The sequence below is a fragment of the Antrihabitans spumae genome (assembly GCF_043944905.1).
GTDB lineage: Bacteria > Actinomycetota > Actinomycetes > Mycobacteriales > Mycobacteriaceae > Antrihabitans > Antrihabitans spumae.
In genome coordinates, this window is record NZ_JBIMSN010000050.1 from 1 (window position 1) to 57,084 (window position 57,084).

Annotated in this window: 51 protein-coding genes and 4 pseudogenes (1 of these 55 only partly in view); 39 read left to right on the forward strand and 16 right to left on the reverse strand. The window is 63.3% G+C overall.

What is annotated here, in order from left to right:
- Positions 1–64 precede the first annotated feature (64 nt).
- The 3 genes from ACHIRB_RS11345 to ACHIRB_RS11355 are packed head-to-tail and all read left to right on the forward strand — an operon-like array spanning position 65 to position 3,137.
- Positions 65–1,162 (forward strand): FAD-dependent monooxygenase, encoded by a 1,098-nt coding sequence (locus ACHIRB_RS11345; RefSeq protein ID WP_395124930.1) that lies wholly within the window; start codon positions 65–67, stop codon positions 1,160–1,162.
- 2 nt (positions 1,163–1,164) lie between these two features.
- Positions 1,165–2,223, forward strand: a complete 1,059-nt coding sequence (locus ACHIRB_RS11350; RefSeq protein WP_395124929.1) for a maleylacetate reductase — start codon at positions 1,165–1,167, stop codon at positions 2,221–2,223.
- A gap of 11 nt (positions 2,224–2,234) precedes the next feature.
- Positions 2,235–3,137 carry an intradiol ring-cleavage dioxygenase gene (locus ACHIRB_RS11355; protein WP_395124928.1) on the forward strand — a complete coding sequence of 301 codons (903 nt, stop codon included), beginning with the start codon at positions 2,235–2,237 and terminating at the stop codon, positions 3,135–3,137.
- Here the strand turns inward: ACHIRB_RS11355 and ACHIRB_RS11360 are convergent.
- Positions 3,134–4,069, reverse strand: a complete 936-nt coding sequence (locus ACHIRB_RS11360; RefSeq protein ID WP_395124927.1) for an AraC family transcriptional regulator — start codon at positions 4,067–4,069, stop codon at positions 3,134–3,136. The two genes, ACHIRB_RS11355 and ACHIRB_RS11360, sit on opposite strands and share 4 nt — an antisense overlap.
- Before the next feature lie 268 nt (positions 4,070–4,337).
- Here ACHIRB_RS11360 and ACHIRB_RS11365 point away from each other — a divergent pair, with 268 nt between their 5' ends.
- Together ACHIRB_RS11365 and ACHIRB_RS11370 are read left to right on the forward strand one after the other, a co-directional pair.
- Positions 4,338–5,108: an SDR family NAD(P)-dependent oxidoreductase gene (locus ACHIRB_RS11365; RefSeq protein WP_395124926.1), complete on the forward strand. Its 771-nt coding sequence runs from the start codon at positions 4,338–4,340 to the stop codon at positions 5,106–5,108.
- A 61-nt stretch (positions 5,109–5,169) separates the two neighbouring features.
- Positions 5,170–5,931 carry an SDR family NAD(P)-dependent oxidoreductase gene (locus ACHIRB_RS11370; RefSeq protein ID WP_395124925.1) on the forward strand — a complete coding sequence of 254 codons (762 nt, stop codon included), beginning with the start codon at positions 5,170–5,172 and terminating at the stop codon, positions 5,929–5,931.
- Positions 5,932–5,946: 15 nt separating this feature from the next.
- Here ACHIRB_RS11370 and ACHIRB_RS11375 read toward each other — a convergent pair whose 3' ends face one another.
- The 6 genes from ACHIRB_RS11375 to ACHIRB_RS11400 form a co-directional block, all read right to left on the reverse strand.
- The gene (locus tag ACHIRB_RS11375; RefSeq protein ID WP_395124924.1) at positions 5,947–6,924 is read right to left on the reverse strand and encodes an ornithine cyclodeaminase family protein; all 978 of its coding nucleotides are present in this window, start codon (positions 6,922–6,924) and stop codon (positions 5,947–5,949) included.
- A complete protein-coding gene (locus ACHIRB_RS11380; protein WP_395124923.1) occupies positions 6,921–7,844 on the reverse strand; it encodes an ABC transporter substrate-binding protein in 924 nt (307 codons plus the stop codon). The genes ACHIRB_RS11375 and ACHIRB_RS11380 overlap by 4 nt, the downstream gene beginning before the upstream one ends.
- Positions 7,845–7,867: 23 nt before the next feature.
- Positions 7,868–9,310: an MFS transporter gene (locus ACHIRB_RS11385; RefSeq protein ID WP_395124922.1), complete on the reverse strand. Its 1,443-nt coding sequence runs from the start codon at positions 9,308–9,310 to the stop codon at positions 7,868–7,870.
- Positions 9,311–9,526: 216 nt separating this feature from the next.
- Positions 9,527–10,144 carry a GntR family transcriptional regulator gene (locus tag ACHIRB_RS11390; RefSeq protein WP_395124921.1) on the reverse strand — a complete coding sequence of 206 codons (618 nt, stop codon included), beginning with the start codon at positions 10,142–10,144 and terminating at the stop codon, positions 9,527–9,529.
- A gap of 47 nt (positions 10,145–10,191) precedes the next feature.
- Positions 10,192–10,962 carry a class I SAM-dependent methyltransferase gene (locus ACHIRB_RS11395; RefSeq protein WP_395124920.1) on the reverse strand — a complete coding sequence of 257 codons (771 nt, stop codon included), beginning with the start codon at positions 10,960–10,962 and terminating at the stop codon, positions 10,192–10,194.
- Between the two features lie 14 nt (positions 10,963–10,976).
- On the reverse strand, positions 10,977–11,843 hold the full coding sequence (locus ACHIRB_RS11400) for an LLM class flavin-dependent oxidoreductase (protein ID WP_395127692.1): 867 nt from the start codon (positions 11,841–11,843) through the stop codon (positions 10,977–10,979).
- Positions 11,844–11,936: 93 nt separating this feature from the next.
- Between ACHIRB_RS11400 and ACHIRB_RS11405 the strand changes: the two genes are divergently transcribed.
- The gene (locus ACHIRB_RS11405; protein WP_395124918.1) at positions 11,937–12,833 is read left to right on the forward strand and encodes a LysR family transcriptional regulator; all 897 of its coding nucleotides are present in this window, start codon (positions 11,937–11,939) and stop codon (positions 12,831–12,833) included.
- Here ACHIRB_RS11405 and ACHIRB_RS11410 read toward each other — a convergent pair whose 3' ends face one another.
- Positions 12,834–13,430 (reverse strand): TetR/AcrR family transcriptional regulator, encoded by a 597-nt coding sequence (locus tag ACHIRB_RS11410; protein ID WP_395124917.1) that lies wholly within the window; start codon positions 13,428–13,430, stop codon positions 12,834–12,836. It lies immediately after the preceding gene.
- 67 nt (positions 13,431–13,497) lie between these two features.
- On the opposite strand from ACHIRB_RS11410, the gene ACHIRB_RS11415 reads away from it, so the two are divergent.
- Entirely contained in the window at positions 13,498–15,225 is a 1,728-nt protein-coding gene (locus ACHIRB_RS11415) for an N-acyl-D-amino-acid deacylase family protein (protein WP_395124916.1), read from the forward strand.
- A gap of 7 nt (positions 15,226–15,232) precedes the next feature.
- On the opposite strand, the gene ACHIRB_RS11420 is transcribed toward ACHIRB_RS11415, so the two are convergent.
- Positions 15,233–16,003, reverse strand: a complete 771-nt coding sequence (locus tag ACHIRB_RS11420) for an IclR family transcriptional regulator (protein WP_199705642.1) — start codon at positions 16,001–16,003, stop codon at positions 15,233–15,235.
- Between the two features lie 212 nt (positions 16,004–16,215).
- Between ACHIRB_RS11420 and dctA the strand changes: the two genes are divergently transcribed.
- The 14 genes and pseudogenes from dctA (at position 16,216) to ACHIRB_RS11490 (ending at position 34,153) form a co-directional block, all read left to right on the forward strand.
- Complete coding sequence (gene dctA, locus ACHIRB_RS11425) at positions 16,216–17,622, forward strand: C4-dicarboxylate transporter DctA (protein ID WP_395124915.1); 1,407 nt, start codon at positions 16,216–16,218, stop codon at positions 17,620–17,622.
- On the forward strand, positions 17,615–18,388 hold the full coding sequence (locus ACHIRB_RS11430) for an MTAP family purine nucleoside phosphorylase (protein ID WP_395124914.1): 774 nt from the start codon (positions 17,615–17,617) through the stop codon (positions 18,386–18,388). Before dctA ends, ACHIRB_RS11430 begins: the two co-directional genes overlap by 8 nt.
- Positions 18,389–18,557: 169 nt before the next feature.
- A complete protein-coding gene (locus ACHIRB_RS11435) occupies positions 18,558–18,950 on the forward strand; it encodes an allophanate hydrolase-related protein (RefSeq protein ID WP_199705639.1) in 393 nt (130 codons plus the stop codon).
- A gap of 58 nt (positions 18,951–19,008) precedes the next feature.
- Positions 19,009–19,812, forward strand: coding sequence for a hydroxypyruvate isomerase family protein (locus tag ACHIRB_RS11440; RefSeq protein ID WP_395124913.1), 804 nt, complete (start codon positions 19,009–19,011; stop codon positions 19,810–19,812).
- A gap of 43 nt (positions 19,813–19,855) precedes the next feature.
- The gene (locus ACHIRB_RS11445; protein ID WP_395124912.1) at positions 19,856–20,737 is read left to right on the forward strand and encodes a 2-hydroxy-3-oxopropionate reductase; all 882 of its coding nucleotides are present in this window, start codon (positions 19,856–19,858) and stop codon (positions 20,735–20,737) included.
- Between the two features lie 58 nt (positions 20,738–20,795).
- Positions 20,796–22,583, forward strand: coding sequence for a glyoxylate carboligase (gcl, locus tag ACHIRB_RS11450; protein ID WP_395124911.1), 1,788 nt, complete (start codon positions 20,796–20,798; stop codon positions 22,581–22,583).
- A 2-nt stretch (positions 22,584–22,585) separates the two neighbouring features.
- Positions 22,586–23,674, forward strand: a pseudogene (locus ACHIRB_RS11455) (glycerate kinase family protein); the annotation flags it as partial.
- 60 nt (positions 23,675–23,734) lie between these two features.
- Positions 23,735–24,775 (forward strand): allantoicase, encoded by a 1,041-nt coding sequence (alc, locus tag ACHIRB_RS11460; protein WP_395124931.1) that lies wholly within the window; start codon positions 23,735–23,737, stop codon positions 24,773–24,775.
- Positions 24,772–26,115 carry an allantoinase AllB gene (gene allB / locus ACHIRB_RS11465; RefSeq protein ID WP_395124910.1) on the forward strand — a complete coding sequence of 448 codons (1,344 nt, stop codon included), beginning with the start codon at positions 24,772–24,774 and terminating at the stop codon, positions 26,113–26,115. The genes alc and allB overlap by 4 nt, the downstream gene beginning before the upstream one ends.
- 138 nt (positions 26,116–26,253) lie before the next feature.
- A pseudogene (locus tag ACHIRB_RS11470) lies at positions 26,254–27,793 on the forward strand (NCS1 family nucleobase:cation symporter-1).
- Between the two features lie 53 nt (positions 27,794–27,846).
- A complete protein-coding gene (locus ACHIRB_RS11475) occupies positions 27,847–28,587 on the forward strand; it encodes an aspartate/glutamate racemase family protein (protein WP_395124909.1) in 741 nt (246 codons plus the stop codon).
- Positions 28,588–28,657: 70 nt separating this feature from the next.
- A pseudogene (aceE, locus tag ACHIRB_RS11480) lies at positions 28,658–31,416 on the forward strand (pyruvate dehydrogenase (acetyl-transferring), homodimeric type).
- Positions 31,416–32,844 (forward strand): annotated as a pseudogene (gene pyk / locus ACHIRB_RS11485) (pyruvate kinase). The pseudogenes aceE and pyk overlap by 1 nt, the downstream one beginning before the upstream one ends.
- Before the next feature lie 76 nt (positions 32,845–32,920).
- Entirely contained in the window at positions 32,921–34,153 is a 1,233-nt protein-coding gene (locus ACHIRB_RS11490) for a serine/threonine-protein kinase (protein WP_395124908.1), read from the forward strand.
- Between the two features lie 3 nt (positions 34,154–34,156).
- Here ACHIRB_RS11490 and ACHIRB_RS11495 read toward each other — a convergent pair whose 3' ends face one another.
- Together ACHIRB_RS11495 and ACHIRB_RS11500 are read right to left on the reverse strand one after the other, a co-directional pair.
- On the reverse strand, positions 34,157–34,534 hold the full coding sequence (locus tag ACHIRB_RS11495) for a hypothetical protein (protein ID WP_395124907.1): 378 nt from the start codon (positions 34,532–34,534) through the stop codon (positions 34,157–34,159).
- Positions 34,531–35,913, reverse strand: coding sequence for a carboxylesterase/lipase family protein (locus ACHIRB_RS11500; protein ID WP_395124906.1), 1,383 nt, complete (start codon positions 35,911–35,913; stop codon positions 34,531–34,533). The genes ACHIRB_RS11495 and ACHIRB_RS11500 overlap by 4 nt, the downstream gene beginning before the upstream one ends.
- 207 nt (positions 35,914–36,120) lie before the next feature.
- Here ACHIRB_RS11500 and ACHIRB_RS11505 point away from each other — a divergent pair, with 207 nt between their 5' ends.
- From ACHIRB_RS11505 to ACHIRB_RS11535, 7 genes are all read left to right on the forward strand, one after another.
- Positions 36,121–36,459, forward strand: coding sequence for a DUF732 domain-containing protein (locus ACHIRB_RS11505; protein WP_395112506.1), 339 nt, complete (start codon positions 36,121–36,123; stop codon positions 36,457–36,459).
- A gap of 136 nt (positions 36,460–36,595) precedes the next feature.
- Complete coding sequence (locus tag ACHIRB_RS11510) at positions 36,596–36,808, forward strand: hypothetical protein (RefSeq protein ID WP_395112507.1); 213 nt, start codon at positions 36,596–36,598, stop codon at positions 36,806–36,808.
- Positions 36,809–36,888: 80 nt separating this feature from the next.
- On the forward strand, positions 36,889–37,269 hold the full coding sequence (locus ACHIRB_RS11515) for a hypothetical protein (RefSeq protein WP_395112508.1): 381 nt from the start codon (positions 36,889–36,891) through the stop codon (positions 37,267–37,269).
- 98 nt (positions 37,270–37,367) lie between these two features.
- Positions 37,368–37,715 carry a YciI family protein gene (locus ACHIRB_RS11520; RefSeq protein ID WP_395124905.1) on the forward strand — a complete coding sequence of 116 codons (348 nt, stop codon included), beginning with the start codon at positions 37,368–37,370 and terminating at the stop codon, positions 37,713–37,715.
- Entirely contained in the window at positions 37,712–38,947 is a 1,236-nt protein-coding gene (locus tag ACHIRB_RS11525) for an RNA polymerase sigma factor (RefSeq protein WP_395124904.1), read from the forward strand. Before ACHIRB_RS11520 ends, ACHIRB_RS11525 begins: the two co-directional genes overlap by 4 nt.
- A 135-nt stretch (positions 38,948–39,082) precedes the next feature.
- Positions 39,083–39,277: a hypothetical protein gene (locus ACHIRB_RS11530; RefSeq protein WP_395124903.1), complete on the forward strand. Its 195-nt coding sequence runs from the start codon at positions 39,083–39,085 to the stop codon at positions 39,275–39,277.
- Positions 39,278–39,363: 86 nt separating this feature from the next.
- The gene (locus tag ACHIRB_RS11535; protein WP_395124902.1) at positions 39,364–39,786 is read left to right on the forward strand and encodes a DUF6069 family protein; all 423 of its coding nucleotides are present in this window, start codon (positions 39,364–39,366) and stop codon (positions 39,784–39,786) included.
- 9 nt (positions 39,787–39,795) lie between these two features.
- Here the strand turns inward: ACHIRB_RS11535 and ACHIRB_RS11540 are convergent, their stop codons facing one another.
- Both ACHIRB_RS11540 and ACHIRB_RS11545 read right to left on the reverse strand, forming a co-directional pair.
- Positions 39,796–41,175 carry an aspartate aminotransferase family protein gene (locus ACHIRB_RS11540; RefSeq protein ID WP_395124901.1) on the reverse strand — a complete coding sequence of 460 codons (1,380 nt, stop codon included), beginning with the start codon at positions 41,173–41,175 and terminating at the stop codon, positions 39,796–39,798.
- Positions 41,172–41,642: an Lrp/AsnC family transcriptional regulator gene (locus ACHIRB_RS11545; protein ID WP_395124900.1), complete on the reverse strand. Its 471-nt coding sequence runs from the start codon at positions 41,640–41,642 to the stop codon at positions 41,172–41,174. The genes ACHIRB_RS11540 and ACHIRB_RS11545 overlap by 4 nt, the downstream gene beginning before the upstream one ends.
- A gap of 169 nt (positions 41,643–41,811) precedes the next feature.
- On the opposite strand from ACHIRB_RS11545, the gene ACHIRB_RS11550 reads away from it, so the two are divergent.
- Together ACHIRB_RS11550 and ACHIRB_RS11555 are read left to right on the forward strand one after the other, a co-directional pair.
- Entirely contained in the window at positions 41,812–43,440 is a 1,629-nt protein-coding gene (locus ACHIRB_RS11550) for an APC family permease (protein ID WP_395124899.1), read from the forward strand.
- Entirely contained in the window at positions 43,440–44,675 is a 1,236-nt protein-coding gene (locus tag ACHIRB_RS11555; protein ID WP_395124898.1) for a saccharopine dehydrogenase family protein, read from the forward strand. Before ACHIRB_RS11550 ends, ACHIRB_RS11555 begins: the two co-directional genes overlap by 1 nt.
- Here ACHIRB_RS11555 and glgX read toward each other — a convergent pair.
- Positions 44,672–46,813, reverse strand: a complete 2,142-nt coding sequence (gene glgX, locus ACHIRB_RS11560; protein WP_395124897.1) for a glycogen debranching protein GlgX — start codon at positions 46,811–46,813, stop codon at positions 44,672–44,674. The two genes, ACHIRB_RS11555 and glgX, sit on opposite strands and share 4 nt — an antisense overlap.
- Positions 46,814–46,894: 81 nt before the next feature.
- Between glgX and ACHIRB_RS11565 the strand changes: the two genes are divergently transcribed.
- The 9 genes from ACHIRB_RS11565 (at position 46,895) to ACHIRB_RS11605 (ending at position 56,342) form a co-directional block, all read left to right on the forward strand.
- Positions 46,895–47,368, forward strand: a complete 474-nt coding sequence (locus ACHIRB_RS11565; protein ID WP_395124896.1) for a Fur family transcriptional regulator — start codon at positions 46,895–46,897, stop codon at positions 47,366–47,368.
- Position 47,369: 1 nt separating this feature from the next.
- Positions 47,370–49,592 carry a catalase/peroxidase HPI gene (katG, locus tag ACHIRB_RS11570; RefSeq protein ID WP_395124895.1) on the forward strand — a complete coding sequence of 741 codons (2,223 nt, stop codon included), beginning with the start codon at positions 47,370–47,372 and terminating at the stop codon, positions 49,590–49,592.
- Between the two features lie 77 nt (positions 49,593–49,669).
- The gene (locus ACHIRB_RS11575; RefSeq protein ID WP_395124894.1) at positions 49,670–50,818 is read left to right on the forward strand and encodes a GGDEF domain-containing protein; all 1,149 of its coding nucleotides are present in this window, start codon (positions 49,670–49,672) and stop codon (positions 50,816–50,818) included.
- A gap of 47 nt (positions 50,819–50,865) precedes the next feature.
- The gene (locus tag ACHIRB_RS11580; RefSeq protein ID WP_395124893.1) at positions 50,866–52,524 is read left to right on the forward strand and encodes a serine hydrolase domain-containing protein; all 1,659 of its coding nucleotides are present in this window, start codon (positions 50,866–50,868) and stop codon (positions 52,522–52,524) included.
- A gap of 6 nt (positions 52,525–52,530) precedes the next feature.
- The gene (locus ACHIRB_RS11585; RefSeq protein ID WP_395124892.1) at positions 52,531–52,923 is read left to right on the forward strand and encodes a response regulator; all 393 of its coding nucleotides are present in this window, start codon (positions 52,531–52,533) and stop codon (positions 52,921–52,923) included.
- Positions 52,911–53,201 carry a winged helix-turn-helix domain-containing protein gene (locus ACHIRB_RS11590; RefSeq protein ID WP_395112520.1) on the forward strand — a complete coding sequence of 97 codons (291 nt, stop codon included), beginning with the start codon at positions 52,911–52,913 and terminating at the stop codon, positions 53,199–53,201. Before ACHIRB_RS11585 ends, ACHIRB_RS11590 begins: the two co-directional genes overlap by 13 nt.
- Positions 53,198–54,253: a HAMP domain-containing sensor histidine kinase gene (locus ACHIRB_RS11595; RefSeq protein WP_395124891.1), complete on the forward strand. Its 1,056-nt coding sequence runs from the start codon at positions 53,198–53,200 to the stop codon at positions 54,251–54,253. The genes ACHIRB_RS11590 and ACHIRB_RS11595 overlap by 4 nt, the downstream gene beginning before the upstream one ends.
- A 63-nt stretch (positions 54,254–54,316) precedes the next feature.
- Positions 54,317–55,042 (forward strand): YciI family protein, encoded by a 726-nt coding sequence (locus tag ACHIRB_RS11600; RefSeq protein WP_395124890.1) that lies wholly within the window; start codon positions 54,317–54,319, stop codon positions 55,040–55,042.
- Positions 55,043–55,109: 67 nt separating this feature from the next.
- Positions 55,110–56,342, forward strand: a complete 1,233-nt coding sequence (locus tag ACHIRB_RS11605) for an RNA polymerase sigma factor (RefSeq protein WP_395124889.1) — start codon at positions 55,110–55,112, stop codon at positions 56,340–56,342.
- 13 nt (positions 56,343–56,355) lie between these two features.
- Here ACHIRB_RS11605 and ACHIRB_RS11610 read toward each other — a convergent pair whose 3' ends face one another.
- Together ACHIRB_RS11610 and ACHIRB_RS11615 are read right to left on the reverse strand one after the other, a co-directional pair.
- Positions 56,356–56,985 carry a dihydrofolate reductase family protein gene (locus ACHIRB_RS11610; protein ID WP_395112524.1) on the reverse strand — a complete coding sequence of 210 codons (630 nt, stop codon included), beginning with the start codon at positions 56,983–56,985 and terminating at the stop codon, positions 56,356–56,358.
- Between the two features lie 41 nt (positions 56,986–57,026).
- A protein-coding gene (locus ACHIRB_RS11615) for a putative quinol monooxygenase (RefSeq protein WP_395124888.1) crosses the window boundary here: on the reverse strand, positions 57,027–57,084 show its end. It continues 245 nt past the right edge of the window; only the last 58 of its 303 coding nucleotides appear in the window; the start codon falls outside the window, past its right edge; it ends in the stop codon at positions 57,027–57,029.

Sequence of the window (57,084 nt, forward strand, 5' to 3'; positions counted from 1 at the left end):
CATCGATCAACACCAGGCAGCTTCTGCCGCCTGAGGTTGACACAGGGAGTGTCATCGGCCTTCGGTGTTGTACTGGGTTGTGCAGCCTGGATCCAACATCGGCGGGATCGGCGCGGGTCTGATTCGAATGGTGCACCCATGGGACGAATGGTTGATCGTGTGGGGTTACGACATAAACGGTCCAGCACCCGAGGTGACGGACGAGTCGGCAACGCAGATCGTCCGCAACCTGGTCGGTGTGCCCGATCTGGAGGTCGAGATCACTGGAAAGTCGTTGTGGGGCAACAACGAGCAGTATGCGACGCGGTTGCAGTCCGGTCGGGTGTTCTGTGCCGGCGATGCGATACACAAACATCCCCCGAGCAACGGTCTCGGCTCGAATACGTCGATACAGGACTCGTACAACTTGGCCTGGAAGATCGCAGCCGTGTTGGGAGGAACCGCCGGCGACGATCTGCTCGAGACGTACACCGTCGAACGCGCTCCCGTTGCCGCGCAGATCGTCACCCGTGCGAACAAGTCCAGTCGAGAATTCGGGCAGCTCTTCGAGGCCCTCGGTATCGACAAGGCCGAAACTCCCGAAGAGATGGCCGCTTTGATCGAATCTCGCAAGGACAACACCGCCGAGGGCGCTGCGAAACGTCGCGCGATCCAGGATGCGATGGACCTGAAGAACTACGAATTCAATGCCCACGGAGTCGAATTGGGTCAGTCGTATGCATCCACCGCCGTCGTCGACGACGGGAGTGCGCGAGCCGTTCCTGTGCGCGACGCCGAGTTGTACTACGAGCAGTCGACGGCACCAGGCGGCCGACTTCCGCACGTGTGGGTCGGCGACAGCAGCCGCAAATATTCGACCCACGACCTGGCACCGTACGGACGATTCACGCTCTTCACCGGGACCACGGGAGACGAATGGCTCACCGCCGCAGCAAAAGTCGGTGGCCAGCTAGGAATCGACATCGTGACCGTCGTCATCGGCCCTGGACACGAGTGCACAGACCTCTACTTCGCTTGGGCCGAAATTCGCGGCGTCGACGAAGATGGTGCGGTCCTGGTTCGACCCGATAAACACGTCGGTTGGCGTTCGGCTTCGCTGCCTGCCGATCCGGCGGCCGTGCTTGCAGACGCACTGTCCGCCATCCTGAGCAGGCAGGCGTAACCGTGCAGTTCGAACACGAAACCCTTGGCCAGTGCGTACTTTTCGGAACCGGCACCGCTGCGAAACACCTTGCTGCCGAGGTCGCTCGCCTTGGGTCTCGACGGGTGATGGTGATTGCGGCCGGTTCAGCGGCGGACGTCGCGGCGAACCTGATCGACGACATCGACGTCGTCCTTTTCTACACCGATGTCGCGCCGCACGTGCCGATCGAGAAAGCCGAAGCCGCGCGGAAGGCGGCCGCGGAGGCCGACGTCGATCTGATCGTCTGTGTCGGCGGCGGTTCCACCACCGGTTTGGCCAAAGCCATTGCGCTGACGTCGAACCTGCCGATCATCGCGATACCCACAACGTATGCCGGTTCCGAGGCGACCAACGTGTGGGGCCTCACCGAACAGTCGCGCAAGACAACCGGCGTCGACAACGCCGTACTGCCGAGCTCGGTTATCTACGACGTGGAATTGACTCTGTCGCTGCCGGTGGCCCTTTCGGTAGCGTCCGGACTCAATGCCCTTGCGCACTGTGTGGATTCGATGTGGGCGCCGAGGGCGGATCCGATCAATCAGGCTCTTGCGGCAGAGGGGGTTCGCGCTCTCTCGTCAGGCCTCCGGCTTGTCGTCTCGAATCCCGTCGAACCTGCCGGTCGCGAAAAGGTGCTCTATGGTTCGTATCTCGCGGCTGTGGCGTTCGCGTCGGCCGGTTCGGGGTTGCATCACAAGATCTGTCATGTACTCGGGGGAGCGTTCGACCTGCCACACGCGCAGACGCACGCGACTGTCCTCCCATACGTGCTCGCGTTCAACGCGCCGTGTGCTGTAGACGCCGAGCAGCGGCTCGCCTCGGCGTTCGGAAGTGTCAGCGCTACAGACGGACTCGATACCCTTCGTACCGATTTGAATGCGCCGAGGGCGCTTCGCGACTACGGACTGACCGAGCGTGATATCCCCGAAGCGGTGCGCCTCATCATGCCGAACATCCCCGCGGGCAACCCCCGGACCGTGACACCCGAGAACCTCGATGCACTTCTTCGCGCCGCGCTCGTCGGCGCCGTACCGGGACAGTAGAAGGGACGATCATGACCGACACATCAACTGCCGCAACAATCTCGGAGGAGCAACGGGCAATCGAGGACACCCTCGTCGAGACGGTTGTCGCTTCGTTCGAGCATGCTTCGGATCCTCGGCTCAAGCAAGTCATGCAGTCTTTGACCACACATCTGCATGCCTTCATTCGCGACGTCCGGCTGACGGAGGCGGAATGGCAGACGGCCATCGAATTCCTCACCGCTACAGGCCATATCACCGACGACAAGCGTCAGGAGTTCGTACTCCTTTCGGATGTGTTCGGAGCGTCGGCGCAGTGCATCTCAGTCAACAACACCGCTTACCAGGGGGCCACGGAGGCAACTGTATTCGGTCCGTTCTTCACTGAGAATTCGCCACGTATCGAATCGGGAGGCGACATCGCCGGTGATGCTCCCGGTGAGCCGTGCTGGGTCGAAGGAACTGTCACCGACACCGATGGCCGGCCGGTGGCGGGAGCGCGAATCGAAGTGTGGGAAGCCGATGACGACGGCTTCTACGACGTTCAGTACGACGACGACCGAGTGTCCGGACGTGCCCACCTGTACTCCGACGAGGACGGCGGCTTCGCATTCTGGGGTCTGACGCCGACGCCCTATCCCATTCCGCATGACGGGCCGGTCGGCAAACTGCTCGAAGCAGTTGGCCGTTCGCCCTTCCGCGCGTCACACCTGCACTTCATGGTCACCGCGGAGGGTCTGCGGACGTTGGTCACGCACATCTTCGTGCGCGGCGACGAGTTGCTGAGCAAGGACAGTGTTTTCGGTGTGAAGGACTCGTTGGTCAAGGACTTCGTGCAGCATTCTGCGAGTACTCCGACCCCTGATGGGCGTGAGGTGGGTCGGACCTGGTCGCAGACCCGATTCGACATCGTCCTCGCGCCGGCGGGCGTCTAAGCGTGTTGTCGCGACGAACGAAGGGCGCTCGGTGAGAGTCCGTACCTGGCCTTGAAGACCTTCGAGAAGTAGGACTGCGAAGTGAAACCGCAGTTGGCGGCAATGTTGGACAGCGCTGCGGTCGGATTCGACAACACAGCGCTGTGGGCGCGGTCGAGGCGTTGGTCGAGGATGAACCGGACCACACCGACCCCGTCGGCGGCGAACAGACGCGACAGCTGCCGTTCGCTTATCCCCACTGCGGCAGCGATTTTGGGAACGGTGAGGTCTGGTTCGTGCAGGTGCTCTGCTATGAACACCGACGCCGCAGCGGTGTGCGCGGCCGAGGGGCTGGCAGGGGGACCGCCGAGCGACATCAGAAACAGATCGATCGAAGTCGCCTCCACGACGGCGGAGCTGTCCGTCCCGTCCTGCAACGTCGTGCCGATCAATCGAAGCAGGGCTCGGGCGTGCGGGTTGGTGGTGAAGTCGACAGTAAGAGGTGAGCGAAAAGTGTTGTGCCAGTGCGTATCGTCGAACGTGCTCCGGGGAATTTCGAGGACGACTTCCTGCAGGCCATGTGAGAACCCACGCATAAACGGTTTGTCGCCGTCTCCGATGATGGCTTGCCCCGGCCGGACCATTTCGCAGCCGCTCTCGTGATAGAAAAACGCGTCGCCCTTCAACGCGAAGTACGCGACGATCGCGTCGGTCGGGTTCGCCCGGATATGTGCCTGTGTGCGGTCGACAACGTGCGGTGTGCCTGTGACGCGGGCAAGGCGCAACTGCGGAAGCTGCACGGTGCGCTCCGCTGCCTCCAACACATCACCGGTCAGCGTCCTGCAGCCGAGGCCGATCAACGACGAGGCGTTGTGTTCCTCCCACAGCCGCGCACGCTCGTCGGGCGGGAGGCCGCGCGTCGAGAAGTCGGCGATCACGGGTATCGGGTCCACGGTCACCTCCTCTGGCCTACACCGCTTCGGTGACAGCTGCAACACCTGCCGTGCCGAATAAATGCCTACACGCCGGAGCCAATGCGGCATTCGTACCCCTGGGTGGGACCGCTGGCACATTCGCTCCACCGTTCCTGCCCGCGGGGGTATGAGGGTGCCATTCACTCCGCTGGACGTCGTCAGGGTGCCCCCACGCGCCGTCCCGGAATAGTGGCTTGCCCTTCGGAGTTGCCTCCTCGCAGGACCACACCTCCGAGAGGAACCCCGAATGCCGATTGCCACAGCCCGATTCGACGGCAAGATCGCCCTGGTCACCGGCGGTAGCAGCGGCATCGGTTTGGCCACGGCCCGCCGACTACTCGACGAGGGTGCCCAGGTGGTGATCGCTGCGCGTGGCAAGCCTGGTCTCGACAAGGCGGTGGAAGAGTTGAACGCTGGTGACCGGCTGACTGCCGTCGCTGTCGATGTTGCTGATTCGTCCGACCTCGACGCCCTTGTCGACGCGATCAGGACCCGGTACGGACGCCTCGACGTGGTGTTCGCCAACGCGGGCATCGCCGCCTTCCTGCCGAATGCGGACATCACCGACGCGGAATTCGATCGGGTGGTCGCGACCAACTTCAAGGGGGTCTTCTTCACCGTCCAGAAGACCCTTCCGTTGCTTGCCGACCACGGTGCCATCGTCGTCACCTCGTCCTGGGCGGTCCACCGCGGCGTCCCGGCTGCGTCGCTCTACTCGGCAACGAAGGCTGCGGTTCTCAATCTCGCGCAATCCCTTGCGGCAGAACTTGCTCCGCGCAGAATCCGTGTCAACTCGATCAGTCCCGGCTACATCGAGACGCCGTCCTACAAGGCCAACGTTTCCGATGCGGCCAAAGCTGCGGCGGTCGCGACAGTCGCAGCCGGCAGGCTAGGCACATCCGAAGATGTCGCTGCTGCGGTCGCCTTCTTGGCATCCGACGACGCGGCGTACATCAACGGGCAAGACCTCCTCGTCGACGGCGGTCTCATCGCGGCGGTGCCAGCCACCATGGTCTGACCGGAGCAGCGGTGACTACCGTTGCATCGGAAATGCCGTTAGGTACCGAATGGAGACAACGATGTCAGTACTGGACAAATTCCGCCTCGATGGTCGCGTCGTAATAGTGACGGGAGCATCCTCGGGGCTCGGCGTCGCATTCGCGAAGGCTGTCGCCGAAGCGGGCGCCGATGTCGTTCTCGCCGCTCGCAGGGTCGACAAGCTCGCTGACACAGCGGAATTGGTCAAGAGCGTCGGTGGCCGGGTGCTGTCGGTCGGGACCGATGTCGTCGATCCTGACCAGTGCACGGCACTCGTCGAGGCCGCGATCGCGGAGTTCGGCAAGGTCGACGTTCTCGTCAACAATGCGGGCGTGGGGACCGCAGTTCCGTCGACCCGCGAGACGCCGGAAGAGTTTCGGTCGGTCATCGACATCAACCTGAACGGCTCGTACTGGGCTGCGCAGGCCTGCGGTCGCGTCATGGCGCCCGGAAGTTCGATCGTGAACATCTCCAGCATTCTCGGATTGACCACCGCCGGCCTACCGCAGGCTGCGTACAGCGCGAGCAAAGCTGCGATCGTCGGACTCACCCGTGACCTCGCGCAGCAGTGGGGGACCCGAAAAGGTATCCGGGTCAACGCGATTGCGCCGGGGTTCTTCGCCTCGGAGATGACGGCGGCCTACGCCCCTGGCTACCTCGATGCGCTCGCACCGCGAATGATCCTGGGCCGCAAGGGTGATCCGGAGGAACTTGCCGCAACGCTCGTCTGGTTGGCATCCGACGCGGGTGGTTACGTAACTGGCCAGACCATCGCCGTCGACGGTGGCGTCACCATCACCTAGGCGAGCCGCTGCTAATCATGCAGTCAGATCGACGGTCGTCCCCGCTCCGAGACGCGTGGCGTGGTCGATGACGAGCTTGGCGGTGACAAGGTCCTGTAGGCCGATACCGACCGATTCGAAGATCGTGATGTCGTCGTCGGTTGTGCGGCCCGGTGCGGTGCCGTTGATGACGTGACCGAGTTCAGTGCGGGCGTCCTCTTCGGTGATGAATCCGTCGGCGATGGCAATGAGGACGGCGCCTGATTTCGACATCGTGGTCGTGTGGCTGTCGACGATGATGCGTGCTCTGGCCATGCCTACCGAGTCGATCTCGCGATGGTCAGGTCGCGGTGGTGCGCCGACAGCGTTGATGTGCTGCCCTTGGCGCAGACACTTGCCGCACACGATGGGCTCCTCGGACGGTGTGACGGTGCAGACGATGTCGGCTGCGTCCATGACTGCCTCGACACTCGGCGCCGAATGGACGGGTATGCCAAGGCATTCGGTGGCGGAGCGGAACGCGTCGATCGTCGCGGTGGTACGCGACCAGATGATGATTCGTTGGATGTCCCGCACGGCCGCAACGGCGTGAGCGTGTTCTATCGCCAGGTTGCCTGCTCCGATCAGGCCGAGTGTCGATGCGGTAGGTCGGGCGAGGTGGGCGGTGGCGACGGCCGACGCTGCCGCCGTTCGGATTGCCGTGACCGCCCGACCGTCGAGGATGGCCACGCACGCACCGGTGGTGGCACTGGTGACGAGGATCGTCGAACGTTGGGTCGGGAGTGCTCGATCGCGGTTCGACGGTATGTCGCAGAGCAGCTTCACCGCGACGCGGTCGTTGGTGCAGGCGGCCATCGGTAGCGCAGATCCATTGGTGGGCAACGTGAGACGTCCAGGCGCCGGATTGCTGAATTCCCCGCCCGCCAAGCCGGCGAATGCTGCTTCGACGGCGTGGCGGACTTCGTTGCGATCCAACAGGGGAGTGATGTCGGAGTGGCGCAGGATCAGGGTCATGCCGGGACGCGGGTAGTGCTGATCCGGTCGACGATGCTGCTGTCGACCAACTCGGCGAACGACGGTGCGGTCCGAATCATTTTCTCTTCGTGCAGAATTCGCATCCAGCGGTCCGAGGCGTCTGCATCGATCCGCACGGTGTCCCAGGTTTGTGACTCCAGCATTCGCCTGCAGGATGCAGCCAGTACCGGCAACGGCATCGTAGGCCAGTGATCGACGAGGACTCCCTCCACCTCGGCGACGGTGACAGACCCGAGCAGCGTCATCGATTCCTGCAGTGCTGCAACGAAATCCACGATCCCGTCGGACAACTCATGGAACCGATCGCTACGGCAGTAGTAAACGCTGTTGGGTCCGATGCCGCCCGACTGCGTGTAGTCGTCGGCAATGAATCCAGTTCCCCTGGCCTGCAATGCTTCTGCGGTGGTCAGGTCCAGAACTATCGCATCACCGAGGCCGGCCTCGAAGAGTTCGACGAACATCGGCGTCGACAGATCCCGTAAGAATGTGATGGACGCCGGGTCCACGTCTGCCTCGCGGATCAATCCGGCGGTAAAGGCGTACGGCGCGCTTCCCCCGATGCCGGGGGCAAGCACAGTGCGCCCGACGAGATCCGACCACGTGAAGTCCGGCCGAGGTGTGCGAGTCACCAATGCCTTCGGGAATTGGTGGTTGACCTGGGCGAACACGGTGAGTTCGCGGGGTGTGTTCCAGTACATCGCCGGTACCCACAGGCCGCCGAGTGCGACGTCTGCGACGCCGCTGTCGAGGTCGTCGAGTACGCCGGTCCATGGGTCGCGAGCGGTTGCTTCGACGTGGAGACCGCGTTCGGCGAAGAGTCCGAGGTGGTCGGCGTAGTACTGCGGTAGGTAGTTCTGTCCGTGTGCGGTGGCGGAGATGGTGAGCTTCGACATGGTCATGGTGTCCTTGCTGGTGGAGGTGATCAGGAGGTGGCTGGGACGGGCTTTTCGGTGACCGCTTCGAGTGTCTTTCCGAAGGTCTCGGGTCCGAAGCGGGCGGCGACGACGAGGAGCGCGTACATGACGGCGATCATCAGGAACACACCTGCAACGCCTGCACGGTCGAAGAAGAACAGGGCGGCGAAGGGCATGACAGCGCCTGCGACGTTGCCGATGCCATTGACGACCGAGGCGCCCATGGCCCGCACAGAAGTTGGGAACAGTTCGGGCGACCACACCGACAGCATCGTGTTGAGCATCATGGTGAAGAACTGAAAGGTCATGCCGAGAATCAGAATCAGCGCTGTCGTGTTGGCGAAGGACGCGAAGAGGATGGCGGAGATACAGCCGAGAACTGCGGCGACACTCACGGTGAGACGCCGGGGTGCTTTGCCTGCCAGGTACGACGCCGCGCATGCTCCCAACAACGACCCCACGTTCATGATCATGGTGAAGACGAGCGAATCCGACAGTGAGTAGCCACGCGACACCAGCAGGATCGGCATCAGGAACAGCAGGGTGACCTGGGCGCCGAAGGACATCCACGATGCTGCGCCGATCGCAACGGTGCGACGCAGGTTCTCGCCTTTGAAAACCTCGATGTAGCTGCTCTTGGTCTCGATGGGAATGTCTGCGGCAGTGACGAATTGCTGTGTCGGGCCGGGTTTGCGAAGGCCGCTGATGGTTCCTGACGCCAATCGGGTAAGGCTCTTGTTGGCGTCCTCGACACGGCCCTTGGAGAGCAGGAAGCGCGGCGACTCGGGCAGGTAGCGGCGGAAGAAGACGACGAGCACGGCGGGGACGGCGAGGAGAACGTAGGTCCATCGCCAAGCGGTGTCGTTGCCGCCGAGTACGTCGTTGAACGGTCCGAGTACAAGCCAGAAGAAGCCGAACGATGCAATGTTTCCGATGCCGCCCGAGGAAATATTGAGTGTCGCGAGAAGGGAGCCGCGGTGTCGGGTGGCGACGATCTCGGCAAGGATTGCCAAGCCGACTGTGAACTCGCCGCCTAGTCCGATGCCGACGATGAATCTGCTCGCGAGCAGTGTCTCGTAGTTGACCGCTGCCGCACTGATCAGCCCGCCCAAGGTGTAGACGAGCAGGTTCAGGCTCAGCGCGGTGCGACGCCCCCAGCGATCGGCGATGTAGCCACCGATGAGGCGACCGACGAGTCCGCCGATGACAGTGGCGGTGTTGATCATCGTCAGCTGGGAGTTGTCGATGCCGAACGATTCCTTGAGCAGCGTGCCCATCGCTCCGGTCGAGTTCTGCTCGAGGGAATCGAAGAACAATCCTGCCATCAGCAGCAGGATCAGCGCGGCCTGCACGCGGCCGAAGCCGATGCGGTCCAAGGCGGCGGTCAAGCCGGGCGACGCGGCGGCGTCGATGGTCTCGGTTGTGACGGTGTTGGTCGATGGGGACGGCATGGGGATCGTGTGTGACATCGCAGTGGCTCCGAGTGCGGGAACGGCGCCGGCACGGGCTGTGTCGGTGAGCAGATCTCGGGTCGGGTCCAGCTTGGGATCTGCTTCGTATTTTGTATACGAAAACTGTTTCCCCGAGATTACTCAACTGCGAGTATGTGTTAACATCGTGCAAATCACGCTATATATTGTAATACAATCAACGCGAGCCTGATGCCGTCAGGCGTCGCGGGGCTGCGCAAAGGTCTCTGCGAAGTAGCGCTCGTCGCGCTGCAGGTGCTCATCCATCAGGTATCCGGCCGCAACGACCGATCCGTTCACGATCGCCGTCGCGAGTACACGGTGATCGTTCACCGAGGCCTCCGGGTTATGGCCGAAGCCCCACTGCACTCGACGACTCACCTGTGTCAACATCTCGACGAGTTGCCGGTTCCCGGACGCTGTGGCAACCAGTTCGTGAAATGGCGCGGTCTCCAGGTGCGGGCTGCCCGCCGAGATCGCCGCAAGTTCGTCGGCTGCGGACCCGCCCCGGTTCTGCGCGGCCAGCTGCGCAGCAAGGATCTCCAGACCCCGGCGGATCTGCAACAACTCGCGGCTGTCCTGGGCAAGGGTCTCCGACACCGTCGCACCGCGGTATCGAACGATGCTGACAAAGCCTTCCGACTGGAGTCGGGCCAGCGCCTCACGGACGGGAACACGCGACACCCCGAACTGCTTGGCGATAGCTTCCTCGACCAAGCGCTCTCCTGCAGCCAATCGTCCACTGAGGATCTCCTCACGCAGTGCGTGAGCTATCGAATCCCCGGTCGACTCATCGCGCGCAAACGGCTCAACCATGCGCGAAGCCTAAACCTCAGTCGGGCTGGAACCGACGCTCCGACGTATCAACCGGCTCGTCGAGCGGTGACGATCCAGGCCCGCGAATCGAAACACACCCCGCGATCGGTGTTGTGCGCGTCGAGCGTGGCCCACAGCCGGCTGCGTACTCGGTCTGCCTCCGCGTCGTCGAGTTCGGCGAGCTGGTCTTCGAACTTCAGCAGACGGAGCACAGCGTCGTATGCGGCGGCGGTGTCCGGGCCGTAGTAGACGGGCTCGTGCACGTCGGTGAAATCGACGTCGATAAAGCCGGCCGCTGTCAGGATCTGTTCCGTGACAACCGGATCGGCGAGGGAGAACGCATCGGGGCCGCTGGGTGCCGGGTTCGTGTCGGTGAGGGTCCTCCGGAAGGCGGTTGCCCATTCGTTGTGTTCGCGCTCCTGCCAGACCAGCAGCACCAAATGCGCCCCAGGCCGCAGAGCCAGCCCGATATTGGTGAACGCGGCAATCGGGTCCGCGAAGAACATGGTGCCGAACCTGCTGATGCAGAGGTCGAACTCCGACGGCGTAAACCGATGTGCCTGGGCGTCTGCCAACACAAACGTGACGTTGGTCAGGCCTTGGTCGTCGCTGATTCGCCGAGCCTGTTCGAGCATCGGTGCGGAGACGTCGACGCCGAGTACACTCCCGGCACCGACGGCGCGCGCGGCATCGCGAGCCGATTGCCCTGTGCCGTAGCCGATGTCGAGCACGCGGTCCCCAGAGCTGACGCGGGCAGCAGCGCGGAAGTGTTGGTTGTGCAGGTGCAATTCCGCGTCGTAGTCGAATAGGTCCGCCATCGAAGTTACGCTACCTACTCGCAGTCGACCGGACCGTCGCGCAGCACGCCTCGAACCTGATCCAGCGACACTGCTTCCGGGTCGAAGTCCGTCAGCCACCAGGTGGCGCCCGCTTTGGCGTACGGCGCGGGGTCGATGTCGGCAGCCAGACCGACCACGATGTCGAAGGCGGTCGCTTGTCCCTGTCGGAGACCGGTGATGGTCGCGACGATCTCGGCGAGCTGGTCATGGTCTTCGAGGTTGACCGGAAAGAAGCCGTCGTGTCGGGCGGCGCGGCGCAGCGGTTTGGCGTTGCCGGGAAATCCCGCTGCCCACACAGGGACGCCGGGGTGTTGAATTGGTCTGGGCAGGAACGTGATTCCGTCGACGGTGTAGTGCTGTCCTCGATGGTGCACGGGCTCACCGGACCATGCGGCGCCAAGAATCTCGAGTGACTCGTCGAGCATCTGTCCTCTCCGCCGATCGTCGAGTTCCTCACCGGTGGCAGACCACTCCTCGCCGAAGCGATTGCTGCCGAGACCGACACCGAGTGTGAAGCGTCCGCCGCTGAGTAGGTCGAGCGTCGCGGTTTCCCTCGCGACCTTCGCGGGCCTGCGGCGAGCAAGGGGTGTGACCATCGGACCGAATCGAATGCGTTCGGTGGCAGTTGCGATCGCGGCCAACGTGATCCACGGGTCGGCGACCTGTTGGACCGGCGCTCGCCAGCGCAGGTGGTCCCACACGAATACACCATCCCAGCCGGCTTCTTCCGCATCGGCAGCCAGGCGCGCAACCACTCTCGGGTCGGCGAGTTCGTCGAAGATCGGCAACCAGAGTCCGGACTGCAACCTACTCGCTGTGGGCTGGGTCTGGTTCTCGCCAGGCGTAACGACATTGGTCATAGAGCCAAAGCTAGATCCAGAAGAACATTACGAAAAGCGATAGTGTCCGATCAAATTCATCGCTATCGGCGATGAACCGACTAGGGTCGGGTCATGTCCGACATCGAGCTACGACACCTGATCACGATGGCAGCCGTGGCGGACGAGGGCTCGTTCGGGCGTGCAGCCTTGCGGCTCGGGTACACCCAGTCGACGGTGAGCCAGCAGATAGCGGCGCTGGAAAAAGGCGTCGGCGGTGCAGTATTCGATCGGCCGGGCGGACCAAAACCGGTGCGGATCACCCCACTCGGGGTTGTCGTGCTGGCACATGGGCGCGATCTGCTTGCCAAGGCTCAGGCGATGACGGCTGCCGTTGACCGGTTCAAGGCCGGCGACGGCAGAGTTGATATCGGGACCTTCCAGAGTGTGTCGAACGTGATCTTGCCACTCGTGATTCGCGCACTCAGGGACTCACATCCCGGCTGCGACATAAGGCTTTTCGAGGAGGAGACCGATCGTCCGCAGGTTCGCGATCTCGACTTGATGTTCTTCGACGGTCGCGTCGACGGCGATGTCGAACATCGCAAGTTGCTCGATGATCCGTATGTGCTGGTCGCTAGGCGCGGTTCGTTCCCGGACGGTCCGGTGCATACTGCTCAACTCGACGGTCTACCGATGGTCGCGCATCCGCCGATCTGCGACCAGGCGCGAATGGAACAGGCTCTCGCCAGGCGCGGTGTTCGGCCACAGGTCGTGTGCCGCACCGCGGGCAACGAAACAGTGCTGTCGATGGTGCGCGCAGGCATGGGTTCGGCGATCCTGCCGAAACTCGCCGTCCACGGCGCCGAACTAGGGTCCGATGCGTCGCTGTGCGTCCACACACTGAAGCCAGCACTCCCGCCACGCGAGATCTTTCTGCTGTGGCAGGCGAATCGCACGCACTCCCCACTCGCGGAACGCGCGATCGAGATCGCGGTCGACGTCGCAGGCAGGATCGGCGAGGATTCCTGATCAGACCTGACTGTCGGGCGCAGCGAGCGCCTGCAGAACGGTGCCGAACAAGTCGTGCGGAACCGTTCCGGGGTCGGTGAATTCTTCGATCGCCAGACCGTTGTTGAGGGCGAGCATCAAGACTGCGGCTGCTTCCGAGTCGAGGCCTGGATGGAGGTCGAGTTGGTCGACCGTGCGCTCGATCAGGGCACGCACCGCCCGGCGATGTTCGACGAACTTCTCGCGCACCTGCGAGTCGCGCATTGCGCGAAGCCAGTATTCGGTGAACAGCAGTTGCCAATCGCGGTTGGCGAGTACTTCCTGCATCAGCAGGTTGCCCGCCTCGCGCATCGAAGTGCGGGCGACTGTATCGCCGGCAAGTGCTGCGACGACCTCCAGTCGGTGCGCGATCTGCTCGTCCAACAGTGCGAAGAACAGGTCGTCTTTGGACCCGAAGTTGGAGTAGACGGCGCCCTTGGTGAATCCAGCGGTATCTGCGATGGCGTCGATCGTGGTGCCTGCGAACCCTTTTCGAGCGAATTCCGACGTCGCGGCGGCCAGGATTCGCTCGCGTACCTCCAGGCGAGGGGTACGGATTCGGGGGTTGACGGCCGTCACGGGAGTCAGGATACTCGACAGTATCCAAATCTCAATACTGTCGAGTATCGAAGATCGAAGGCTGCTGATGTCGCACTACTCGCTCGTGATCCGCAATGGCTCCGTCTACGACGGTTCCGGTTCGGCGCCCGTCCTGGCCGACGTCGGCGTGCGAGACGGGAAGGTCACGACCATCGGTGCGATCGAGCCAGGTAGCGCCGATCGTGAGATCGATGCGAGCGGTAAGTGGGTGATACCGGGGATGCTCGACGTGCACACCCACTACGACGCGGAAGTCCTCGGTTCACCCGGACTGGGGGAGAGCGTGCGCCACGGCGTCACCTCGATCGTGCTGGGCAACTGCTCGCTGTCGACCGTCTACGCCGACGCCGACGACTGTGCGGACATGTTCGCTCGGGTCGAGGCATTGCCATGGGACGCAGTGCATTCCGCGGTCAAAGAACACAAGACCTGGTCGGGTCCCGCATCATATGTCGACGCGATCAACCAGCGCCCGCTCGGCCTCAACGTCGCGGGCTTCATCGGACACTCCGACATCCGAGCCACTGTGCTCGGCCTCGACCGGGCAACGGACCCGAGCGTGACGCCAAGCGATGCCGAACTGGCCAGGATGAAAGCCATGCTGACCGAAGCGTTGGACGCTGGGTTCGTCGGCTTGTCGACCATCCGCAGTTCGTTTTCCAAGCTGGAGGGAACCCGTTGGCCCGCAAGGCTGTTGCCGTCCACGTTTGCGAGTTGGAAAGAATTCGGCGCTCTCAACGACGTGCTGCGGGCCCGCGGTCGCATCCACCAGAGCACCCCGAATCTGGCAAAGCGGTCGGAGATGGCGCGCTACTTCGCGCAGAGCATGGGCCGTAAGCGTCGACCGTTGAAGACGACGATCATCAGCGCCGCCGACGTCAAGGCCGACCGCACCGTTGTCCGAGCGGCGATCGCGGCTGCCAAGCTCGTCAACAAGATCGGTGGTGACGGCTTCCGGTGGCAACATCTTCCGGTCCCGTTCGAGGTGTACGCAGATGGCATCGACGTCGTGGTGTTCGAGGAATTCGGTTCGGGCGCTGCTGCTTTGAACATTCGCGACGTCATGAAGCGCGGAAAGTTGCTTGCCGACGAATCCTACCGTCGCACGTTCCGCAAGGAAATGACGGCGAATGGGTTCAAAGTGTGGCACCGCGATCTCTACGACGCCGAGATCGTCGCCTGCCCCGACGCGACGGTCGTCGGTAGGTCCTTCGGTGCGATCGCCGACGAACGTGGCATCGAACCCGCAGATGCGTTGCTGGACTTGGCCGTCGAGCACGGCAAGGCCCTGCGTTGGCGCACCACGATCGCCAACGACCGCGACGACGTTCTCGACCAGCTGCAACAATCCGATGTCGTGCAGGTCGGGTTCGCCGATTCCGGTGCGCACCTGCGCAATATGGCGTTTTACAACTTCGGTGTCCGAATGCTCGAACGAGTCCATGCCCGCGCGTTCATGCCGGTCGAGGCAGCGGTGCGCCGACTGACGAGTGAGCTCGCCGACTGGTACGGCCTCGATGCCGGACGCCTGAGGATCGGCAGCCGCGCCGACATCGCAATCATCGACCCGTCCGGATTCGATGGCTCCAGCGGCGAGTACGCCGAAGCGCCGATGCCTGGTGTCGCAGGAGTCGATCGTATGGTCAATCGCAACGACAAGGCTGTCGCGGCCACCATCGTCGCCGGCCACGTCCTCTACGAGAACGGCACCTTCGCCGAAGGCTTCGGCACCACGATCCACGCCGGAAAGTTTCTGCAGGCCAACAACTCCTAGCCTCGGCTCAGAGTGCGGCGTTGTTGTCGAACTCGGTGGAGAGCTCCTTCGCGACACGCTTGAGCAGAGGGACGATGTGGTCCGCCGATTCCAGCGTCACACGAGCCGCCGGTCCCGATACGGAGATCGCCGTCGGCGAGGGGGAGTTGGGAACGGGAACGGAGAAGCACCGGACGCCGACCTCCTGTTCGCCTTCGTCGATTGCATAACCGCGCTGTCGGATGACGTTGAGGTCGGTGATCAGGGCATCGGGATCGGTCAGGGTATTGGGGGTCTGTCGGGGCATTCCCGCCCGCGCGACGATGCTTCGCACTGCATCGTCGGGGAGTTGTGCGAGCAGTGCTTTTCCGACGCCGGTGCAATGTGTGTACACCCGTCTGCCGACCTCGGTGAACATCCGCATCGAGTGCTCCGACGGCACCTGCGCCACGTAGACGGCAGCGGTGCCGTCGATGACGGCCATGTTCGCCGTTTCCCCTGTCGCTCGGACGAGGTCGGCAAGATGTGGACGCGACCAGGCGCCGATCAGCTGAGTTGCGCTCTCTCCCAGACGAATGAGCTTGGGCCCCAGCGCATACTTGCGCGACGGTAGCTGCCGAACGTAGCCACGTGCGACGAGCGATCGGGTCAGCCGGTGGATCGTCGGCAGCGGCAGACCCGCGGTCTCGGCAAGTTCGCTCAGCGCGATCGATCCTCCCGCCGCCGCCATGATTTCCAGAATGTCGAACGCGCGGTCGACAGATTGGACGCTGCCGCCCTGGCTGGGTATGGCTGCCATCGGATAGTCCTTTCCAGCCCGTAGTGGCTTTTAACTTCCGACTAGCGGAATTACTCAATCGTATGACGATATCCAGATTCCGCAATCGCTGGCCAACACTGTCTAGGGGTTGACACCCGCGTGTGATGCAGACCACTATATCAATAATGGAATTAATATTCCACATTATGGAAGTTAGCCAGAGTGGAAGTTCGTCGATGGAGAGGTACTCCGTGAGCAAAGTAGAAGCCGCAGCGCGTCCGAAGCGCTGGTACAAAAGTCTGTTCGTACAAGTCCTGATCGGCATAGCGGCCGGTATCGCCACCGGCATCCTCGCGCCCGGCCTCGCCGATCACTTCAAACCTCTCGGCGAGGGCTTCATCAAATTGATCAAGATGCTCGTCGCGCCGCTGATCTTCCTGGTGATCGTCACTGGGATCGCCAAGGTGGGCAGCATGAAGGCGCTCGGCCAGATCGGCGGAAAGGCCATGCTGTGGTTCATGACCGCCACAACGTGCGCTCTTGGGCTCGGGCTGCTGGTCGGCAACCTCGTCCATCCAGGACGTGGCTTGAACATCGATCCCTCGACGCTCGACACGAGCGAGCTCGACGCGAAGACACAGGGCGGTCACCTTCCCGGCGGCGTCGAGTTCGTCATGAACATCATCCCGACCAGCGTGTTCGACGCATTCGCCCAGAACAGCCTGCTCCAGGTGCTGTTGTTCGCGGTGCTGTTCGGCGTAGCGCTGGCGTCCTTCGGAGAATCCGCGCCGCCACTGTTGATGGATGTCATCGACCAGGCGCTGCACGTGATCTTCCGTATTGTCGGCTACATCATGTATCTCGCGCCGCTCGGCGCATTCGGAGCGATGGCGTTCACGGTCGGCAACTACGGGGCCGGCTCGCTCAAGTCGTTCGGAATTCTCATTCTCGCCTGTTACGGAGCGGCACTGGTCTTCATCGTCGTGCTCTCCATCGTGGTCAAACTGCTTACCGGCGTGAACGCGTGGAAGTTCGTCAAGTACTGCCGCGAAGAATTTATGCTTGCGCTCGGCACCGGATCGTCCGAGGCGGTCATGCCGCGAATCATCAAGAAGCTCGACAACGCCGGCTGCGATCGAGCGGTCGTCGGACTTGTCGTACCGACCGGATATTCGTTCAACCTCGACGGCGCTGCCATCTACCTCTCGCTTGCGATGATGTTCCTCGCTCAAGCGGTTGGCGTCGAACTCGGTATCGGAGAACAACTTACGATCATGGGCATTCTGATCCTGAGCTCCAAGGGCATGGCTGGCGTGCCCGGGTCGGCGTTCGTCGCCCTATCGGCTACAGCGGCCGCGATCGGTGCCTTCCCGGTCGCAGCGGTAGCGCTCCTGCTCGGCGCAGACCGGTTGATGGACTCGATGCGCGTCTTCACCAACCTGCTCGGGAACTGCCTCGCGACCTTCGTCGTCGCGAAATGGTCCGGCATGCTCGATACCGAGAAGATGCACGCAGTGCTCGACCGTGGATTCGTTCCCGACGATCCGGACGACGTAGCTGCACATCCGCATCCGAGTCGTGAGATCGACTCGGCACCAGTCGAATTGACGAAGAAGAGCAATCCCGTAGACGCAGAAATGGCGGTCCGCAATGCCTGAGACACATGTACGCGTCGCCGTTCTCGGCACCTGGGGTTACTACGGATTGCTCGACGACGTCGAAGAGATCGCGATCGATACTCCGTACGGACCGTGCTCCGACACGATCGTCGTCGGCAATTCGAACGGCCATCGCATCGCATATCTGACCCGAACAGGTCGGCACCGCAACATCCCACCGCACCGCATCAATGCGCGGGCCAACATCTGGGCTCTGCACAGTCTCGGCATTCGGACGATTCTCGCACCGACACCCTCTGGCTCGCTTCGGCCTGCGGTCGGCGTCGGCTCGATCGTCGTACCGGATCAGCTCGTCGACAGGACCGGACGCACCGACGACACCTTCTTCGACGACAAAGATGTGCACCTCAGCTTCGGCGACCCGTTCCCGGCTGCAGGTCGCAGAGCGGTCGTCGAGATACTCAGGCGCAACAACTGGATCGTCAACGACGGCGGGACGCTGGTGGCGATACGCGGGCCGCGGTATTCGACTCGCGCAGAGTCGAGGTGGTACGCGGCCCAGGGCTGGGATCTGGTGAGCCAGACGCCGTATCCGGAAGCAGCGCTCGCCGCCGAACTCGGGATCAGTTATACGTGTGTGGCCCTGGTGACCGACCACGATGTGATCCCCGACACTCCTTGGCCAGTGACGCAGGAGATGGTCGGTGAGGTTCTGGACAGTAAGACCAAGCGGCTCCGGCAAGCGCTGTTGAAGGTTGCCGTCGAACTGGACGTCGCTGTCGGCCAACCTAATGTGACTGTCTAGCAGCACCTTTCGATGAGCCACGGGCGCCGACCACAGGGTCGGCGCCCGTTTCCATTCTCTGCTCGGGCGGTATACCACTCTTGACAAACAGGGCCCGAAGCGGTTCACTAATATCACCAAACGAAATAATACTTCCACAATACGGAAGTCAACCCAAGGGAGTGCTGACATGGCGGAGTTGTTCTGCAACGGCGGCGCAATGCGAGGCGGGAACCTGCATCACAACGTGGCGCAGCACAAATTCGTCGGTGCAGCACGAACGGCTCCGATCTACCGGTTTTTCTCCGTCCGCGACGAGTTTCCGGCCCTCCTGCTGAGCGAAGACGGCGGCGCAGCAATCGAGGGCGAGCTGTACGACGTGCCCATGGACAACATCCGTACCGACTTCCTGCCCGACGAGCCTGCCGAGCTCGAACTCACCGTCATCGCCTTGGACGACGGCAGGTCTGTCCTGGCAGTCGGTCTACGGCCCGGCTATCTCGAGTCGATCCCGGAGCAACTCACCGAGATCACCGAGCACGGCGGGTGGCGCAAGTATCGCGGGCTTCCCGAACAAGACTGAACTGCAACGCAATCCGACCGCAGAATCCGCAAACAGACCACGAAGGACGCGCAACGACATGAACCATTTCGCCTACACCGTCAACTGCTCGATCCTGCTGACGGACCTGCCGCTGCTGGAGCGCCCTCAGGCGGCGCGCGACGCCGGCTTCGATTCGGTCGAGTTCTGGTGGCCGTTCGACACCGCGGTGCCGGCGGATCGCGACGTCGACGCCTTCGTTCGCGCGATCGACGATGCCGGTGTTGCGCTGACCGGCCTGAACTTCGCCGCAGGAGACATGCCCGCAGGTGACCGCGGACTGCTCTCGAATCCCGCAGCGGTCAGTGAATTTCGCGACAACATCGACATCACGGTCGGGATCGGAAAGCGTCTGGGCACAAAGGGTTTCAACGCGCTCTACGGCAACCGCATCGAAGGCATCGAACGGGCCGAGCAGGACGAGATCGCGGCCGAGAACCTCGCGGAAGCGGCCCGGGCAGCCGAGCGCATCGGCGGCGTCGTCCTCGTCGAACCTGTGAGTGGCGCACCGGCGTATCCGCTCAAACTTGCGAGAGACGTCGTCGCAGTCATCGAATCGGTCGAAAGCCGTTCCGGCGTAACGAATCTTCGCCTGCTCGCCGACCTGTACCACCTGCAGGTCAACGGAGACGATGTCGGTGGGGCACTCGACACCTACGCAGCCCGCATCGGCCACGTCCAGATCGCCGACGCACCTGGTCGCGGCGAGCCCGGCACCGGTGACCTCGATCTGCGGCGCTACCTGAAGCAGTTGGCAGCCAACGGATACGACGGCTCGATCAGCCTCGAATACAAAGCCACCCGTCCCGACACCTTCGACTGGCTGCCGGCCTTCACGGCTTGACGCAGTCGGTTTCCCAGATCTTTCCAGTTAGGAGCAATTCGCAATGAGCACAATCGCATTCATCGGTCTCGGCATCATGGGCAGCCCCATGGCCGTCAACCTCGCAAATGCGGGCCACCGCGTCGCGGGATACAACCGCACGCCGGACCGCTTCGAGCCACTGGTGAAAGCCGGCGGTAGCGCGGCAGATTCGATCGCGGACGCCGTCGCCGAGGCAGACGTGGTCGCGATCATGGTCCCAGACTCTCCCGATGTCGAAGAGGTACTCGTCGGCGAAGACGGCGTATTCGACAACGCGAAGCCCGGCACCCTGATCATCGACTTCTCGAGTATTCGACCCGATGTCACCGCGCGCCTCGCCACGCAGGCGACCGAACGCGGGTTCGCGCTCATCGACGCCCCCGTGTCAGGTGGTGAGCCCGGCGCCATCAACGCGGCGCTCTCCATCATGGTCGGCGGCGCAGCAGAAGATTTCGAGCGGGCCAAGCCCGTGCTCGACGCTGTCGGCAAGACGATCGTCCATGTCGGCCCGAGCGGGTCCGGCCAGACCGTCAAAGCGGCCAACCAGCTGATCGTTGCGGCCAACATCCAAGTGCTTGCCGAGGCGATCGTGTTCCTCGAGGCGTACGGCGTCGACACCGCCGCCGCCGTCGAGGTGCTGGGCGGCGGCCTCGCCGGCTCAGCCGTGCTGAATCAGAAGGCGCAGAAGATGCTCGACCGCAACTTCGACCCAGGATTCCGAATCGACCTGCACCACAAGGACCTCGGCATCGTGACCGCAGCGGCCCGCGAAGCCGGGGTCGTCGTACCACTCGGTGCCATCCTCGCTCAGCTTATGGCTTCTGCTCGTGCGAACGGCGACGGCGGACTCGACCATTCCGGTCTCTTCCGCGGAGTCGAGCGACTTTCCGGTCGCACCAGCTGAATTCCTTTCTCGTACTCAACTTCCGATAGATACACACATCGATAGACGGAGATTTGTCATGCCTCGAATGCGGGCCGCGGACGCGGCCGTGAAGATTCTGGAGCTCGAAGGAGCCACGCAAGCGTTCGGTTTGCCCGGCGCGGCCATCAACCCCTTCTACTCGGCGATGCGCTCGCACGGCGGCATCAAGCACGTGCTCGCCCGCCACGTCGAGGGCGCGTCACACATGGCCGAGGGATACACACGCGCCAAGTCGGGCAACATCGGAATCTGCATCGGCACCTCGGGGCCTGCTGGTACCGACATGATCACCGGCCTCTACTCCGCTATGGCCGACTCGATTCCGATCCTCGCGATCACCGGCCAGGCGCCCGTCGCGCGGCTGCACAAGGAAGACTTCCAGGCCGTCGACATCTCGTCGATCGCCAAGCCCGTGACCAAGATGGCCATGACCGTCCTCGAGCCCGCTCAAGTGCCGGGAGCCTTCCAACAGGCCTTCCATCTGATGCGTTCGGGTCGGCCGGGTCCGGTGCTGATCGACCTGCCGATCGACGTCCAACTGGCCGAGATCGACTTCGACCCGGACACCTACGAACCGCTGCCGGTGTACAAGCCTGCCGCGTCTCGCAGGCAGGCCGCCAAGGCGCTGGACATGCTGACCGCGTCGGCGCGGCCGCTGATCGTCGCCGGCGGTGGCATCAACAATGCGGGCGGTGAGGATGAGCTCGTCGAGTTGGCCGAACTGCTCAACGTTCCGGTTGTTCCGACGCTGATGGGGTGGGGCATCATTCCCGACGATCACCGCCTTGCCGCCGGCATGGTCGGATTGCAGACCTCGACCCGCTACGGCAACGCGTCCATGCTCGCGTCCGATTTCGTCATCGGCATCGGAAACCGTTGGGCCAACCGGCATACCGGTGGCCTGGACACCTACTGCAAGGGCCGCAAGTTTGTTCATGTCGACATCGAACCGACACAGATCGGCCGCATCTTCGCACCCGACTACGGCATCGTGTCCGACGCCAAACTCGCGATGCTGCAGATGATCGAGGTCGCCAAGGAACGGAATGCCGCGGGGACTCTCCCCGATTACACTGACTGGGTTGCCGAATGTGCCGAGCGCAAGCGAACGATGCAGCGCAAGACGCACTACGACAACATCCCCGTGAAGCCGCAGCGTGTGTACGAGGAGATGAACCGCGCCTTCGGCCGGGACACCCGCTACGTCAGCACCATCGGTCTTTCGCAGATCGCCGGCGGTCAGTTCCTGCACGTCTACAAGGCCCGCAACTGGATCAATCCAGGTCAGGCTGGGCCCCTCGGGTGGACGATTCCGGCGGCACTCGGCGTGCTGACCGCGGATCCGACCGCCAATGTCGTTGGTCTGTCAGGTGATTACGACTTCCAGTTCATGATCGAGGAGCTTGCCGTCGGCGCGCAGTTCAATCTGCCCTACGTCCACGTGGTCGTGAACAACTCCTATCTCGGCCTGATCCGTCAAGCCCAACGAGCCTTCGACATGGACTTCTGCGTGCAGCTCGGCTTCGACAACATCAACGCCGACGATTCGATGACCCCGGCCAAGGGCTACGGCGTCGACCACGTCCGAGTTGCGGAAGGCATGGGCTGCAAAGCAATCCGCGTCAGCGACCCTGCCGAAATCGCAGGTGCTCTACATCGTGCGCGGGAACTGGCCACCGAGCACCGGGTCCCCGTTGTCGTCGAGGTCATCCTCGAAAAGGTCACCAACATCGCGATGGGCACCGAGTTGGACAACGTTTCCGAGTTCGAGGACATCGCGGCCAGCTGGTCCGATGCGCCGACCGCACTGATGATGCTGGACTAGCCATGCAGGTGCTGATCGCTCCGGACAAGTTCAAAGGGTCGCTGACCGCAGCAGAGGTCGCCGACGCGCTCGCCGCGGGTATTGCCGATGCCGGATGCGGTTGGACCACAGTGCAACTCCCGATTGCCGACGGCGGCGACGGAACGGTGGCTGCCGCCGTCGCCAACGGGTGGACTCCGGTGGGCGTATCGACCACCGGTCCAACCGGTCGGCCGCTCGTTGCGAACTACGCAGTGCACGGCGAGCGTGCGGTTGTGGAACTCGCGTCGTCGGTCGGACTGGCCAATCTTCCTGGCAGGATTCCGGACCCGTTGGGCGCCAGCACCTTCGGCCTCGGCACGGTGATCGCGCATGCGCTCGACCACGGTGCGAAAGACATCGTCGTCGGAATCGGAGGAAGCGCGTCGACGGACGGCGGAGCTGGTTTGCTGCAAGCTCTCGGAGCGAGAGTCGTCGACGCCGATGGCAAAGACGTCGGTCGGGGCGGTGGCCAATTGCTGCGAGCGGTTCGCCTCGACCTCACCGACCTCCATCCGGCGTTGCGTGACAGTAGGTTTCGAGTTGCATGCGACGTCGACAACCCACTGCTCGGCTCGCACGGCGCGACGGCCGTGTACGGCCCGCAGAAGGGCGCGACGAGCAGCGATCTGCTCGTACTCGAGGCTGCCATGGCCCAATGGGCACAGGTCGTCACCGCCGCCGTCGGCACCGACGATGTAGGCACTCCTGGCGCCGGCGCCGCCGGTGGTACCGGCTTCGCGCTGTTCGCTGTGCTCGACGCCGTTGCCCATCCAGGCATCGAACTCGTTCTCGAACTCGTCGACTTCGAGTCCTACCTCGCCGACGCCGACCTCGTGATCACTGGTGAAGGCTGCTTGGACGAGCAGACTCTGCACGGCAAGGCACCGGCTGGAGTTGCCACGGCTGCGCGCAGGCGCGGCATACCCGTACTGGCAGTCGCAGGGCGCAGCCTGCTGACCGCCGAGGCACTACTCGCCGCCGGAATCATCCGCGCCTACCCGCTTTCCGAGCTGGAGCCGGACCCGGAGACCTCGATCGCGAACGCGGCTGCGCTGCTTCGCGAACTGGGTCCCCGCATCGTCGAAGAACACACGCCAACCGAGCATCACCACGCGACAAGGAGCCGCATCATGACCAACCAATTCACTTCTCTACCCGACCTTGCCTCGCGTGCCCTCGGCGGCAGCGTCTCGGCCGCCAACGACGAACTCTTCGCCCAGCGGGAGAACCTGATTCGGCCCGAGGCGCCCTTCTTCGATCCGAACGAGTTCGGCCACAAAGGCAAGGTGTACGACGGGTGGGAGACGCGGCGCCGCCGCGACGAAGGGCACGACTGGGCAATCGTTCGACTCGGTGCCGCAGGCATCGTTCATGGCGTCGTCGTCGACACTGCCTACTTCAAAGGCAACTACCCGCCCTTCGTGTCGGTAGAGGCCGCCTCGATCGACGGCTATCCGTCTATCGACGAACTCGAGAATGTGCAATGGCACACGATCGTCGAGAAGTCGCCCGCCGAAGGCCACACCGCCAACGAGTACGCCGTCACCGACCGCCACTGCTGGACGCACGTCCGCCTCTCCATCTACCCCGACGGTGGCGTTGCCCGCCTGCGTGTGCATGGCGAGGTCGTGGCAGATCCCCGATTCCTCAGCGGCACAATCGATCTGCTTGCCGCCGAGAACGGTGGTCACCTCACCGATTGTTCGGATGCTTTCTACGCATCGCCCGCGAACATCATCATGCCCGGGCGCGCACGCAACATGGGGGAAGGCTGGGAGAACTCGCGCCGGCGTAACGGCGGCAACGATTTCGCCGTCTTCGCACTCGCCGCGGCAGGCTCGGCACGCTACGTCGAGATCGACACAAGCTACTACGTCGGCAATGCGCCGGGCTGGGTGTCGTTGAGCGCGATCGATACTCGCAAGTCCGACCTCGCCGACGCTGCCGCCTGGTTCGACCTCCTGCCCCGCACCGCGGTTCAACCCGACACCCGGCATCGGTTCCTGGTCGAAGGTGATACCGCCGCAACACATCTGCGACTCGACGTCTACCCGGACGGCGGCCTGTCCCGGCTTCGTCTCTTCGGTGAACTCGATGCCGAATCCGCTACCCAGGCCTACCAGCGGTGGCTCGATGCGCAGCCGGGCGACGCCGAGGCGGTCGGGCGATGAGCGAGCCGCTCGACCTCATCTTCCGTGCGCCGCGCGTCATCACCGGAGCCGGAGAAGTCGCTCGTTGCATAGGCATTCGGGACGGCCGGATCGTCGCGATCGAGCCACTCGATTCGGTACTCGAAGCCAAGGAGACGATTCAGCTCGGCGACGACGAAGTGCTGATGCCCGGCCTCGTCGACACGCACGTGCACGTCAACGAGCCTGGCCGCACCGAGTGGGAGGGTTTCGCGAGCGCGACGCGCGCCGCGGCTGCTGGTGGCGTCACGACGATCGTCGACATGCCCCTCAACAGCATTCCCGCCACCGTCGACGTCTCCGCTTTGGAGATCAAACAGAAGGTCGCTGCGGATCAGGCCTACGTCGACGTCGGGTTCTGGGGTGGCGCGATACCTGGCAACGTCTCCGAGTTGCGGGCACTGCACGACGCGGGTGTATTCGGCTTCAAGTGCTTCCTGCTGCATTCCGGCGTCGACGAGTTTCCGCCGCTCGACGCGCAGGAATTGGAGATCGCGCTGCGCGAGGTCGCGTCCTTCGGTGCGCTGATGATCGTGCACGCCGAAGATGCGCACAGTATCGACCGCGCGCCGTCACCGAACGGTGAGCGCTATTCCGACTTCCTCGCCTCGCGCCCGCGTGGTGCCGAGAACCTCGCGATCGCAGAGGTGATCGAGCTAGCTCGCTGGACCAATTGCAGGGTCCACATTCTGCATCTGTCGAGTTCGGATGCGCTGCCGATGATCGCGTCCGCACGCAACGACGGAGTTCGGCTCACAGTCGAAACCTGTCCGCACTACCTGTCGTTCGTCGCCGAGGGAATACGCGCGGGGGCAACACAATTCAAGTGTTGTCCGCCGATCAGGGAAGCGTCGAATCGCGAGCTGCTCTGGCAGGGGCTTGCCGACGGCGTTATCGACTGCATCGTGTCCGACCATTCGCCGTGCACGGAGGAGTTGAAACGCTTCGACATCGGCGACTTCGGTGTCGCGTGGGGCGGTATCGCGTCGCTGCAGCTCGGTCTGCCTGCCATCTGGACCGAGGCACGGCGCCGCGGGCACAGCCTCCTCGAGGTCGTCGCGTGGATGGCCGAGAACCCCGCCAAGCAGGTCGATTTCACCACCAAGGGTCAGATCGCCCTCGGATACGCCGCCGATTTCGCAGTATTCGCACCCGACGAGGCCTTTGTCGTCGACGCGAGTCGACTGCAGCACAAGAATCCCATCAGCGCGTACGACGGACTGCCCCTGGCTGGTGTGGTCCGCAGCACGTGGCTCGCAGGCACTCGGATCGACATCGACGAGGCGCCTCGCGGACGTTTGTTGACCCGCGGTACGGCGTAAATCGTATATACCTCTCCGAACCCTTGACCCCTCCTTGTTAGCTGGGTCACACTAAGTCTTAACAAACGGAATTAAAATTCCACAATACGGAATATCAAACGCGACGCATCGCCGCGTCACGCAAGGACTCGATATCCGATGCTCATCGACCGACCCCGCGCACCGAAGCAGCCCGAGATCTCCAACCAACCCGTGATCCCGGTACTCCAGAAGTCAGCTGTGTCTCCCGAACCGCTCACGCTCAGCACCCGGCTCTACAACGCCGATCTGGCACCGACCAAGGTCGAGGGCAGGCGGTGGAGTGGCTACAACATCTTCACGCTCTGGGCGAACGATGTGCACAGCCTCGGCAACTACGGGTTCGCGCTAGGCCTCTTCGCTCTCGGTCTCGGTGGCTGGCAGATCCTGCTCGCACTCGGCATCGGATCCGCGCTCCTCTTCGTACTGCTGACCATCTCCGGGTACTTGGGGCACAAGACCGGCATTCCGTTCCCGGTGATGGCTCGTATCGCGTTCGGCGTTCGAGGCGCGCAGTTGGCGTCCCTCATCCGTGGCGGTGTTGCCATCGTCTGGTTCGGAATCCAAACGTTCCTCGCCTCGCTGGTGCTGCGCGTCTTGCTGATCGCAATCTTTCCAGGGCTCGAGAGCATGGATCAGAATTCGATCCTCGGGCTGTCGACACTCGGGTGGATCACCTTCGGCGCCCTGTGGCTTCTCCAGACCTACGTGGTCCAGCACGGCATGGACATGATTCGCAAGTACGAGGCCTTCGCCGGGCCGATCATCCTGGTGACCTTGGCTGCGCTGGCCATCTGGGTCCTTGTCGAGGCCGGCGGCACGATCGCCTGGTCCACAGCCGACCATCTCACCGGTGGCGTCATGTGGCGGGAAATCTTTGCCGGCGGCACTGTGGGTTTCCATCTACGCGACGTTCGTCCTCAACTTCTGCGACTTCACCCGTGCCTGCAAGACCCGTAAATCGATCTTCCACGGAAACTTCTGGGGCATCCCGATCAACGTATTGTTCTTCGGTGCCATCGTCGTCGTGATGGCCGGTGGGCAGTACAAGATCAACGGCGAGATCGTCGCCAGCCCTGCCGACGTCGTCAACGCAATTCCCAACACGCCTCTGTTGGTCATCGCCTCCCTGGCGCTGATTATCCTGACCGTCGCGGTCAATCTCATGGCAAACTTCGTCGCGCCGATCTACGCACTCACCAATCTCTTCCCGCAGAAGCTCAACTTTGCTCGCGCTGGGCTGGTCAGCGCTGTCATCGGCCTCGTCATCCTGCCGTGGAACCTGTACAACAGCCCGGCCGTGATCAACTACTTCCTCGGTGGCCTCGGCGCGCTGCTCGGTCCGCTGTTCGGCATCATCATCGCCGACTACTGGCTCATCAGAAAGGCCAAGATCAACGTTCCCGAGTTGTACACGGATGCACCCTCGGGCGCGTACTACTACCGGCACGGCATCAACCCACGCGCGCTCGCGGCGTTCCTTCCCGCTGCACTGTCTTCGCTGGCTATCGCGTTCGCGCCCGTGCTCTCCTCGCTGGCGGCCTTCGCCTGGTTCATCGGTGCGGGTCTCGGCGCGGTGATCTACTTCGCCCTCGCCGACCGTACGGTGACGTTCGACGACGTCTCCGGTGAATCGATCGCCGTCGAAAGCGTTCACTGAGCCGAAATAGCAACGGCTGCAACAGTCAATCCTGAAACATTCGGAGAGAATCCATGAAAATCCTTGTCGTGAAAGTCAATACGACCGAATCCATGACTGCATCGATCGGCAGGCAGGCCCAGTTGGCCGCTGCGCCTGGAACCGAAATCGTAGCGCTGACACCACGATTCGGCGCCGAGTCGGTGGAGGGCAACTTCGAGAGCGATCTTGCCGCGGTCGCGGTGATGGAAGTTGTCAGCACTTACACCGAGCCGTTCGACGCAGTCATCCAGGCCGGATTCGGCGAGCACGGGCGGGAAGGGCTGCAGGAACTCGTCGACGTCCCGGTCGTCGATATCACCGAAGCGGCGGCGATGATCGCGATGCTGATCGGCCGAAGCTACTCAGTAGTAACAACTTTGGATCGCACGGTCCCCATGATCGAAGACAGGCTCACCCTCGCAGGCCTGTACACTAGGTGTGCGTCGGTACGTGCCAGTGATGTCTCGGTATTGGCGTTGGAGGAAGATCCCGAACAAGCGGTCGAAGCAATCGTCGTCGAGGCCGAGAAGGCAGTACGCGACGATCGCGCCGAAGTGGTCTGTCTCGGGTGCGGCGGAATGGCCGGCCTCGACGAGCGGATTCAGCAGCGGTGCGGAGTACCTGTTATCGACGGTATCAGTGCCGCGGTCACGTTAGCTGAATCCCTTGTCTCGATGCATCTTTCGACCTCCAAGGTCCGTACGTACGCAACGCCGCGTCCGAAGAAGATCGTCGGTTGGCCGATCAGCGCAGTTCGATCGATGCAGCCGTAAGTAGTACTTCCAACGCTCGTCCACCCACGATCGGGCGGACGAGCATCGAAACGCGCCCACCACCGCGCGGATGAGGAGCACCATGTCGATCGATGTCACCCAGCTGAGCCGAGAAGGTGTCGCGTCCTACCTGACCGACCTCGACCCGGAGGAAACCGACGAGTGGCTGGAGTCGCTCGACAACCTCCTTCGACAATCCGGCTCCGAGCGCGCGCGCTACCTGATGCTCCGTCTGCTGGAGCGGGCAGGAGAGAATCGCGTCTCGATTCCTGCGCTGACATCGACCGACTACGTCAACACCATCCCCACCGAGAGCGAGCCCGCCTTCCCCGGCGACGAGGATGTGGAGCGCAGGTTCCGCGCCTGGATCCGCTGGAATGCAGCCGTGATGGTGCACCGCGCACAGCGCCCCGGCGTCGGCGTCGGCGGACATATTTCGACCTACGCATCCTCGTCGTCGCTGTACGAGGTTGGTTTCAACCACTTCTTCCGAGGCAAGGATCACCCCGGCGGCGGCGACCAGATCTTCATCCAGGGCCACGCATCACCCGGCATCTATGCGCGCGCGTTCCTCGAAGGCCGCATTCCCCGCGGAACGTATGGACGGTTTTCGCCAGGAGCACTCGCACGCAACCTCGGGTGGCGGCATGCCGTCCTACCCGCACCCACGGCTGATGCCCGAATTTTGGGAATTTCCGACGGTGTCCATGGGCCTCGGTCCGATGAACGCCATCTACCAGGCCCGCTTCAACCACTATTTGAACGACCGCGGCATCAAGGACACGACCGACCAGCACGTCTGGGCGTTCCTTGGCGACGGCGAGATGGACGAGCCAGAGTCCCGCGGGTTGGCCCACGTCGCTGCGACCGAAGGCCTCGACAACCTCACCTTCGTCGTCAACTGCAACCTGCAGCGGCTCGACGGACCCGTCCGCGGCAACGGCAAGATCATCCAGGAACTCGAGTCGTTCTTCCGTGGCGCCGGCTGGAATGTCATCAAGGTCGTGTGGGGTCGTGAGTGGGACGCGCTGCTGCGTGCGGATCCGGACGGCGCCCTCGTCAATCTGATGAACACGACACCGGACGGCGACTTCCAGACCTACAAGGCCAACGACGGCAGTTACGTGCGCGACAACTTCTTCGGTCGCGATCCGCGAACCAAGGAACTCGTCGCCGATTTGAGCGATCAAGGCATCTGGAATCTGAAGCGTGGTGGGCACGACTACCGCAAGCTGTATGCCGCCTACGCGTCCGCCGCGGCCCACAAGGGTCAGCCGACGGTCATCCTCGCCAAGACGATCAAGGGCTACACACTCGGCAAGAGCTTCGAGGGCCGTAACGCGACCCACCAGATGAAAGAGCTGACGCTGCAGGATCTGAAGGATTTCCGTGACCTGCAACGGATTCCGATCTCAGACGCCGATCTCGAACGCGATCCGTATCTACCGCCGTACTTCCACCCAGGCAACGATGCGCCCGAGATCAAGTACATGCTCGACCGACGTCGCGAGCTCGGAGGCTTCCTGCCCGAACGGCGCACGGCTGCAAAGCCTTTGACTCTTCCGGGCGACGAGGTCTACAAGTCGGTCCGCAAGGGATCCGGCAAACAGGAAGTCGCGACGACGATGGCCGTCGTCCGAATCCTCAAAGAGCTGTTGCGGGACAAGGAGATCGGCAAGCGAATCGTGCCGATCATTCCCGACGAGGCGCGCACGTTCGGCATGGACTCGTGGTTCCCGACGCTCAAGATCTACAACCGCAACGGCCAGCTCTACACCTCTGTCGACGCAGAACAAATGTTGTCCTACAAGGAATCCGCGATCGGACAGATCCTGCACGAGGGCATCAACGAGGCCGGCTCGACCGCGTCGTTCACCGCCGTCGGCACCAGCTACGCCACGCAGGGCGAGCCGATGATTCCGCTCTATATCTTCTATTCGATGTTCGGCTTCCAGCGCACCGGTGACGGACTGTGGGCAGCCGCGGATCAGATGGCGCGCGGATTCGTCCTCGGCGCCACCGCGGGACGAACCACGCTCACCGGTGAGGGTCTGCAGCATGCAGACGGGCACTCGATGCTCCTGGCGTCGACGAATCCTGCTGTCGTAGCTTACGATCCGGCGTTCTCCTTCGAGATCGCGCATATCGTCAAGGACGGTCTGCGTCGTATGTACGGCGGCACACCCGGTGTGGACGGCTTCGGCGGCGAGAACATCTTCTACTACATCACCGTCTACAACGAGCCCTACCGACAGCCTGCCGAGCCGGACGACCTCGACGTCGAAGGACTGTTGAAAGGTATCTACTTCTACAAGAAGTCGACGACCGACGGACCCAAGGCGCAGATCCTGGTTTCGGGGGTCACCGTGCCGGACGGCCTTCGTGCGCAGGAACTGCTCGCCGACGAGTGGGGAGTCAGCGCGGACGTCTGGTCCGTGACGTCATGGAACGAACTGCGTCGCGACGGAGTTCGTGCCGAGAAGAACAAGCTGCGGGATCCGGGCGCAGGCTACGAGGCGCCGTACCTCACCAAGGTGCTGTCGGAAGCGCAGGGACCGTTCGTCGCCGCCTCGGATTGGGAACGCGCTGTGCCCGACCAGATCCGGCAGTGGGTGCCAGGCGAGTACACAACGCTCGGCGCAGACGGTTTCGGCTTCTCCGACACCAGAAAATGCCGCTCGTCGCGTCTTCAACATCGATGCCCAGTCGATCACCGTTGCCGTGCTGGCAGCCCTCGACACCGACAAAGCCGTTGCGGCTGCAAGTAAGTACCGAATCGACGACGTGCACGCGGCGCCGGCCCAGACTTCCGATGGCGGGGTTGCGTGATGACTCAGACGTTGCGTAGAACGCGAATCGTTTGCACACTCGGCCCGGCAACGGCGAGCGAAGAGCGAATCAAGGAACTGGCCAACTGCGGCATGGACGTGGCGCGCCTCAACTTCAGCCACGGTGAACATGCCGACCACGCAGCGAATTTCGATCGCGTGCGGAAGGCTGCCGATGACACCGGTCGCACGATCGGGATCATGGCGGACCTGCAGGGTCCGAAGATCAGGCTCGGCCGGTTCGCCGAGGGCTCGACGATCTGGAACGTCGGCGAAGAAGTCCGTATAACCGTCGAACCATGTATCGGCACCCACGATCGGGTGTCGACGACGTACTCCGAACTGGCAGACGACGCCAAAGCCGGCGATCGATTCCTTATCGATGATGGACGAATTGCGTTGGACGTCATCGCAATCGAAGGTCCGGATGTGGTCTGCCGCGTTGTCGTCGGCGGTCCGGTTTCCGACAACAAGGGGCTCTCGCTGCCCGGTGTGAACGTGTCGGTTCCTGCGTTGTCCGCCAAGGACATCGCCGATCTGGAGTTCGCCCTCGAACTCGGAGTCGACTTCGTCGCACTCTCGTTCGTCCGGTCTCCGCACGACATCGAGCCGGTGCATCGCGTCATGGACAAAATCGGTCGGCGCGTGCCCGTCATCGCCAAGCTGGAGAAGCCGGAGGCGGTCGACCATCTGAAGGAGATCGTCGCGGCGTTCGATGCGGTCATGGTGGCGCGTGGCGATCTCGGCGTCGAGGTCCCGCTCGAGCAGGTTCCGCTTTGTGCAGAAGGATGCGATTCAGCTGGCCCGCGAAAGCGCGAAGCCGGTCATCGTCGCAACCCAGATGCTCGACTCGATGATCGAGAACGCTCGCCCGACGCGCGCCGAGGCCTCCGACGTCGCCAACGCTGTCCTAGACGGTGCCGACGCGGTGATGTTGTCCGGCGAGACATCTGTCGGCAAGTACGTTTTCGACACCGTGTCGACGATGGATCGCATCATCACAGCTGTCGAAGGCCGTTCGACATCTGCGCCACCGCTCACGCTGGCACCGCGGACGAGGCCGGGCGTTATCGTCTCCGCCGCGTTGGACGTCGCCGAGCGTTTGGACGCGGCCGCTATCGTCGCGTTCACGCAGTCGGGAGATACGGTCCTGCGGTTGGCGCGATTGCATACCGATCTACCGTTGCTCGCGTTCACTCCCCGCGCCGACGTGCAGCGACAACTGTCGCTGACCTGGGGGACAGAGACGTTCCTCGTCGATCCAGTCGAGTCGACAGACGACATGGTCGAACAGGTCGACCGAGCACTGCTGGAACTCGGCCGTTTCGAGCGTGGCGACACCGTCGTCATCGTCGCCGGTTCGCCGCCCAACACGGTCGGGTCGACGAATCTAGTTCATATTCACCGGCTCGGAGAAAACGACCGGTAGCGAGCGCGGCACAGTCGGCCGGGCTCTGGCGGCACCCGTCGCGGACAGTGAGCGCCGGGTGCTGGAGTATCGAGATGTGAGCAATGTGTCCCCGGGGTCGATACTGGTCGGCCGTTACCAACTCGGTGAGCTGATCGGCCGCGGCGGCATGGCTGACGTCTACCGGGGCGAGGACAAACTGCTGTCGCGACCGGTGGCGATCAAGATATTTCGGTTCGACGCGGCCGACGCCGCAGACAGGCAACGGATCGAGGCCGAAGCCAAAACGTTGGCCAGTCTGCGGCACGCAGGCTTGGTCACTCTGTTCGACGCAGACACCATCGACCGGTCGACCCACGATCACGTGCCGTTCCTGGTGATGGAGCTGATCACCGGTCCGACCCTTTCGGCGCGTATCGCCGAGGGGCCGCTGCCGACAGTCGAGACCGCTCGACTCGGGGCGTCGATTGCCGACACGCTGGCCTACGTCCACTCACGCGGCGTGGTGCACCGCGATATCAAGCCAGGAAATATTCTGCTCGACGAACCGGTGGCCCCCGGGTTGCCGCGGTCGCCCAAGTTGACCGATTTCGGCATTGCGCGTCTTGTGGACAGCGCGCGCTTGACGACGCTGGGTCTCACCGTCGGAACTGCGAACTACGTCAGTCCTGAACAGGCTTTGGGCCGTCGAGTCGGCACGCCGTCGGATGTCTATTCGCTGGCATTGGTTCTGATCGAAAGCACGACCGGACAATGTGTGTATCCGGGCGTGGGAATCGAAGCTGCCCTCGCGCGGCTCGATCGTCGGCCGCCGATTCCAACCCACCTTGGACCGGAGTTGACGGCTCTGCTGACGGCTATGACGTCGGACAACCCCGCGGATCGCCCCAGTGCCGCGGAAGTCGCACAACGACTTGCGTTCTTGCCACGCACGAATTCACGTCCGACCGCGATGCTGCCCGTGCAACAGATCGTTCCGCCGACCACGACCGCCGGGGTCGTGCCGGTGGGTCGTTCGGGCCCCCGGCCTGTCTGGATCGCTGCAGGTGCTGGCGTGCTTCTAGCTGCAATCGTGCTGGCTGTAGCGCTTGCAGGCAATTCCGCGGAAGAACCGTCGCCGCAGATTCTGCCGTCGACGCAACAGTCGACACCGCTCGCGCCGCCGATCACTGTGGGATCGACCGTCTCGGCGCCCGAGCGACAGCCTGAAGCGCCGACGGATGGGCAAACGCCCAGGAGCCGCAAGGACAACGACGACAACGGCAAAGAGGGCAACGGCAATGGGCAGGACAGGGAGAAGGAGCCGAAGGAGAAGAAGGGCGACAACTGATGTCTATTTCGGCGTGAGGATTCCAGCGAGATCGGCGTCCTTGATCGGGGTGTCCGCGTTCTGCTGCGCCGAGCAGAGGAGATCGATGGCGATGATCGCCGCATCGACTGCAGTGCCTGCCGGCTCATTGCCGTTCCCGTCCTCCTTCAAGAACTTTGTGACGGTGACTCGTCGATCGTCGGCGTCGTCCTCGAGGTAGTCGCTGCATGGAGTGTCGCCACCTTTGTTCACCGCCTCCTCGACATCGCTGCAGCCGCCGACATACACGGCCGACAGTGCGAAGAAGCCGATCATCATCGGTCGTAGAAGCATTCCTTTGGTAGCGATCGGCACCCTTCCTAGTTCGGTCAGCCGGTAGTACCCGCTTTCGAGGTTCGTCACACCCTCAGCTCGAGCGGCGCAAAGCTGTAGTCCTGCCAGATCTTTCGCGATGCCACCTCGGGGTAGGGCACGACCTCAGGCTCGGTGTCGAACAGCTGCACCAGCCCGGTGTCGAAGGTCGGCCAGCCTGGATCGCCGTTGGTGGCGAACGCGATCCAGGACGTGCGCATCTGTGCGGATACGGCTTCGGCTGCGACAAGGTCGTCGATCAGAGTCGCTGGCTCCCCGCTCGTCAGGTTGCCGAAGACGAGCGGCACATCGAGACCGTGACAGGCACCCATAACGCCCGACCAGGTCAGCTCGTAGAAGTGCGCCTTGGCTGCCCGTTCGGCGAGATGCAGCGACGGTATGCGGAACAGATAGTCCCCGAGAATCCATTCGTACAGCTGGGTGGGTTCGGCCGGGGGATAGGGTCCCGGTGCGAAAACAGCTGCGGCGCTGGCGATCTGCTCCTCGGTGGGTGGGTCGATTGCCGTGAAGAGCTTGTGTTCGTCACGGGTGTGGCCGACGAGGAGTTCGACGTCGTGCCGCGCTTGCCATGGCGTGCAGGGCAACGTGTCGCCGTCGACGACGGGCGCAAACAAGATCGCTCGATGCGCTGCCCGACCCCACTTATCAACGTGCGCAGGCATATTCGCCATGACCTCGTCGGCCGCGGCGGTCAGCAGCTCGGGGTCGACGTCCGATAGATCGGTGACGGTGGCGGACAGCCCGAGCTCGGCGGCGCAGGCTCCGGCGATGTCGCGCGCCAGCTCGGTTGTGAAGAACGTGCCCTGGACGCTTTGTGCGATGGCTCGGCGAAACAGGCCGACCGCGCGCGGCATGGCAAATAGCGCAGCGACCGAACCTCCACCGGCTGATTCACCGAACACGGTGACCTTGGCAGGGTCGCCGCCGAACGCACGGATGTTGTCGTGCACCCATTCCAGCGCGGCGATCTGATCGAGCAGTCCTCTGTTGGCTACCGCACCGTCGATGTGCGCGAAACCTTCGATGCCGACGCGGTAGTTGAACGTGACGAGTACGACGCCGTCGCGCGCGAGACGAGCGCCGTCGTACTCGGGCAGGCTCGATGCACCGATCGTGTAGGCCCCGCCATAGATCCACACCATGACCGGCAGTCCTGCAGCACGGCCCGGATCGGGAGACCATACGTTGAGGGTGAGCCAGTCGTCACCGACTACCGGCTCGCCCGTTTGCGGCGGAGAAGGACCGAACACCAACGTATCTCGGACACCGTGCCAAGAACCCCGTGGCGACGGAGCAGCGAAGCGCAAGGCGCCGACGGGCGGTTCGGCGAACGGAATCCCACGGAATACCGCCACGCCCGCTTCGACGCGTCCGCGCACCGTTCCCGCTGTCGTCCGTGCTTCGACCACCGCGCGATGCTAGCCAGCCAATGGCTTGAAAGGCCACTGGATTAATCGCCGAATGTCGCTACAGGGTGTAAAACCGCCACCCCCGGGGGAGGCCAGACGGTAACCCTCTGTGGGTATTTCGAGCACCGGAAATCCTGGATTGTTGTCCTCAGGCCGGAAACGGCGCACAGACCACAACCACACCTCGAACGAAAAGAGAAGTCAGAGATGATCACCAACCGAATCCGCAACCGCGCCATCGCAGCCGTCTTCAGCGTGACGATCGCCGGCCTCGGCGCTGGCGCACTCGGCGCAGGTACGGCCTCCGCTTCCGACTACGCCTCCGAAGCGTCGTTCCTCGAGGAGATCAGCATCAACGGTGCGACCTTGCCGGGCCTGACCGCGGAGGAGAACATCGCTGCCGGCCACGCGGTCTGCGCCGATCTCACCGCCGGTGGCTCGATCCTCGACGAAATCAGCGCACTCGAGCAGACGTACCAGTTCGAGTCGGGTGTGCTGTTCCTCAGCGCATCGACGACGAATCTGTGCCCCAACTTTGCGGGCTGATCCGCGTCAGGCCACCCAGGCCCGTCGAACCTTCATCCATACAGATAGGTAGATGGATACGTGTAAGTACGGATGCGGGATCGGCCCCGGAATTGCGATGGTTGATTGGCAACCACCTCGTGAGACTGGACCCGACATGAACGTTTTGATCGAAATGACCGCCCTCTCGATCAGTCGGCCTGCGAGCGACGCAAACCCAGCGGACCGTGCTGCGTGGTACGAAGCCAAGGCGCGCCTACACGAATACCTGGCCGCAGAAAGTGCTGCCGATCGTGCACGTGAGACATTCCTTGCCGCTCAGGCACACGAGCATTCGCGGCGACTGCTCAACGCGCGTGCCATCGCATAACAACGGAAGAATACCGTCGTCCCGCATCGTTTCTCGTCGCACTCATCACCCTTGTGCTGTTCGGACTCACGCTGCCGCTGTTGATTTCCAGAATGAACTTCTCGCCCGAAAGTGCAGAAGAGAAGCGCGATTCCATGTCTGCGCTGCTGCGGCGAGTGGGGGAGTCGGCGATCGACACTCTCGGACCCTTGGACGAGCAGACCGTCGACGGTGAGCGACTCGATCCGGCAGTGGTCGGCTCGATGAGAGAACGAATACTCCCGCGCCTTGTCACCGGCAGTCGCCAGGACACCGAAACCAAGCCCGACTCGATTGCGCAATCGCTTATCGTGCAGCGGCGCTACCTCGACGCGATGCGTGACGCCCTGTCCGCCGAGCGCAGTATCGGCGCGTACAGCTCCGGGACCTATCGCCAGGTCGAGGCCATGCTCGACACCTTCGAGCAGCGATTCGGTGGATAAAGCGAGAATCTTCGTCGAGGGTTGTCGTATCCGGTAGTGCCGGTTCGTGGAGTGTGTAGAGGCAGCCGATCGGCAGCCACCGAAGAAGGGAAACCGAGATGAGTCAGTACCTGCTTTCCGTAGTCGTCGACGCAGGCGTTTACGACATCCCGCTCGAAGATGCGCAGCCGCAATTCGATGCCACAGAAAGGTTCAACGATGAGCTGAAGGCCGAGGGCTCGTGGGTGTTCGCCGGTGGGCTCGGACGCCTGGACGCAGCGACGACGGTCGACAACACCGGCGCCGATGTGGTCGTAACCGACGGACCTTTCGCCGAGACCAAGGAGTTCCTCGGTGGATTCTGGGTCGTCGAAGCGCCGGATCTCGATGCCGCGCTGAAGATCGCCGCCAGAGCGTCGAAGGTCTGCGAGCAGAGGATCGAGATCCGGACGTTCGACGGCGCATGACGAAAGACGCTCGCGTGCAGATCGATCGGATCTATCGCGAGGAATACGGCCGGGTGGTCGCCTCGCTCGCCCGACGCTTCGGCGATCTCGACATCGCCGAGGATGCGGCGGGCGAGGCTCTGCTCATCGCCGTCGAGCGTTGGCCGGTCGACGGGATTCCGCCCAACCCAGGTGGCTGGCTGACGACTACCGCAAGCAACCGCGCCATCGACCGGATTCGCCGAGAATCCCTGCGCGAGACGAAGCATCAGGCAGCCATGATCATCGACGACCCGACCCCGCACGAACCCACCGGATTGGTCGAAGACGACCGTCTCCGGCTCGCATTTACCTGTTGTCACCCGGCTCTCAACCCTGAGGCTCGCGTCGCTCTTACGTTGCGTCTGCTCGGCGGGTTGACGGTGGAGGAGATCGCTCGCGCTTTCCTCGTTGCCGAAACGACCATGGGACAACGTATTACGCGTGCCAAGGCCAAGATCAAGGCAGCGCGCATCCCCTTCCGGGTGCCCGACCACGACGATGTGACCGATCGACTCGCTGGTGTGCTCACCGTCATCTACCTCGTTTTCAACGAGGGTTACCTTGCCGGTGCAGGCGACGACCCGATTCGATCCGATCTGACGTCGGAGGCCATCCGACTCGGACGGATCATGCGGCAACTACTACCCGACGACGGCGAGGTCGCTGGATTGCTCGCGCTGATGTTGTTGACCGAAGCGCGGAGCGCCGCTCGGGTCAGGGGTTGCGAGTTGGTGACGCTCGACCAGCAGGACCGCGGCGGCTGGGACCGAGCACTGATAACCGAGGGGCACGCCCTTGTCCGTGAATGCCTGGCTCGAGTAGCGGCCCAGCACACGAGGCCGGGGCAGTATCAACTGCTTGCGGCGATCAACGCGGTCCACACGGATGCCCGCGATGCGCGCGACACCGAGTGGAGTCAGGTGGTCGCGCTCTACGACCAGCTTTATGCCGTCGCGCCGACCCCGATAGTTGCGCTCAATCGTGCTGTCGCACTTGCCGAATTGGACGGTCCGGAGGTAGCGCTGTCGATCATTGACGGACTGGCGCTCGACCGCTATCACGCCTGGCACGCAGCCCGAGCGGATCTGTTGCGCAGGCTGGGCCGTAGCGCTGAGGCGAGGTCCGCCTACGACGCCGCGATCGCCGCAACGCAGAACTCCGCCGAGCGGGCGTACCTGACCAGGCGGCGCGATCACCTGGTGGGTAACTAGCGTCGCCGGGCTGCATCGCGACGTCGCACATGGCCGGCGAACGGGCTTCCAGTGTCGCTTTCGGGCCGAAAATTGTGCACTGAGAGCCCGTTCGCACGCTGCATCGCGACCTCGCATGCCGATTGCGGACCTCACATGCCTGATCAGGCATGTGAGGTCGGTAATGCATTGGCGACGTTGCGATTCCCGTCTGCCTGCTTCGACTTCGCCTGCCTATTGCTGACTAGCTACCGCGATTGGGTTAGCGACATCGACAATGCGCGGGCGGAACAGGATCTGAACGTCGAACGGGCTACCAGTGTCGCTTTCCGTGCCGAAATCGTGCACTGAGAGCCCGTTCGCGGGGGTCTGTCGTATTCGGTCGATCCCATTCGTAGACCTGGTGAGAGCAAAACAACCCACCCGAGGAGATCACGATGACCACCACCGCTCACGCCACGTTCGCAGCCCCCGCCACCACTGCACCTGCAGCTTTCTGGCGCCCCGCGGCCGTGGCAACAGTCGGAGCCGCCCTTGCTACTACGGCAGTGGCCGCACTAGCGCACGCCGCCGGCGTCTCCCTCGCCATCGACGGTCAGCAGATTCCCCTCTTTGCATTCGCGCAGCTGACCGTCATGTTCGCCGCGCTCGGCGTTGTCTTCGCCGCCGGATTGCGCAGGTGGGCAACGCAACCGCGCGTTGTGTTCGTTCGCACAACGATCGTGCTGACCGCGTTGTCTCTCGTTCCTGATGCGATCGTGAACGCGTCGATCGACACCAAGCTCACCCTGATGCTCACGCACCTCGTGGCCGCAGCGATCGTCATCCCGGTGATTGCAGCGAGCCTGCGTCGCAGCTGACCCAGCACGTCACAGGACGGACCACGCCCGGGTCAGTACGTCGCGCAGGATCTCGGTCATCTCGTCGAATTCGGCTTGCCCGCAGATCAATGGTGGGGCGAGCTGGACGACGGGGTCGCCGCGATCGTCGGCACGGCAATAGAGGCCGGCTTCGAAGAGCGCTTTCGAAAGGAAGCCACGCAGCAGCCGCTCCGACTCGTCGGCGTTGAACGTAGTACGGGTTGCCTTGTCCTTGACCAGTTCGATTCCGTAGAAGAAGCCCGCGCCTCGGACGTCGCCAACGATCGGTAGGTCGAGCAGGGTTTCCAGCGAGTGCCGGAACGCCTCACCGTGTTTCTTGACGTGGTCGTTGAGACCTTCGCGTTCGAAGATGTCGAGGTTGGCCATACCAACGGCGGCCGAGACCGGGTGCCCGCCGAATGTGAAGCCGTGCGCGAAGGTGTTGTTGCCGACCTTGAACGGTTCGAACAGCCTGTCCGAGACGATCATTGCGCCGAGCGGCGAGTACCCGGACGTCAAACCTTTTGCGCACGTGATGATGTCGGGCACGTAGCCGAAGTCGTCGCAGGCGAACATCGATCCGATTCGGCCGAACGCACAGATGACCTCGTCGGACACGAGCAGAACGTCGTGGCGATCGCAGATCTCGCGCACCCGGTCGAAGTAACCGGGAGGGGGCGGGAAGCAGCCGCCGGAGTTCTGCACGGGCTCGAGAAATACGGCGGCGACCGTGTCGGGACCTTCGAAGAGGATCGCTTCTTCGATGCGGTCGGCTGCCCACCGCCCGAACGCTTTCGGGTCGTCACGCAACCCGTCGGCGGCTCGATAGATGTTGGTGTTCGGCACTTTCAGCGCGCCGGGCACCAGTGGTTCGAAGGCTTGCTTCGCCGCCGGGATGCCGGTGATCGACAGTGCGCCGTGCGGTGCACCGTGGTAGGCGACGGCTCGCGAGATCACCTTGTGCTTGCTCGGCTTGCCGGTGAGTTTGAAGTACTGCTTCGCCAGCTTCCATGCGCTCTCGACGGCTTCACCGCCACCGGTAGTGAAGAAGACCCGGTTGAGGTCACCAGGCGCGTAGTGCGCCAACCGTTCGGCGAGATCGATTGCGGCAGGATGGGTGTAGGACCAAAGTGGGAAGAACGCGAGCTCGCTGGCCTGAGCGGCAGCGGCTTCGGCCAATTCTCTTCTGCCATGGCCGACTTGGACGACGAAGAGGCCGGACAACCCGTCCAGGTAGCGCTTGCCGTTGTCGTCCCAGATGTATGCGCCCTCGCCGCGAGTGATGATCGGCGGCGGTGTCTCCGCATAGCTGGATTGACGTGTGAAATGCATCCAGACGTGGTCGCGGGCGGCGTCCGTTCGTGCTGTTCCACGTGGTGTTGTGCTCATCTGGTACCCCAGTCGTAGCGCTGCCGTTGCAGCTTCAGATAGACGAATGTTTCGGTGCTTGTCACGCCAGCGCAGGCTCGGATCTTGCCGCTGACGACCTCGAGGAGGTGTTCGTCGTCCTCACAGACGATCTCGACCAACAGGTCGAACGACCCAGCCGTGACGACGACGTAGACGACTTCGATGAGCGACTCGATCTCGGCGGCGACCACCGCCGGGTCGCCGACCACTCTGACGCCGACCATCGCCTGGCGACTGAAGCCGACCTGCATCGGATCGGTCACGGCGACGATCTGCATCACCCCTGACTCCAATAACCGTTGCACCCGCTGGCGTACGGCAGCCTCGGACAACCCGACGGCCTCCCCGATGGAGGTGTATGACCGCCGGCCGTCCTGCTGCAGCGCCTCGATGATCGACTTGGACACTTCGTCGAGAGTCACCCCGGGACCGTCGCGATTCGCCATGCCTACGATCATCGGTCTTCTAACGTCATATGGCCACGAAAATCGTCGAATTTACACAGATGAAGCACTAATACCCTTGCTTTGTGGTTACCTAACTGAGATAAACGCATGTAGGGCAGTGCTCCTCCCGACCTGCCCCGGACGTCTGTTCGAGTAGCCGGAGTGAGCCATGGCAACTAATGCTGCAACCGAAACCCGCACCTCCGACGACGGCGGAAAGGGCCTGAACACGGGCGCGATCGGGTTCGTCTCCAGCGTCGTCATCGGCGTTGCTTCCACGGCACCGGCGTACAGCCTCGCAGCGACTCTCGGTCCGATAGTCCTGTTGGTCGGCCTGCAAGCTCCGGCGATCATCGTTCTCGCGTTCGTGCCGATCCTGTTCGTATCGATCGGCTATCAACAGCTCAACAAACGCGAACCCGACTGCGGCACAACGTTCACCTGGGCCACCAAAGCGTTCGGACCGAAGACAGGGTGGATGGGCGGCTGGGGCATCATCGCCGCCGACGTTCTTGTCATGGCATCGCTCGCCCAGGTTGCGGGTCAGTACTTCTTCCTGCTTATCGGTGCCGACGGCATCGGATCGGACCCATCCAGCGGGTGGGTATTGCTCACCGGGTTGATCTGGATGGCCGCGATGACCTACATCTGTTTCCGCGGCATCGAAATTTCTGCCCGCTTCCAACAGGCTCTGCTCGCGCTGGAAGTGCTTGTGCTGGTTGTCTTTGCGGGTACCGCGCTGATCAAGGTCTACGGCAGCGATCCGCCCGACACCGCGATTCGTCCCGAGGTGTCCTGGTTCAACCCGTTCGAGATCGACAGTGTCAGCACCTTCGCTCAAGGCGTCATCCTGATGTTGTTCATCTACTGGGGCTGGGACTCCGCGGTAGCCATCAACGAGGAGACGAAGGACCGCGACAAGACGCCAGGGCGTGCGGCGATCACGTCGACGGTACTGCTGCTGGTGACCTACGTGATCGTGGCTTTGGCCGCGCAGTCGTACGCCGGTGTCGGTGATACCGGTGTCGGGTTGGCGAACGAGGAGAACTCGTCCGACATCTTGAGTGTTGTCGGCGATGCGGCCTTCGGTGATTCGACGTTCGGCACGGTGATGGGCAAGCTGTTGATCCTGCTCGTGCTGTGCTCCGCAGCAGCGTGCACGCAGACCACGATTCTGCCGACAGCGCGGACCACCCTGTCGATGGCGGCCTTCAAGGCAATTCCGCGACGATTCGCCGACATCCACCCGAAGTACCTGACACCGACCAACTCCACGATCTGGATGGGCGTCATCTCCGCCCTGCTGTACCTGGCGATGAACTTCTACTCCGGCGGCGGACTCGTAGAGGACGCGGTGACGGCGATCGGCATGATGATCGCCTTCTACTACGGCCTCACCGGTTTCGCCTGCACCTGGTACTACCGCCGCGAATTGACCGGAAGTGTCCGAGACTTCTTCCTGCGCGGTGTGTTCCCGACGCTCGGCGGAGTGTTGCTGTTCAGCGGCCTGATCCTCACCGCGACGCAGGATTGGAAGCCCGAGAACAGTGCCGTCGTCTGGACGACACCGTGGCATTGGACGATCGGCTGGGCGTTCCTGCTCGGCGCCGGGTCGTTCATTATCGGTGTCGTACTGATGATTTGGGCATCGCGGGTGTACAAGCCGTTCTTCCGAGGTGAGACTCTCAACCGCGATACGCCGATCTTCCTTGCAGAGGATGCGCCGATCTCGTCGGGTCTGGCGCTGCCGGACTCCGGTACGCCCGGCCTAGTTGTGCCCCCGCCCAAGGACAAATGATGCGGATTCTGCTCGTCGGTGCGGGTGGTGTCGGTGATGCGTTCGCGCGAATAGCAGCGCGCCGCAACTTCTTCGACTCTCTGGTGATCGCCGACTTCGACCTGGCGCGAGCGCAGCAGACCGTCGCGGCCGTGCGTGAACGTCACCCCGACGAACAGCGGATGACGGCTGCCCGCGTCGATGCCTCCGACAGTGCGGCAGTCACGGCGTTGATCAAGGAGCACAACAGCACTCACGTGATGAACGCTGTCGATCCGCGGTTCGTCATGCCGATCTTCACGGGTGCGTTCGACGCAGGTGCCGACTACCTCGACATGGCGATGTCGATGTCGCGACCCAATCCCGAATTGCCCTATGCGCAAACAGGAGTCAAGCTCGGCGACGAGCAGTTCGCGCGCTCGTCGGAGTGGGAAGAGGCCGGCAGACTCGCGCTCGTCGGCATGGGCGTCGAGCCCGGGTTGTCCGATGTCTTCGCCCGCTATGCAGCGGACCACCTCTTCAGCGAGATCGACGAACTCGGCGTTCGCGACGGCGGAAATCTGGTCGTCGACGGCTACGATTTCGCACCGTCCTTCTCGATCTGGACGACGATCGAGGAGTGCCTCAATCCGCCCGTGATCTGGGAGCGTGACCGCGGCTGGTTCGTCACCGAACCGTTCAGCGAGCCTGAGGTTTTCGACTTTCCCGGTGGCATCGGACCGGTCGAATGTGTGAACGTCGAGCACGAGGAAGTGCTGCTTATGCCACGCTGGGTCGATGCCAAACGGGTGACGTTCAAATACGGTCTTGGCACCGAGTTCATCGACGTGTTGAAGACTTTGCACAAACTCGGCCTCGACAGCACCCAACCGGTAACTGTCAACGGACGCGCAGTCTCCCCGCGCGATGTCGTAGCCGCGTGTCTGCCGAATCCCGCCACCCTCGGTGAACGGATGCGTGGTGCCACCTGCGCGGGATTGTGGGTGACCGGTACCGGTCGGGACGGGAAACCACGGGAGGTCTACCTCTCCCATGTCGTGGACAACGCAGACAGTATGGACGCCTACGGCGCTCAGTGTGTCGTGTGGCAGACCGCGATCAATCCTGTTGTCGCACTGGAGTTACTGGCAACCGGGCAATGGTCGGGGGTCGGTGTGCTCGGACCGGAAGCCTTCGACGCCGTGCCCTTTCTCGACCTGCTGGGATCCGACGCACCGTCGGGATACGGCAGTCCGTGGACGCTGCAGGATCGCTAGCTGATCGTCGTGCCGGACTCGGGCCGCGCCGACTCCTGTAAGACGACCAAGGTGCGAGGGCCGACGGATACGTTGTCGCGCGCTACGTAGCGGACGTCTGAATCAGTCGGATCGACGTCGGTCGTCAACACCAGCTGCCACTCCGCGGCGAACTCGGCCGGCGGCATCGTGAAATCGAGCTGCTCCTCGGATGCGTTGAAGCACAGCACAAAAGAGTCGTCGACGACCCGCTCACCACGGGCGTCGCTGTCCGGTATGCCCTGCCCGTTGAGATAGGCGGTGACAGAGAGACCGAACCCCGATTCCCAGTCCGCATCTGTCATTTCTTCGCCGTTCGGCGTGAACCACGCGATGTCGGGCAGATTCTCGGCGTCGCGGTGGCGAACAGGCAGACCATCGAAAAAGCGTCGCCGCCGAAACACTGGATGCTTGGCCCGTAATTCCGATGCCGCGCTTGTGAATTCGATCAGACCCTTGTCGGCGTTCTCCCAGTCGATCCACGAAATCTCGTTGTCCTGACAGAACACGTTGTTGTTACCACCCTGAGTGCGGCCGAGTTCGTCGCCATGGCAGAGCATCGGTACACCCTCCGACAGCAGGGTCGTCGCGATGAAGTTGCGTTGTTGCCGCGCTCGCAGCGCGTTGATCTCCGGGTCGTCGGACGGACCTTCGACACCGCAGTTCCACGAACGGTTGTGACTCTCGCCGTCGTTGTTGTCCTCGCCGTTCGCGTCGTTGTGCTTCTCGTTGTAGGAAACCAAGTCGCGCAACGTAAATCCGTCGTGCGCTGTGACGAAGTTGATCGACGCGAACGGTCGGCGGCCGGTGCGCTCGTACAGATCGGCGGATCCGGTCAGTCGTGACGCGAACTCGCCGAGACTGGAGCGTTCACCGCGCCAGAAGTCGCGCACCGTGTCGCGGTACTTGCCGTTCCACTCGGTCCACTGGGGTGGAAAGTTGCCGACCTGATAGCCGCCAGGGCCGACGTCCCACGGTTCGGCGATCAGTTTCACCTGACTGACGATGGGGTCCTGCTGGACCAATTCGAAGAACGTGGACAGACGGTCGACGTCGTAGAACTCGCGGGCCAATGTGGAGGCGAGATCGAAGCGGAAACCGTCGACGTGCATCTCGGTGACCCAGTACCGCAGCGAGTCCATGATCAGCTGAAGTGTGTGTGGGTGGCCGACATTGAGGCTGTTGCCGGTTCCGGTGTAGTCCATGTAATAGCGGTGGTCGTCGTCGACGGTCCGGTAGTAGGCCGCGTTGTCGATACCGCGCATCGACAGGGTGGGACCGAGGTGGTTGCCTTCGGCAGTGTGGTTGTAGACGACGTCGAGAATGACCTCGATGCCTGCTTCGTGCAGGGCCCGCACCATCGTTTTGAACTCTTGGACCTGCCCGCCGGGAGTGTCGCTCGCCATGTACTTCGGGTCGGGTGCGAAGAAGCCGATCGTGTTGTAGCCCCAGTAGTTCGACAGGCCCTTGTCGATAAGCGTGGAGTCGTTCGCGAAGTGGTGTACCGGCATCAACTCGATAGCGGTGATGCCGAGATGCCGTAGATGGTCCACGACGGCCGGGTGTGCAATCCCCGCATAGGTGCCACGAATTCGCTCGGGGATCTCGGGATGGGTTTGGGTCAACCCCTTGACGTGGGCTTCGTAGATAACCGTGTCGGCATAGGTGCGGCGTGGTGGTCGGTCGACGCCCCAGTCGAAAAAGGGATTGATTACAATCGATTTCGGCATCCGAGCGGCGGAGTCTTCGTCGTTACGACTGTCGGGGTCGCCGAAGTTGTAGCTGAACAGGGACTGGTCCCATTCGAACTGTCCGTCGATAGCTTTCGCGTAGGGATCGGCTAGCAACTTGTTCGGGTTGCAGCGATGTCCGTTCGCCGGATCGTAGGGTCCGTGCACTCGGTACCCGTACCGTTGCCCCGGCTGAACGTCGGGCAGAAAGGCATGCCAGACGAAGCCGTCCATCTCCGGCAACGCAATCTTCGTCTCGGCGCCTGCCTCGTCGAACAGACACAACTCCACCCGGTCTGCGACCTCGCTGAACAAGGCGAAGTTGGTGCCGGATCCGTCGTACGTCGCGCCCAGTGGATAGGCATGGCCGGGCCACACTACTTCGCTCACATGCCCGAAGGTACCCGCCGAGCGGTGTCGGGAAACCTTGGACTCTTGACTTATCCCAGAATTGGGAGCTTGATTGGTCGGATGGCTCTGGCGTCGAACTACGTAGCGCAACTGCGCACGGCTGGCCTTCAGGTCACCGGCCCGCGGGTCGGGATCCTCGAGGCCGTCGGCGCGAACCCGCATGCCGACACGGTGACGATCTTCGCTGCCATTCGTCTCACCCAACCGGAGGTGTCCCGGCAGACCGTGTACGACGTGTTGAATGCGCTCACAAGCGCGGGTCTCGTGCGCCGGATCCAGCCCGCCGGGTCGGTCGCTCGCTACGAGTCGCGGGTCGGTGACAACCACCACCACGTCGTATGTCGAGCGTGTGGCGTCATCGCCGATGTCGATTGCGCCGTCGGCGCGGCGCCGTGTTTGACCCCATCCGAAAATGACGGTGGCGCAGTCGGTTTCGATATCGATGAGGCCGAAGTCATCTTCTGGGGTGTGTGCGCCGCATGCTCGACACCACAGGTTTCTGATCAGCCCAACAGCCCGAACCGGAGGGAATAACGTGCCCGATCGACCGCCCAACCCGAACGAACATTCCGAGAGTGTGAGCGAAAGCGAAAACCCGGTTATCGCGTCGCCGACGCCGAAGACCAATTTGCGACCGCGGACCAACGCGGACTGGTGGCCCGAGCAGGTCGATCTCGACGTCCTGTACGAGAACACCCATCGCTCCAGCCCGTACGCCGCCGACTTCGACTACGCCGAAGAGGTAAAGACACTCGACTTCGAAGCGCTGAAAAGCGATGTCATCGCGCTGATGACGGAATCACAGGATTGGTGGCCAGCCGACTACAACCACTACGGCGGACTGTTCGTCAGGATGAGCTGGCACGCGGCGGGCACCTACCGCGTCGCAGACGGTAGGGGTGGCGGTGGGCACGGCGCACAGCGCTTCGCACCGCTGAACAGTTGGCCGGACAACGCCAGCCTGGACAAGGCTCGTCGACTGCTGTGGCCGGTGAAGCAGAAGTACGGCAAGAAGATCTCCTGGGCCGACCTGCTGGTGTTCGCCGGCAACTGCGCCTACGAATCCATGGGCCTGGAGACGTTCGGTTTCGCATTCGGACGCGAAGACATCTGGGAACCAGAGCAGATCTTCTGGGGTCCGGAGGACACGTGGCTCGGCGACGAACGCTACAGCGACGAACGCGACCTGTCGGGTCCGCTCGGTGCCGTGCAGATGGGTCTCATCTACGTCAATCCCGAAGGGCCCAACGGTAATCCGGATCCGCTGAAGTCGGCGGTCGACATCCGCGAGACGTTCCGGCGGATGGCGATGAACGACGAGGAGACAGCAGCGCTCATCGTCGGTGGCCACACTGTCGGCAAGACGCACGGTGCCGGCCCGGCCGACGAGCACATCGGTCCGGAGCCGGAAGGTTGTCCTGTGCAGTTCCAGGGAATCGGCTGGAACTCCACCTTCGGCACCGGCGTCGGTAAGGATGCGATCACCAGTGGCCTCGAGGTCGTGTGGACGCCGACGCCGACCAAGTGGGACAACACGTATCTGGAGATGCTGTACGGCTACGAATGGGAGCTGACCGAAAGCCCCGCGGGTGCCAAACAGTGGACCGCCAAGGATGCCGACGCGATCATCCCGGACCCGTTCGACGGTCCGGCTCGCAAACCGACGATGCTGACCTCGGACCTGGCACTACGGGCCGATCCCGTCTACGAGCAGATCACGCGTCGCTGGCTGGAACATCCGGAGGAGATGACCGAGGCGTTCGGCAAGGCCTGGTACAAACTGCTGCACCGTGACATGGGACCGGCTTCACGCTTCGTCGGTCCGTGGGTTCCCGAGCAGCAGCTGTGGCAGGACCCGGTTCCCGCTGTCGATCACGAGTTGCTCGGCGACGCCGATGTCGAGGCCCTCAAGGCCAAGATCCTCGACTCGGGATTGTCTGTGCAGCAACTGGTTTCGACGGCCTGGTCGGCGGCGTCGAGCTTCCGCGGCACCGACCTCCGTGGCGGTGCAAACGGCGGCCGAATTCGTCTGGAACCGCAGAAGAGTTGGCAGGTCAACGATCCCGCTGAGCTGTCGGGTGCGCTTGCGACGCTGGAGCAGGTGCAGCAGGACTTCAACGGGTCGCTGTCTGATGGCAAGAAGGTCTCCTTTGCCGACGTAGTTGTGCTCGCAGGATCGGCGGCGATCGAGAAGGCCGCCAAGGATGCCGGACACGACGTCACGGTGCCGTTCGCGCCGGGTCGAACGGACGCGACGCAGGACGAGACCGATGTCGAGTCGTTTGCTTGGCTCGAGACGAACGCCGACGGGTTCCGCAACTATCTGCAGGAGGGTGAGAAGCAGCCTGCCGAGCGACTGCTGTTGGAGAAGGCCTACCGGCTGACGCTGACAGCGCCGGAGATGACGGTCCTCGTCGGCGGGTTGAGGGCGCTCGGCGCCAATCACAGTGGCACCAGGCACGGCGTCTTCACCGATCGGCCGGGACTCTTGACGAACGATTTCTTCAAGAACCTGCTCGACATGAATACGCAGTGGAAGGTGTCGGAGTCGACGGAGAACGTCTACGAGGGTCGGGATCGCAAGACCGGTGAGCCGAAATGGACTGCGACCGCGGTCGATCTCGTCTTCGGGTCGAACTCGATCCTGCGTTCGCTGGCAGAGGTTTACGCTCTTGCAGACGCCGACGAGAAGTTCGTTTCCGACTTCGTCGCGGCGTGGACCAAAGTGATGAACGCGGATCGGTTCGATCTCGACTGATCGGCACGTGGTTACGGCGTCCGGCGGGCTGAGCGCCCGTTGGGCGCCGTAGCGGCATCGAGACGAGAGGGCGCGCTATGAGCCGCGAATGGCTGGTAGTGGTCAATCTCGGATCGTTCGCGATGATCGGCATCGCACTGGTCTTCGTCGTGCTCTGGGCGATCGACCGAAGTCGGGTGCATGCACTCCTGTTCGCGGTGATGATCGCGCTGTACTTCGCGGGGAACCTGGTGCTGTCGGTGCACGCCGATATCGCGTTGCTGGCCTCGATCCACGGCATCATCTTTCCGATCGCGTTTCTAATACTCGTCGAAGGTCTGCTGCGGCGATCAGGTCAGCAGCTGGGGCGCACCAGCGCGATTGCATTTGCCGTCGTCCTGGCTGTCGTGGTCTGGTTCTTCGCCTACGTGACGCCACTGATGGTCGGGCGGATCATCGCGCAGAACCTTGGTGGCGGCGTGCTGCTTCTCTATGCGGCGCTCAGATTGCGTGCGTCCGCGAGGCGACTCGCTGATCGCGTAACCGTGACCGCAACAACAGTGTTGGGTCTCGCACTGTTCGTCAACGTGGCGCTTGCGCCGTTCTCCGAGGTGCCGCGTGAGATCACGACCGACGCCGAAATGGACGCCTATCTCGCGTCTCCACTGGAAATAGGCTTGATCGTTGCAAGTGCAGTCCTGCTTCCGGCGCTCCTCGTGACGCTGCTCGCAGTCACCATCGTCGACCTCGTTGCCGACCTGCGATATCAGCGCGATCGGGACGAACTCACCGGCCTGCTGAACAGGCGTGGGTTCATCGAACAAGCCCAACTGACTTTGAAACGAGCGCCGGTGAGCACGTTGATCCTGGCGGATCTCGACTTCTTCAAGGAGGTCAACGACGCGCTTGGCCACGCAGGCGGTGACCACGCGCTGGCGACCTTCGCGGGCGTACTTCGAACGGCACCCGATGTCGGTCAGGTTTCGGGCCGAATCGGTGGCGAGGAGTTCGCTGTGCTCTTGCCCGACAGCGAAGCGTGCGCAGCCATGGAGTTTGCGGAGTCGATTCGTGAACGTGTTGCAGCGACATCGATTTCGTACGGAGGAGCGACCACCACGCTCACAGCGAGCTTCGGTATCGCAACCGTCGAGCCGCTGATGTCGTTGCCCGCCTTGATGGACGCCGCCGACCGCGCGTTGTATGCGGCGAAAGCCAAGGGACGCAACTGCACGGCAGTCAAAGATTGATCGATTCGTTTATATCGGGTTCACAGGGTGGTCCGTACATTCGGGCCATGAATCGACACGGAGCAGCGTTGATCATCGGCGTGACAATGCTTGCGGGGGCTTGCACCGCCGACTCCGATTCCCCTGCGTCAGTGCCGCATCGGTCGATCGAGTGCTCGGAGACGGCGTCGGGATTCGATGCCTGGGCGGCGGCCGGGTTCAGCGGAACCATCGCCATCTCGACCGGCGGCATGCAGGACTGTTCGCTCGCCTACGGCAACACGACTGACACTGTGTTCAGCGTCGGGTCGATCACCAAATCCTTCACTGCCGCAGCCGTTTTCGCTCTCATCGACGACGGCAAGCTGTCGACCGAGGATCGGGCCGGCGACCTCGTTCCCGACCTCGGTGGACCTGTCGCCGACGCCACCGTTGCCCAGCTGTTGACCCACACGAGCGGGTTGACCGGCAACCATGGCAGCGACGAACAGCCCCTCGGACGCGACGAGGCACTGGCCGCGATCAGCAAGCTCGGAGTCGCCTTCGCGCCGGGTTCGGACGTGCTCTACTCCAACGCGGGCTACACGTTGCTTGCGCTGATCATCGAGGAGACATCCGGGATGTCCTACCGTGACTTCATGGTCACGAGGGTCCTTACTCTTCCGGACGGCCACATCGCGGGTGGGTTCTGGGACGGCAACCCGGCGGCACCGGGTCCTCGGGCGGTCGGGCTGCTCGACGACGGCTCGAGCGGTGCGACGGGAGACTTCGCCGGTCCACACTGGGCGCTGGACGGCAACGGTGGGTTGGCGATGACCACCCGCGATCTGGCTTCCTGGACTCACGCACTGTTCGCCGGGCAGGTGGTATCGCCGGACGCTGTGGAACGCATCAGCACTCCTGTGTTCGACGTCGGTGAGGGAAGGTCCGAGACACCCGGCTGGGTTGCGCTGAACGACACGGTGTTCGGTGAGCCTGGACTGGCCGCCGCTGGGGGAGGCGACAGCACAGGTCACAATGCAGTTGTGGTCTGGCTGCCGAGCAGTGAGCGGGTCGTCGCAATAGCGTCGAACACCGCGAAGGTGACGGCAGAGGAACTTCTTCGGGCGGTCGGCCCTGCCTTGGTCGCGGGCGACCCACTTCCCACACCCCGCGACGACGAGGTCGCCTTGGATTCGGGCGCGCTCGATGCCGTCGTCGGCCGCTACGAGCTCGACGCTGGCGGCTCGTTCGAGGTCTCTTCACGGGACGCGCGCTTGGTCGTCACGGCAGCCGGCACCGAGGCCGTGACAGCGTTGTTCCCGATTCCCGACGACATAGGTGCGTCGAGGGTCGCCGAGCACGAGGCGGACGTGCTGGCGCTGCTGGCCGGTGCGACCGACGAAGGTCGCGACGAGCGGAAGGCATTGGAAACAGACATCGGGACGCTCGACGACGTCGAACTCGCCGGAACGCTGTTCGACGACGGCGAACTCCGCACGTACGTGACCGTCACATCGGGTAACGAGACCGCTGTGGTCTGGTACGCCCTCGACGAGGAAGGCAGCGTCGCCGCGGTCGAGATCACCGACCGCCTGCCGTCTCGCTCGTTCGTCTCGACCACGGGCGGCTTTCGCCCCGACGAGCCAAGCGCATCCGAGCCGACGATCGCCTTCGACGACAACCGCATGACACTGTCGGGCCCGGATGGGGCGACAACAACCACGGCCGCCCGGTCGGCGCGCTGACCGATCATGCGGATACTGCTCGTCGAAGACGAAACCGCACTGGCGGAGGTGGTTGCCCTCGGTCTGCGGAACGAGGCCTACGCCGTCGATGTGGTCGGCACCCTCGCCGCTGCCGACGAGCTGCTGCGGATCGTCGACTTCGACGTCGCCTGCATCGATCTCGGACTACCCGACGGCGACGGTCTCGACTTGATTCGCCGCCTCGCCACCGACCCCGACCTCTGCAGGCCCCGCCGGATCATCGTGCTGACCGCCCGCGACGCGGTGACCGACAGGGTCGCCGGACTCGACGCCGGTGCGGACGACTATCTAGTAGAGCCGTTCGCGTTCCCGGAGCTGGTGGCCGGCTGCGCGCTCTCGGGCGGCGCCGCGACGGGCACGGTGCCGTGCTCGAAGTAGGTGACGTAACCATCGACGTCGCTACCCATCAGGTATGGCGGGCCGGCACCGAAGTGCCACTGACGGCAAGGGAATTCGCGCTGCTTCGCTACTTCATGCACCACCCCGGTGAGGTGCTGTCGCTCGGCGACCTGCTCGAGCACGTGTGGGACGCCAACGCCGACCCGTTCACGTCGTCGCCCCGAGTCATTCTGAGTCGGCTTCGCCGCAAACTCGGCACGCCCGCACCGATCGTGACGGTCACCAATGTCGGGTATCAGTTAGTGAGCCAGGCATGAAGCGGGTGTGGGGTTCGTTGCGAGTCCAGCTTGCCGTGTTCGGATTTCTGGCCATCTATCTGCCGCTTCTGCTCGTCGTGGCGGTGTCGGTCGCCGTCGAGGCGGAGGTTGTCGTCGGTTCCGCCGTCGCCGACGAGGCCGTCAGTCAACGGTCGCCATGGCTCACGATCACAGTCATCGCGTTGGGACCGGTCGCAGCCGTGTCGGCGTGGTGGTTGGCGGGTCGAGCCGTCCGGCCCATCGACCGAATCCGCCGGGTAGCCGAAGACATCGAAGGCTCCGACCTCGCCAGGCGGATCGGCCACCGACACGGCCCGACCGAGGTGGCCGCGCTGGCCGCCGCTTTCGACGCCATGCTCGACCGCCTGCAGCAGTCCGCTGACACACAGCGTCGACTTGTCGAAGAAGCCAGCCACGAACTCCGCACCCCGCTCGCCGTGGTGATCACCACTGCCGACGTCGTGCTAGCCCACCCCGAACCCACCGTCGACGCGTACCGCGAGAACACCGAACGTATGAAGGTCGCCGCCGAGCGGATGCATACCACCATCGACGCATTGCTGGCCGATGCCCGCAGCCGGGCCCGCACCCTCGATCGCCGACCGGCCGACCTCGCCGCGATCGCCCGCGATGTGGCCGACCAGGCACAGGCGTTGGCGCAGGCCAAGGCGGTGGACGTGTCGTTGATTGGACCGGCCGCCCTCACCTGCTCGGTCGACGAGGTGACGATGCGCCGCGCGTTGGCCAATCTTGTCGACAACGCGGTGCGGTTCGCGCCCGGTGACTCCACGGTCGCCGTGACCGTCACGGCGACCGCCACGCACGCCGCCGTCACGATCACCGACCATGGCCCTGGCATTCCCGCCGCCGACCAACCCCACATTCTCGAACGCTTCTGGACCAGCAGCGACGGGACCGGAACCGGACTCGGCCTGCCGATCGCCGATCACGTCGCCCGCGCCCATGGCGGCTACCTCACCGTTGTCTCGCCAGGATCGAGCGGCGCCGGCTGCGAGGTCACATTGGCCGTGCCCCGAGGTAGAGAAAGCTGATCGCCGTTCGTCGCTTTGGTAGGAGGGGTTCCGAACTTCTCCAACGAGCGGAAGGATGACGTCATGCACTACCTAGCGTTGCTGTTCGGACGGGAAGACGGCGGTCCAGAGGGCGAGCCGGGATCACCGGAGTTCGACGCCGAACTGGAGCGGTACGCCGCGTTCGAGGCGGCCGCCGGTGCCGCGATCGTTGGCGGTGTCGCGCTGTATCCGTCGGACACGGTTGTCAACGTGAGACATACAGCGGATGGGCCGCTGGTCACCGACGGGCCGTTCACCGAGCAGGCGGAGGTCGTCGGCGGATTCACGGTGTTCGAGAACGAGAACCTGGACGACTGCCTCGAGCTCGTTCGCAAAATCCCCGCCGCAGCGGACGGTTTCGTCGAGGTGTGGCCGATGTCGGAGTACATGCAGGTAGCTGGGCCGCAGGCGGACTGGTGGCTTGCATTGCTTCTCGAGCCGCCCGGCGACGTCGTTGCTCCCGGCACTCCGGAGTGGGATGCGGGTGCGGCCGAACACATTCGGTTCGGCGAGCAGGTCGGCGACGTGATCCGCGGCGGTGGATCGCTGCACCTACCCGACTCGGTGACTACGGTCCGCGTGCGGGATGGCGAGACCCTGTTCACCGATGGGCCGTTCGCGGAATCCGCTGAGGTCGCGAACGGTCTGTACATGTTCGCGGCGCCGGATCGTGCCGCCGCCGTTGCGATTGCGGTCCAGATTCCGTTGGGGGAGAGGGGTCGGCTGGAGTTGCGTCAGATCGTAGATTTGGAAGTGGCGGCCGAGTGAGCATCGCAGGTGCCCCCAGAGCGCCGAGGAGCGGAGCGACGCCAGAACCGACCGTCGAGGCGTAAATATGACCGTGCCAGGCCCGGCCGACGTCGATGTGGTCTATCGCGCCGAGTTCGGTCGGGCCTTGGCTACCGTCGCACGGTTCGTCGGTGACGTCGATGTCGCCGAGGACGCGGTGCACGAGGCGTTCGCCGATGCTTTGCGCACCTGGCCGAATCGCGGTTTGCCGTCGAATCCGGGTGCATGGATAACCACGGCTGCCCGCAACCGGGCTCTGGACCGGCTTCGGCGCGAATCGACAAGAGCTGTAAGGGAAACCGATGCAGTTCTGCTTGCACCACCGAGTGAGGAGGTCGAGGTGGTTACTGTCGCGGACGACCAGTTGCGAATGATCTTCATGTGCTGCCATCCGGCGCTTTCGACGGAGTCTCGGGTTGCGTTGACGCTTCGGCTCGTGTGCGGCTTGCGGACCTCGGAGATTGCTCGAGCGTTCCTGCAGCCGGAACATACTGTTGCGCAACGGCTCACGCGGGCGAAGTCGAAGATCCGGCAGGCGAACATCCCGCTTCGCGTACCGCCTGCGCACCTGCTGCCCGAACGAACTTCCAGCGTGCTCTCCTGTATCTATCTGGTGTTCACCGAAGGCTACTTCGCGACATCTGGACCGTCCGCAGTGCGAGACGAGTTGTGCGACGAAGCGATTCGGCTCGGTAAGTTGTTCTGCGCTTTGCTGCCGGACGAGTCGGAGGCGCGCGCCTTGCTTGCCTTGATGCTGCTCAACAACAGTCGTCGAGCGCAACGAAGCGTCGACGGTGAGTTGGTGCCGCTCGAAGAGCAGGATCGCTTGCAGTGGGACCGGTCCGCTATCCGGGCAGGACTGCGTTGCCTTGTCTCGGCCGCCGCCGATGGTGCTGGGCCGTATCTTGCGCAGGCGAGAATCGCGGGTGCGCACGCAATCGCTCCGACCTGGACCGAGACCGATTGGCATGCAGTCGTTTCCGGCTACGACGAGCTGTTGCGCTATTCGTCGTCGCCTGCGGTTCTCGTCAATCGTGCGGTTGCGGTTGGCTTCCGGGACGGGTTCGACGCGGGCCTTGCAGCGTTGGACGAGGTGTCCGAACATCCGCGGCTGGCGGGATCGCACATTGTCGTCGCCACTCGGGCTGACCTTCTTCGCCGAGCCGGACGCCACGAGGAGGCGCTCGGGTACTACCGCGATGCGCTGGCTACGGCAGGCACCGACCAGGTGCGCAGATTCCTACAGCGTCGGTTGGACGAACTGTCGGCAGGCAGTTGAGTCGACGCGCCTATCATTCGTCCATCGAAGCGGCAGTGGCCGTTTCGTAGCGAGGACGTCCGTTTGGCCGGTACGTCTGCAGCGCAACACCTTTTGTCGTCGTCCGAGATTCGACGAATTCGAGTGCGGTGTCGAGGCCCTGTTCGGGAAACAGTCGGGTGCCTTGGCCGACGATGACCGGGCAGACGATCAGGCTGAGCTCGTCGACGAGGTCGTTGTCGAGCAACCACCGGACCAGTTTGCCGCTACCGTGCACCTGTAGCTCGCCACCGGGCTCGGCCTTCAAAGCGCCTATCGCGGCCTTGGTGTCGCCGGTGAGGACGGTCGAGTTCGTCCAGTGCGGGTCGGTCAGTGTCGTTGACGTGACGTATTTTGGTCGCGAATTCAGTGCTTTGGCAACAGGATTCATGTCCGGATCCGGAACCTGACCCCAGGATCCGGCAAACAGTTCGAAGGTCGTTCTGCCGAACAGGAATGCGTCGGCGCGTCGATAGATCCCGTTGAGGATCGTCGTTGCTTCGTCGTCGAACATCGGCATCACCCAGCCGCCGCGTTCGAAGCCTCCTCTGCGGTCCTCGTCGGGTGCGCCGAGTCCCTGCATGACTCCGTCTACGGTAACCATCGTGGTGGTCGTGAGCTTCATGATCGCGATTCCCTTCTCGTTGGTGTTGCGTTCGCGGTGTTTCAGGTCTTGCCTTTCCCGGACAGTGGCCGCACCTCGGCGATGTCGTATTCCTCCACC

Excerpts from the sequence above, each read along its gene's own strand:
- ACHIRB_RS11355 (WP_395124928.1), top strand. The coding sequence starts at position 2,235 with ATGACCGACACATCAACTGCCGCAACAATCTCGGAGGAGCAACGGGCA.
- ACHIRB_RS11365 (WP_395124926.1), top strand. The coding sequence starts at position 4,338 with ATGCCGATTGCCACAGCCCGATTCGACGGCAAGATCGCCCTGGTCACC.
- ACHIRB_RS11370 (WP_395124925.1), top strand. The coding sequence starts at position 5,170 with ATGTCAGTACTGGACAAATTCCGCCTCGATGGTCGCGTCGTAATAGTG.
- ACHIRB_RS11375 (WP_395124924.1), bottom strand. The coding sequence starts at position 6,924 with ATGACCCTGATCCTGCGCCACTCCGACATCACTCCCCTGTTGGATCGC.
- ACHIRB_RS11380 (WP_395124923.1), bottom strand. The coding sequence starts at position 7,844 with ATGACCATGTCGAAGCTCACCATCTCCGCCACCGCACACGGACAGAAC.
- ACHIRB_RS11385 (WP_395124922.1), bottom strand. The coding sequence starts at position 9,310 with ATGCCGTCCCCATCGACCAACACCGTCACAACCGAGACCATCGACGCC.
- ACHIRB_RS11390 (WP_395124921.1), bottom strand. The coding sequence starts at position 10,144 with ATGGTTGAGCCGTTTGCGCGCGATGAGTCGACCGGGGATTCGATAGCT.
- ACHIRB_RS11395 (WP_395124920.1), bottom strand. The coding sequence starts at position 10,962 with ATGGCGGACCTATTCGACTACGACGCGGAATTGCACCTGCACAACCAA.
- ACHIRB_RS11400 (WP_395127692.1), bottom strand. The coding sequence starts at position 11,843 with ATGACCAATGTCGTTACGCCTGGCGAGAACCAGACCCAGCCCACAGCG.
- ACHIRB_RS11405 (WP_395124918.1), top strand. The coding sequence starts at position 11,937 with ATGTCCGACATCGAGCTACGACACCTGATCACGATGGCAGCCGTGGCG.
- ACHIRB_RS11415 (WP_395124916.1), top strand. The coding sequence starts at position 13,498 with ATGTCGCACTACTCGCTCGTGATCCGCAATGGCTCCGTCTACGACGGT.
- ACHIRB_RS11420 (WP_199705642.1), bottom strand. The coding sequence starts at position 16,003 with ATGGCAGCCATACCCAGCCAGGGCGGCAGCGTCCAATCTGTCGACCGC.
- ACHIRB_RS11430 (WP_395124914.1), top strand. The coding sequence starts at position 17,615 with ATGCCTGAGACACATGTACGCGTCGCCGTTCTCGGCACCTGGGGTTAC.
- ACHIRB_RS11435 (WP_199705639.1), top strand. The coding sequence starts at position 18,558 with ATGGCGGAGTTGTTCTGCAACGGCGGCGCAATGCGAGGCGGGAACCTG.
- ACHIRB_RS11440 (WP_395124913.1), top strand. The coding sequence starts at position 19,009 with ATGAACCATTTCGCCTACACCGTCAACTGCTCGATCCTGCTGACGGAC.
- ACHIRB_RS11445 (WP_395124912.1), top strand. The coding sequence starts at position 19,856 with ATGAGCACAATCGCATTCATCGGTCTCGGCATCATGGGCAGCCCCATG.
- gcl (WP_395124911.1), top strand. The coding sequence starts at position 20,796 with ATGCCTCGAATGCGGGCCGCGGACGCGGCCGTGAAGATTCTGGAGCTC.
- alc (WP_395124931.1), top strand. The coding sequence starts at position 23,735 with ATGACCAACCAATTCACTTCTCTACCCGACCTTGCCTCGCGTGCCCTC.
- allB (WP_395124910.1), top strand. The coding sequence starts at position 24,772 with ATGAGCGAGCCGCTCGACCTCATCTTCCGTGCGCCGCGCGTCATCACC.
- ACHIRB_RS11475 (WP_395124909.1), top strand. The coding sequence starts at position 27,847 with ATGAAAATCCTTGTCGTGAAAGTCAATACGACCGAATCCATGACTGCA.
- ACHIRB_RS11505 (WP_395112506.1), top strand. The coding sequence starts at position 36,121 with ATGATCACCAACCGAATCCGCAACCGCGCCATCGCAGCCGTCTTCAGC.
- ACHIRB_RS11510 (WP_395112507.1), top strand. The coding sequence starts at position 36,596 with ATGAACGTTTTGATCGAAATGACCGCCCTCTCGATCAGTCGGCCTGCG.
- ACHIRB_RS11520 (WP_395124905.1), top strand. The coding sequence starts at position 37,368 with ATGAGTCAGTACCTGCTTTCCGTAGTCGTCGACGCAGGCGTTTACGAC.
- ACHIRB_RS11525 (WP_395124904.1), top strand. The coding sequence starts at position 37,712 with ATGACGAAAGACGCTCGCGTGCAGATCGATCGGATCTATCGCGAGGAA.
- ACHIRB_RS11530 (WP_395124903.1), top strand. The coding sequence starts at position 39,083 with ATGCCTGATCAGGCATGTGAGGTCGGTAATGCATTGGCGACGTTGCGA.
- ACHIRB_RS11535 (WP_395124902.1), top strand. The coding sequence starts at position 39,364 with ATGACCACCACCGCTCACGCCACGTTCGCAGCCCCCGCCACCACTGCA.
- ACHIRB_RS11540 (WP_395124901.1), bottom strand. The coding sequence starts at position 41,175 with ATGAGCACAACACCACGTGGAACAGCACGAACGGACGCCGCCCGCGAC.
- ACHIRB_RS11545 (WP_395124900.1), bottom strand. The coding sequence starts at position 41,642 with ATGGCGAATCGCGACGGTCCCGGGGTGACTCTCGACGAAGTGTCCAAG.
- ACHIRB_RS11550 (WP_395124899.1), top strand. The coding sequence starts at position 41,812 with ATGGCAACTAATGCTGCAACCGAAACCCGCACCTCCGACGACGGCGGA.
- ACHIRB_RS11555 (WP_395124898.1), top strand. The coding sequence starts at position 43,440 with ATGCGGATTCTGCTCGTCGGTGCGGGTGGTGTCGGTGATGCGTTCGCG.
- ACHIRB_RS11565 (WP_395124896.1), top strand. The coding sequence starts at position 46,895 with ATGGCTCTGGCGTCGAACTACGTAGCGCAACTGCGCACGGCTGGCCTT.
- ACHIRB_RS11575 (WP_395124894.1), top strand. The coding sequence starts at position 49,670 with ATGAGCCGCGAATGGCTGGTAGTGGTCAATCTCGGATCGTTCGCGATG.
- ACHIRB_RS11580 (WP_395124893.1), top strand. The coding sequence starts at position 50,866 with ATGAATCGACACGGAGCAGCGTTGATCATCGGCGTGACAATGCTTGCG.
- ACHIRB_RS11585 (WP_395124892.1), top strand. The coding sequence starts at position 52,531 with ATGCGGATACTGCTCGTCGAAGACGAAACCGCACTGGCGGAGGTGGTT.
- ACHIRB_RS11595 (WP_395124891.1), top strand. The coding sequence starts at position 53,198 with ATGAAGCGGGTGTGGGGTTCGTTGCGAGTCCAGCTTGCCGTGTTCGGA.
- ACHIRB_RS11600 (WP_395124890.1), top strand. The coding sequence starts at position 54,317 with ATGCACTACCTAGCGTTGCTGTTCGGACGGGAAGACGGCGGTCCAGAG.
- ACHIRB_RS11605 (WP_395124889.1), top strand. The coding sequence starts at position 55,110 with ATGACCGTGCCAGGCCCGGCCGACGTCGATGTGGTCTATCGCGCCGAG.
- ACHIRB_RS11610 (WP_395112524.1), bottom strand. The coding sequence starts at position 56,985 with ATGAAGCTCACGACCACCACGATGGTTACCGTAGACGGAGTCATGCAG.